A 56,672-nucleotide genomic window follows, 5' to 3' on the forward strand; every position below is an offset into this window, starting at 1 on the left:
CGGCACGTCCGAATAGAAGACCCTGGGGACGCCGCTTTCACCGAACTGCATCGCGGGCAGGGCGGCCTTCACGTCCTTCCAGGCGTCGTCGTCGGGCAGGCTGGATATCTCGGGTGGCAGCGCATCTGATTCCGTCCATTCGCTGTCAAGGCTCGACGCCGTCAGCCAGTTCTTCTCGCTCCTGAGATAAAATGCCTTGTCGGCATCGGTCTGGAAAATGTCCCAGTTGGTGTTGACGACGAAGGAGAGGCCCTGCACGCCCTTGACCGGAGAGAGAACCGCCTTGCCGTCGGTCTGCACGAGAATGGCGGAGGTTTCACTCGTGAAGATCGGCGGAGGATCAGCCTTGAGCCCCGAGATATCGTTCAGCCGCTTGTAATCGGCGAGGCTCGCCGCAAGGCGGTCCTGCGAGACCATTATGGGATCCGTCGGCATGATCCTGCCAACGCCGAGCGCCAGTTTCGAAAGCTGCTCCTTGTCAAGCGTCGAGAAGTACACCGCGGTCGTCTGGAAGTCTGTCAGAGCAATGTTGTCGGTCTCGTCATCGGCAACTGTCTTCGCTGTGACGCCGATCACGCCATAGACCGGCTGCGAGTCCTTCGAGAGCTTCAGTTCCGCTGCGATCAGCGCGTCGAGCTTGGTGAAGTTCGGCCAGTCGATCACCTGCGGCTGAAATAGAGTGAGCGTCGCCCCGCTATCCGCCGTGAACGTCTTCGGCCAGGTCGGGGTTTCGGCTGAAACCTGGCTGAGATAGCGCCCGCTGACGAAGCCGTTTTCGCCCCCGAAATCAACCGCGCACCATGCGCCGCTCGCGTCGCATTCCTTGAGGTCGACCTGCGCGCCTTCCGGAACGTTTCCGACCGCCGCGAACCCCGTGCCCGGTCCCGAACGCAGATTGACGGCCGCGGTCATGACCGCGGGATCGGCCAGTACGTTGCCTGCGAGAAAGGTGGAAGCGACTGAGAGGACAAGCAGCTTGCGCATCATGGCGGCCCTTCGACGTCATCGCCCGCGATCTGCGGACCGGTCGAAGGAATGCCATCGGAGCCTTTCGGACAAGAATGTTACTGTTACATTGCACCGTTGCTGGCGAGTTCCGGCATTTTCAGGCCGGCTTCCAGAATGCCTGCGCGCAGCGCGTCTCTGAGATTGCTGTCGTAGCGCGCTCCGGAGAACATTGCTGTGACCGTCCGCTCGAGATCGGGATGCTGCAAACGGGCTGCGGCTATCTCCTGCTGCGTCACCGGCCGGTCGCCGAGGCGAGCGATCGCGGCAAGCTTCAAAACCGTCGTCGGCGCGTCCGGTGCCGGAACCTGCCGTGCGAGGAACACGGCTTGCGCGTAACGTTCCTGGCGATAGTCGTTGAGGATCATGACGAAGCTTGCATCGCGTATGGGCTGCCCGGCGATCTCCGTCGCCTGTCTGGCAAGCTGCACGCCCTCGTCCCAGTGTCCTGTGAGGAACACGACCATGGAAAGCTTGGCGAGCAGGTCAGCGTTTTCAGGGTTTAGCGCGACGCCACGGCGGCCGGCCGCTATCGAGATCTCGTTCTGTCCGAGCTGATACTGCACGCCTAATTGCGCCAGCGCCGCTCTTGGCGAGGAAGGCGAGAGGGTGGCTGCCCGGTTGGCCAGTTCCAGGCCACGGCCGAAATAGCTGTCGTCGCCGGTCGCGCGGCCGATCCAGACATAGACGCGCGCAAGCGTGGCCATTGCGTCGGCATCCGTGGGATCCGAGGCGATCGTGGCCGCCAGGCACGAGCGGGCGGCCTCCAGGCCGGCGGCGTCGCGTTGCTCGACTGCGAACTCGCCTCGGAGGACACACACGTTGCCGATCGTTGATGAGGGCAGGTTGCGCCTAAGCTCGATCGTATTGATGATTCCGGCCGGTCTTGCCAGCCTTCGGGAGACTGCGAAGACCAGGTCGCGCATCGCCTCCTCGCGTGATCCTGCTGCGACCGGACGTCGCTCCTCGTCGGTCCAGACGGCCTCGCCATTGGCGGCGTCGGAAACCTGCCACCACAGTGAGACCGAACTTTCATTCTCGGCGTAACGCATGTTGATTTCGTAGAGACTCTGCTCCATCGCATCGCTAGGCACTCTCGAGCCGGAGGCACCGGACTTCAGACGGACGGTGCCAAAACGTGCGAGCGACACGGCGAGGTCTTCCATGACCGCTTCGCCGGCCGCCTTGTCGTTTTGCGAGGCGTTTATCGACAGCGCGACGAAGGGCTTCTGCGTGTTCAGATGCGCCGCGCTGGCGGCTAAATATGCAAGGCTCCCCGTCAAGCTGACGGCGGCGAGGGCTGCTCCTCCCATGATGGCGTGACGCCAGTTTCTGCCCTCGGGCCGCGAAGCAGCTTGAGTCGGCTCCTCCGTCGGCAGGCCGACGTCCTCAAGTTCGCCGTCCTCCTCGGGGCAGGGCGGGTTATCGCGTTCGACGAACACGGGGACGTAGCGCCCGCGCGGGATGTCGAGGCGGGCACCCGGCTCGTCGGCAAGCTGCGCGTAGTATTTTTGAAGGGATTCCCGCAGACGGGTGGCCTCGATGCGGACGATCGGATCCGAGGAGGGATCGAATGAAGCTGGCCGTTTGAAGACGTCGATCGCTATCGAATAGGCCTTGATGGTGTCGCTCCGGCCTTCGAACCGGGCGTCGACGATGTACCGCAAGAAAGCTCGGTGGCGGTCGGATACGTGAAGCCGTGGATCGGCCAGCAGCCGCTCCGCTTCCGAACGCGCCTCCTCCTCGGAAACTGCGCATGCCCCACTGCTCACGCCGTTCGCTGCCATTCCGCACCTCGCGCCCGTCCGTCCATAAGCAGTGGAGAATGTATGCTGGCGTATTTCCTGTTGCAACCATAAAGCGGCAAATGCGGAGAATTTAAAATCGTGATCGCGCTGTCCGTGTGCGGCATCGAGCTACCACGTCCGATTCCAAGGCCCGACACAAGTTGCGGTACTCGTCGATCAGTTCGTCCTCGCCGTCTCTCGGGGACGTCAGGAGACGGTCAAGCGTGGCCGTCGCGTCCTCGTAGGCCTCGCATAGAGCCTCGAACGAAGCGTCGTTTGGCCAGAGAAGTTGAAGCTCGCCACGCAGAGACGGAAGTCTCAGCATCAGCTTCAGCAATCCGCGATGGGCTGCATCTCTGGGAGTGTCCATGGCGAGCAGGCGATCCTTTCGAGCAGGAGGCGTGCGAGGAGCGCGGATACGCATCGGCCATTCTCGCCTGGGCCAATCGAAAAAAGCGAGATTGTTACAGTTACATTCGATGTCGCCGGGACGGGGCATCGCCTTGTTACTGTAACAATCTGTGCACCCGAAACCTTTCGTGCTGGATTGCCTTCACCGAAACGGGAGATCCTTCGTGCAATTGAATTTCACTCGAATCCTGGCAGTCCTGATGCTGGCGGTCGCCGCACCCGCGGTCGCGCAGGAGGCGCATGACACAGTCAACGAGGCGAACAACCCACTGACCCCGAAGATCACCATCAACTTCCATGACTACTACATCCCAAGCTTCATCGACACGCCCGGAGATCCGGAGGCGAACCAGTTCCTGCTCAGGGGCCTCATTCCGTCGGACATGTTCGGACTGCCGCAGCTTTTTCGCTTTACACTCCCGATCGCGACATCCCCCGATGTTCCAAGCGGATATGTCACGGGGCTCGGTGACCTCACCCTGATGGATCTCTTCATCCTGCCGAAGCAGGGCGACGTCACTCTCGGAATTGGGCCGTTGCTGGTCGTGCCGACGGCGACCGACGAATCCCTTGGAAGCGGCAAGTGGCAGATCGGCGCGGCCGGCGTCGTCGTCGCTCCGCAAAGCTGGGGTCTGCTCGGGGGTCTCGTTACCTATCAGACTTCGTTCGCGGGCGTCGAGGACCGCGAGGACGTCAACCTGCTGACCGTCCAGCCGATCCTCAATATAAACCTGTCGGACGGCTGGTACCTGCGGTCCTCCGCGACATGGAACTTCAACCTCGAGAGCGGCAACTCGTACATCCCGGTGGGCGCAGGCGTCGGCAAGGTCTTCCAACTCGACAAGGGCGTGACGATGAACGCCTTCGTCGAGCCCCAGTACACCGTCTGGCACGACGGAGCCGGTGCGCCGCGCTGGCAGATCTTCGCTGGAGTGAATTTCCAGTTTCCGGTCGGTCGCTGATGGTCGCCGCAGAAAGGTAAGATACGCGAGCGTACGCACATTCTCGCGAGCGATTGGTGTCGCGCACCGTCTAGCGCCGCCATCTTGGAGGACGATTTCCAGCCGCCGACTTCTTCCTGGCAACCGTCCAGTTGCTGATCAGCAGAAAATCCGGAGAGACAGATGAACCGATATGCCCGAATCCAAGCAGTAGTGATGTCATCGTTGCTTTCAGCGGCGACTGCCGCAGCCAATCAGTCGGCACCGCAGTTCAAAGCCGAAGTTCCGGCAAGCATCCAGACGCCGAGCACTGTCCAGACCCGAATCGGCACGCTCAATTTTGCCGACGGTCTCCCCGATCAGGCTGCAGTGCAGAAGGTATACGACAACATCGACTTTTCGAGGGGCGTCGAAGCGTTCCTATCAGGAATGCCGGCCGCGTCCGTCTATGCGATGTGCGAGGGGCTCGCTGACGCGGGCGCCGTGAAGAACAAGGGCATTGGCATCACGGAGAACCTCCTGGACGCGCGCTCGTTGTTTCTGACCGCCAACACCACCACCGTTTACGTTTTCTTCTGCGTAGATCTGTCGAACGGTCCCGTGGTTGCACAAGTCCCGCCGGGCGTTCTCGGACCGGTGGACGATGCCTTTTTCCGCTATGTCACGGACGTCGGCATCATCGGCCCCGACAAGGGCAAGGGAGGAAAGTATCTGTTCGTGCCGCCGGGGTACTCGGGCGGACTGCCCGCGGACGGCTACTTCGTCACGAAGTCTTCGACCAACACGAACCTCGTCCTCTACCGGGCCTTCGTAAAGGACGGCGACATCGCGGCAGCGGTCAAGGGCGTCAAGGATCATGCCAGAATCTACCCGTTGTCTGAGGCGACGCCCGCGCCGGAAACCACGTTCGTCAACCTCTCTGGCAAGCAGCTCAACACGATCCATGCCAACGACTTTCACTTCTACGAGGAGCTCTACAACGTCGTTCAGAGCGAGCCCGCCGATGCATTCGATCCAGAGATCGTCGGGCTGTTCGCTTCGATCGGCATCAAGAAAGGACAGCAGTTCGCACCCGACGCCCGCATGAAGACGATCCTGACGGACGCCGTTGCAGTCGGCAACGCGACCGCCCGCTCGATGGTGTTCGCACCCCGCGAACCCCGCGCGAAGTTCTACCCCGACCGCCAGTGGAACAACGGCTTCATCGGCAACAGCTACCAGTTCCTGAACGAGGGCGAACGCATGCTTGACGCCCGTACGATGTTCCATTACGCGGCGACCGGGATCACTCCGGCGATGGCGGACGCGAAACCGGGGACCGGCTCGGCCTACGCATTCGCCGTCAGGGACGGGGCCGGGGAGTATCTCGACGGAGGCAAGACCTACAAGATCACTTTGCCGTCGCCGATACCGGCCGGGCAGTTCTGGTCGTTCACGGTGTACGACAACCAGACGCGCTCGATGCTGGAGACAGACCAGAAGCTCGCGGGCATCGACAGCAATCAGCCGGACATCAAGAAGAACGAGGACGGGTCGGTGACGATCTGGTTCTCTCCCAACGCCCCCGAAGGCCATCAGACGAACTGGGTGCAGACCATGCCCGGCAAGGGATGGAACACGATCCTGCGGCTCTACGCGCCGTTGGAACCGTGGTTCGACAAAAGCTGGAAGCCCGGAGACTTTGAAAAGGTTCAGTAGGAACGAATTTCCGACCTCGGCAACCGCGGAAATCTACCGTTCGTGCGAGGGAACACAGCGAATTGGAGAGATACATGCACACGACACCTCTTGCCATCGCCGCCGCAACCGCAATCACGGCCCTCGTCGCCTCTTCCACGGCGCCATCGGCGGCCGAGCAGGTCACCATCGACAACTTTGTCCGTGCCGAAAGCGATCTGTATTTCGGCAATGTCGCAAAGGACGGAGGCTTCGGGAAGTTCTTTCATCGCCGCGAGCCGGCGACAATCGAAAACCAGACCATCATAAGACTGAACCGCGACACGCTCTATTCGGGCGCGGTTTTCGATCTCGATGCGGGGCCGGTTACGATCACGCTGCCAGAGGCCGGAAAGCGCTTCATGTCGCTGCTGGCCATCAACGAGGACCACTATGTCACGACCGTGTCGTATGGTGGCACCTCGACCTTCACCAAGGAGACAGCGGGCACGCGTTACTTGGTGATCGCCATCCGGACGTTCGTCGATCCTTCCAATCCGAAGGACGTGGAACAGGTCCACGTGCTGCAGGACGCCATCAAGGTCGACCAGCCCGGCGGACCCGGCAAGTTCGAGACCCCCGACTGGGACGCCGCCAGTCAAAAGAAAGTGCGCGACGCCCTCCTAATCCTCGCTACGACCATGTCAGACTTCAACAAGTCCTTCGGGTCGAAGGAAAGTGTCGACCCCATACGTCATCTCGTCTCCAGCGCTGCGGCGTGGGGTGGGAACCCAGACAAGGACGCCACTTATCTGAACGTCACCCCTGAGAAAAACGACGGCAAGACGATCTACAAGCTCGACGTCAGGGACGTTCCCGTCGATGGATTCTGGTCGATCAGTCTCTATAATTCAAAAGGCTACTTCGAGAAAAACCCATACGGGGCTTATTCGCTGAACGATGTCACCGCGCGGAAGAACGCCGATGGTTCGATCAACGTTCAATTTGGTGGTTGCGATGGGAAAATTCCAAACTGCCTCCCGATCATGGCCGGTTGGAATTACACGGTGCGACTGTATCGGCCGCGGGATTCCATCCTGAACGGCCAGTGGAGTTTTCCCGATCTCACGGCTTTGAACTGATCTCATGTTGACAGCGCTGGTGGAGCACGGTCAGGGAGTTTTCTCTCCTCGATGTCTACGCCGTCCGATCGAATTCAGGCTGCCGTAGAAAGTTGCGCCGCCGACCGGGGCGGACATCCTCCCATCTCGGTCTTCCGGAACAGGGCGTTTAAGCCTCCGACACGCTGTTCGGGGAGAACGACTGCGGCCGCACAGCAGGACTGCAGACGCGCTGAAAACCGATCCGTGCGGTCGCTGGCGATCCTGGTTTCAGGATGAGAAGCTGCCGACACCTCGAACTGGCTTCGCGCCGGAAGGACGAGTACCTCACCCTTAGGATGCCCGGCCCTGAAAGAGAGGTGTTCGCCAGGGTGCATCAATTCCAGCAGTAAGGGCGGCCGATCGCAACAGGCGGATTCCGCCTTTCTTGCTGGCGGTCGCCAACCGCGGCCGGATGGCTGATGTAGCCTGAGTTGTTACTGTTACATGCCTCCCTCCCTGCGTGCCGATTGGCAAGCTTTGCGCGAATCATGGGAGGGGAGCAGCGATGCGCATTTACCGATGGTTGTCGGCGTCGGTCGGGCGCCACGTCGGACTGGCGACACTATTTGCGGGGATGGCGTTGTTCCTCGACGCCTACGGCGCCGCCGCGCAGACGTGCGCGGCCGGACCGGTCTTCGTCGACGGAACCTCCTGCACCGTGACGGCGGGCTCCAGCATCACGGTATCGCAGGCGGCCGTGCCGGGGCTGGACGCCCGAAATGCTGGTGCGACCATTACCGCCCAAGGTATAACGGTGCAGCTCGGTCCCGGTGTCGTACCGAGGACCTTCGTCGGCGCGCAGGCGTTGTCCGGAGCTGCCGTCGAGCTGAGCGGCAGTACCATCATCACGTCTCAGGCAGGGACGGGCCAAAGAGGCGTGATTTCCGACGGTTTCGGAAGCAACATCAGCGCCACCGGCTTGACGATCACGCTCGGAACCGGGGCGACGACGGTCAACGACAATCTTGCCGTGCTCGCACAGAACGGTGGCATGGCGAACTTCACGAACTCCGCCATTTCGACGAGGGGCGCAGCCAACGGCATCGCGAACCATGCCGTCACCGCGACGGGATCAGGAAGCACCGTCACGCTCACGGGCGGCACGGTCTCGACCGCCTCCCGTGGCTCCTTTGGCGTCCAGGCGGCGGACGGTGGACGTGTCGTGATCGGCGGCGGCACGCAGGTAACGACAACGGGCGTGCAGGATCTAACTACGACGCCCGTCACCGGCAGCCATGCGCTCATCGCGACCGGATCGGGCAGCCGGATCGACGGTGCAAATGTCACGCTCGGCACGTCGGGCCTGTTTGCAAGTGCCGCCCGCGCCGAGAATGGGGGCGTCGTCGCACTTACGGGCGCGACCATCAACACCAGCAGCAATTCGCAGGCCGACAGCGATCCTTCGTCCGCCACCCGAGTCCTATCGGGCGGGAGCCTCCGTCTGACGAACAGCACGGTGGACACCACGGGGCAGAGGGGGAACGGTCTCTCCGTTCAGGACGCGGGTTCGACGGCCACTGTGACAGGCACGGCCATATCGGTCTCCGGAACCCGCGCGAACGCTGCCTTCGTGTTCGACGGCGGGGAAGCCTCGTTTTCCGACAGCAGCCTGTTTTCAGCGAACTCGACAGCGGTCAATGTCCAGGGAGCAGGGTCTTCCATCGACCTCACGGACAGCAATGTCAGGAGTGGTGGTGCGATTGGATATGGTCTTCGTGTCGGAGATGGCGGAACGGTGACGATGACGGGAGGATCCTCGACGACGACGGGGCGGGACGCTCCCGCGCTTGCGGCCGGAAACGCCACGGTCGTCGCCAACAACGTGACCTTCTCGACTGCCGGGCCGGACAACGCGATGGGTGTCCTTGCCGACCTAGGGGGCAACATAACCCTGAACGGCGGTTCGATCGTTACGACTGGAGACTCCGTGCGCCTGAGCGCCTACCCACATGGCATTGCAGCCCGCAATCCAGGAGGGATCGTGAGAGCCAACGGAACTTCCGTACGGACTGAAGGCCTGACCGCCATGGGAGTGGTCGCAGACGATGGCGGAGTCATCTTGTTGGACCGCAACTCGATCACCACCCTTGGGACGACGAGCATTGGCCTCTATTCCACGGTCGAGCAGTCGGGGCCACAGTTTCCAGCAGGCATCGTCGGCGAGCGCCTCGTCGTCGAGACCTTCGGAACGGGGGCGCACGGGGCGATGGCGGTCGAGCACTTTCTTCCTGCCGATTCGACCATCTTGCTCGACGACTCGCTGCTCACCACCCATGGAGACCTCGCCTCCGGTCTCCGATCGATCATGTCGGCCAGCATCGACGCTCGCAATTCGGTCATTCTGACCCAAGGCGACCGGTCGTCTGGACTGCACTCGAGAGACAACGGCAGCGAGATCAACCTTATCGACACCACTGTGACTACCGAGGGTACGGCGTCGCACGGGGCTCTCGCCGAGGGTGGCGGGCTTGTGAACGGGTTGCGGACCTCGGTGGAGGCGAAAGGGAGTGACTCCTACGCGCTATATGTCGCCGGAGCCGCGGGCTTTGTCTCCGAGGCCCGGTTCGACGCGAGCCGGCTGAGCAACGCCGACGGCCCGGCGATCGCGATAGGCGGGGAGGGCGTCGTCTCGCTGACCGGCTCCGTCGTTTCGTCGAGCGGGCAGTGGCTAAGCGTCGGGACGATCGCCGATTTCCAGCCCCTGACCGTGCCCGACGCTGGTCTCGGGGGCGTAACCGACCCGGAAGGACTGGAAACTTCCCCGGTGTTCACCCCCCCGGCGGCCCTGCCGGTGGTGCCCGGCCTCGCCAACGTGACGCTGTCTCGCTCCGTAGTGACGGGCGCAGCGTTCACAGCGCCGGGAAGCGTATCCAATCTTGTTCTTGAGGACGACAGCCTCTGGAACATGACGGGCAGCTCAAACCTCACGACGCTGCTGAACGACCCTAGTCTGATCCAATTCTCCGCCCCGACGGGCGATCCCACGCTGCTCGCCAGCTACATGACGCTGACTGTCGTCGATTACGTCGGCGAGGATGGCAACATCGGGTTGAACACCTATCTGGACACGGACGGTTCCCCGTCGGACCGCCTCGTCATCGACGGCGGATCGGCCACCGGTTCCAGTGGCCTCATCATCTCCAACACGACCGGCGGCGGAGCGTTGACGACGGGCAACGGCATTCTCGTCGTCGACGCGATCAACGGAGGCGTGACCGACCCGACGGCGTTTTATCTCGCCGCGCCCGCAGCCGCAGGGCCTTACGACTACCTGCTCTTCCGGAGCAGCGTCGACGGCTCAGGTTCGGAGAACTGGTATCTTCGTTCCGAGCTCGACGGCCCACCGGATCCAACGCCGATCTATCGCCCGGAAGTCTCGCTCTATGCGGCAATTCCATCCATGGCCGCGATTTACGGCAGACACATCATCGACACCCTTCATGAGCGCGTCGGCGAGGAGGAGCAGCTCAAGGGACGCACGGATATACGCGAGGACGAGAACTTCAACGGCGTCTGGCTGCGAGGCATCGGCCAGTGGGGTCATCGCGACGGCGACGCCAGAGGCGTCTACGACGGCGCGCCGGAGTTCGACTACAGGTTTGGTGCCATGCAGGGCGGAATGGATTTCTACCGCGAGGAGGAGGATGGGATCACCGACCACGCCGGCATGTATCTGGCGTACGGCCACGGTCGAATGGACGTCACGCAGAACCTGCTGACGACGGAGCGCGACGCGGGCGACAGCGACTTCAACGCCTTCTCGGTTGGGGGCTACTGGACGCGGTTCGGCGAGAACGGCTGGTATCTCGATGGCGTGCTCCAGGCAACCTGGTACGACGTGACGACGCATTCCAACCGGCCGACCCAGATCGGCTTCCCCGACCAGAGCATCGACGGTTTCGGTTTCGCCGCTTCTCTCGAAGGCGGATATCCCTTCGACCTGGGCGACGGCTGGCAGTTCGAGCCGCAGGCGCAGATCATATGGCAGACGATCCGGATGGACGACTTCAACGACGGCGCCGCCGACGTCCGCTACGACAATCTGAACTCGCTTGTCGGCCGGATCGGCGCTCGCGTTGCCCGGACATGGCAGGCGGAGGAGGCGACCGCGACGGACCCGGCCCGGCTGGCGACGGTCTGGGGCAGGGTCAATGTCTGGCATGAGTTTACGGCGAAAGCACAGACGGAAGTCTCTTCGTCCGATGGGTTCGTCCCGTTCTCGTCGAACCTCGACGAGACGTGGATCGAGCTCGGCCTCGGAGCGACCCGACAGGTGTCGAACAACACGTCCCTGTATGGGAACGTCAACTTCAGCACGTCCTTCGATGGAGACAACTACGCGTGGAACGGCAAGCTCGGGTTGAGGGTCAACTGGTAGAAGAGGGGCCTTTCATCGCTCCCGGAACTTCTCGAATCGACGTCCGTTTCCCGGTGATCGATATCATTAGGAGAAATGAAGATGGCAACCACTTCCCGAGGCCGTGCTCTGGATCGCGCGAAGGTCGCTGGCGGACAGGATCACGAGGTCCGCTACGAAGCGAAGAAGGAAGGCGTTTCAAAGGAAACGGTCAAGAAGGCCGTCAAGAGTGCTGGGAACTCTCGCAAGAAGGTCGAGGCGGAAATCAGCCGACACTGATCTCTGTTGACATCGATCATGGTGTTCTCTATATGTTCCCATATGGAACACGATCTTCGAATATCCACCACTGGTTGACACTGAACGCCGTTCCCGCGGCTGGTATCATCGTGTGTTGGATTTTCGAACATGGAAAAGCGTGCTGCTGACCACTCCATTCTCGACGCCGCGTTTCGCGAAGCGTCACAGAACACCTACTTCCCCCTAGCCACCGTCCGCTGCCCGGATCGCCCCGCTTTCAGAAGCCAGATCGCGCGAGACCTTGGTTGTCTGCTGGACGTCGACGAAACCGTCGTCGCCTGGTCCTGCCTCTGCTTCGGCGCTCACGTCGATGATCGAGTGCATGTGGTTGATTTCATGGTCGACCACTTCGACGGAACGCGCGAGTTCCTTGACGTCGCAGAGTTCCTTGGTGATCCCGCGGTGACGGAGACGATCGCTTGCATGAAGCGCCGGCACCGCTTCGTCACCCTGGGGGAAATCTATTCGGGACATCGCCTCCAGAATGCGAAGGACTTGCTCCGTTACGCGCGGTTTCGAACGCCACTGAACGACAGAGTGAGACTGATGGCCGCCCTTAGCGAGGCCGGTTCTATTACGGTCGGCGAAACGTTCAACCTTTTCCGGGAAGTGCCTCCTCTGACGGCGATCGCATGGATGACCCTTCATCGGTTCATCTCTATGGATCTGGACGAGGCGCCGATCGGACCTGACACCTTGATCCGTCGCTCCAGCAACGAGGTGGCGCGATGAACCTCGGGCGCACTACCTCCAAGGTCACCATCGCCTCGGCGACCTACGGCGTCGCCTTGAAGGCCGCGATGCGGCTCGCGGGCGCTTTCTTGAATGGGGCTACCACTCGCCAAACGGTCATCATCTTGAAACTGCCTCCGCAGGCAGACGAAAGAGCCTATGAAGCCGCGGCAGGCCGGCTAGTAAAAAGCAACCCCAATCTTCTTGGTTTTCTGGTTATCAGAGCCGACGTCACCCGGAGGGGCCTACTGGACGTCAAGACGCTGGACGACGCTCTTGTTCTGGGGCGTCCACTCGTCATTCTCTGGCCTCTGGGTATTAAGGTGCCGATCCATATCGTTGCGGCCGCAGACAGAATTGTCGACGTGCGATCGGTGCGGCCCTTCCATCTCGTTTCGGCCGCCAAGGAAGTCGAAGGGAGGCTGCTGGATATCGGCGAGGCGACCAGGCTCCTCGAATATCCCCTTGCCTCCGTGTTCGCTTCGATGCGCGCAGGACGTTCGACCGAGCTCGTTCTGAAGCGGCTCCAGGCTGCGCATCTCTCGTCCGACATCCCCACAGCAGGTCCCGGCCTCGACGAGCTGGAAGGCTATGGCGAAGCCCGCGAGTGGGGATTGGCGTTGGCGGAGGATATCCGTGCGTGGCAGAGCGCAGATATCCCATGGTCGGAGGTCGATCGCGGAATTCTCATCAGCGGGCCTCCGGGATCGGGTAAGACGCTGTTCGCCTCGGCGCTCGCACGTAGCTGCGGCGTCGAGGTGGTCGCGACCTCCGTAAGCCGGTGGCAATCAGCGGGGCATCTCGGCGACATGCTGGGCGCCATGCGCAAGAGTTTTCAGGAGGCCACTGCAAAGAAGCCATGCATCCTTTTTCTGGACGAACTCGACAGCGTTGGTGACAGGGCCACCTTCAAGGGCGACAACGCCCAGTACTCCAGCCAGGTGGTGAACGGACTGCTCGAACTGGTCGATGGGTATGATCGCCTCGAAGGCGTCGTGCTGGTCGGAGCAACCAACTTCCCGGAGAAAATCGACCCGGCCCTCCTTAGGGCCGGCCGGCTGGACCGACACATCGCGATTCCCTTGCCGGACGCGGAAACCAGAAGATCTCTCTGCCGTCGATACATCCGCAACGATATGCCCGAGGGCGAAATTGAAACGATCGTCCGCGCCACTTCCGGCCTCAGCGGCGCCGATTTTGAACGGATTGGACGCGATATCCGTCGGCGGGCGAGGAGGGAACGATCGGAGATCACGGCCTCGCTTGCGCTGCAGGTCTTGCCGCCCGCGCTGAAAATCGAGGGAGAGCGGCGGCGAACGGTGGCCGTGCACGAGGCCGGCCACGCGATCGTCGGCATTCGCGTTGCGGTCGGAAGGTTGGATTCCATCGTGATCGCCCGCGACGTCCCAAGGACCGGATCCGCCGCCGGTTTTGCGCACTTCGTTCTCGACGGCGACGTCGAGCGAAATCGACAGACTTTCCTGAGCCAGATCGCGATGCTGCTGGGAGGAAGACTTGCGGAAGAGGTCATTCTTGGATCGGCGTTCGAAGGATCGGGCGGCGAGGGCTCGGATATCCACAAGGCTACGGACCTCGCGACGGTTATGGAGGTTCAGCTCGGGATGGGTGAATCGCTGGGGTATTTCCGGGCAAGCTCGTCTGCCGACCTTGAGGAACTTCGCCGCCGAATTCCTGCCGTGCGCGAGCGGGTGGAAAAGGTTCTCCTGAAGCAGTGGAAGCGCGCGCGAACCATCGTCGAGGAACATGTCGGCGTCATTGAATTGGTGGCGTCGCAACTGGCCGCCAAGGGCCGTCTCGATGGGAAGGACGTCGAGCAGATGATGTCGGCGAAGCTGCGGGAGAGGTCGTCATGACAGGGGCGAAGGAATCTTCCTGGAAGCTCGTCGTCAAAGGCCTGAAGAGCAAGGTGCTGGCAGGCCGCAAGGAGTTGATCGCCCAAGTGCTGAAGGACGTCGGTGGCGACGCCGCGCCGATCCGACAGGCGAGGAGAGCACTGCTCACGATGTCCGTCGACGCCCTCTCCGGTACGCCACGGTTTATCGACGTATACGGAGAGGGTGAAATCTGCCTGATTTCGTTCGATGATCTTCTGGATATCCTGGCCGATCCTCCGCCAACTCTGGCGGAGGTAATGGGTCGTGTCACGCGCTGATCTCAGCGGACGCTGATACGCCTAACTCCGCGACGTCCGTCGATCGAAAATCCGGGGCGATAGGAGGAGCATCGATGAAGCGCTGTCCAAATGGCTCTTCGATGCAGCCTCGCTCCCGCAGCATGACCGAATAGTCAAATCGCTTCCCGGTCAAAGCCGAGCGCACCGCAAGCCCGATTGCCTGACCGATCACAGGAGGAACCGCATTTCCGACCTGGCGTGCGGTCGAATCCTTACCGCCCACGAAGTCCCAGTAATCCGGGAAGCCCTGAAGCCGGGCACGCATCCGAAGCGTAAGTTGAGGCAGGAACCCTGCGCCGCACTTGTCAGCTTCCTCCTGTGTCGGCGCGGCGTCGGCGACGGTGGCGATGTCGATGCCCTTCTTTGCCCACCGCGCGGCTTCCTTCTCTCGAGAGCCTCCCTTTCGCCCGACCACTGTCGAGGCCAGCGCGCCTCGTAGTTCGATGCCGTTGCGAACGACCAAATGGTTGCGGCGCGCTTCCGCCCAATCCTTGGCGCCCGTCCAGCCGTTGGCGGCCATGAGGTCTCCGAGGACATCGCCCAGGTTCGAGCGCCAGTGAGGGAACGTCGGTGGAGCGCGGAAGGCGCTCATGGCCCCCTGACGCAATCCCACGAAGAGCATCCGGGTCCGTTCTTGGGCCACGCCGTAGTCTTCCGCTTCCATGCGAACGATTTGAACGGCGTAGCCAGATTTCTTCAACTGTTTGAGGAAGTTGCCAAGATGGTCTGCGTGTCTAGCATTCAGGAGCCCGACCACGTTCTCGAAGACGAATGCCCGAGGTAGCATCTCGCGCACCGCCCGCGCACATTCGAGTAACAGATCCCTGGGGTCGTCCTTGCCGAGGCCTTTGCCATCTATGGAATAGCCCTGACAAGGCGGGCCTCCGACGAGGAGATCGACTCCCACAGACCTATAGGCCGTAAAGTCCACTTGGCGGATGTCGCCTTCGACCACGTTCCAGAGCGGCCGATTCAACCGCAGCGTCGCGACGGCATGCTTGTCGAACTCGAAGAGGGCGAGAGGATGATACCCTGCGTCTTCGAGGCCAAGAGACATTCCACCCGCACCTGCGCATAACTCGACGACGTTCAGCTTCTGGGTGGGAAGGCTAGTCAGCGGAGCCGGCTCTTCCGTCACGATGTCGAATATGTCGGGCGCGACGGTCGACGTGATCGGCTGGATGCACTCCTGGAAGTTGGTCGACCATTGCGCTTCAAGGCTGGATCTGTCGAGCGCAAGCCCGAACTCGCCACCGAAGCGTCCTTTGGCCAGAGCGTCGATCGCGGCATTGGCGAGAGCCAGGTAGCGTTCGCTCGCGTGCATTGGCATCCTGAGAATGTCCGCGATAGGAATGTCATACGTGCCATAGGCAGAGATGAAGTTCGGAAGAAGAGCTGCTGCTGACGCTCGGATGTTCGCATGGGCGTCCGAGCGTTGCTCGTCGGTTATACTCTTCGGGCGGTATGCGTGGAGGAGGGCAAGGAGTTCCGTGGCAGCCTTGTCGACTACGCGCACGTTATCGACCGCTCTTCGACGCGCCGCCTTCGACGAGCTCTGGAAGCCGGCCGTGGCATACTGCTCCGCGAACGTCTTTTTCCTATTCCGAAGATTGGCCCGGATGGCGGACACATCCCTCACACCCAATGTTGCGCCACCGGCAATCCGGGAAATGGCCTCGCTCCGCGCTTCGTCGTCCGATGCCGCCAAAGCTTTCAGGACTGGAAACTGGATGCGTGCTTCGCGAAGCAACTCCTCGGAGCTCTTCAAAGTCTTCGTCACCTTCACATATGTGCCTGCCTCGGCGACATCCATTTCGCAGCCGGCATGAAGAAAGTGTACCACATCCTTCGGCGACAGATGCTCAAGCAGTCCTTCGACTTCGTGGGCCATCTTGAACAGGCGGTCGGACATCTGCTGTTGAAGGCTCCGGATCGCCTTCTTCGCCTTGCTGAGGGCTTCGCTTCTCAAATCCTTCATCCGCAATGTCTCGCATGTGAAATTCCCACGTGTCATATCGGGACATTCGTTGCCGAACCGGCAAGCGTGTCATTAAAATTGTTTACAACCTCAAATTATTGGCGGTCGTCCAAATCTCACGATTAGCGCTTATTGCGTCGCGTTTTTGCGGCGTCTACAACCGCGAGATCGAATAAGGATGCGCGATTTGTACAACCTGCTGATGGCCGGCAACGACGACGACTGGGACGTGGATGTGGGGTCCGACCACGAAGCTACATTTCCGCTCTCCCGTTACCTTGAGTATACCGAGGATGAGGTCGAGCAGCGGTTGAAACCTATCGGGTCCGCCGTCGTATCGTTTCTCTCCGAGCTACCGACCGTGTTCATGAGCGAACTCCAGACCGGTCCGCAAAAGCGCCAGTTCGTCAGGATCCGTGTCGGTCGGGTCTGGGGCATCAGGATCGTCGGCAGGGACATCGCCTATCAGTTTCGCATCGATCAGAACTTCGGCGAGGTCGACGTCGCGAACCGCTCCCTCTTCGAGCAGCTATTTGACCTAGGGAACTGGGAGATCTCTCGAACGCACTGGGCGGTCAAGTCGGGGAACTTGGAGTTATCGTTGCGTGACGCTGGCCTTCTTGAGCCGGCCGCAGGTGACGCCGAGCCTCCGCCAGGCACTCCGCCGCCGGAGTCGCCCGATCTTCCGGAAGACGAGCCGGCGCTACCCATCATCACGAACCTTATCGAGTTCATGCAGCACGTGCTTGGCCTTCCATCCGAAGCTGACGAAGAGATCTTCTATCGGGGACATTCGGACCGGCGCTACAAGTTGATCCCGTCGCTCTTCCGAAAGAACGACGGCGGCGACTGGCGCTATCTTAGGAAGGAGGAGACCATCGTCCGGGAACTCCTTACAGCTCAGGCTACGGCCTTCTCGAGCGACGAGTACATGTTGGACAAGCTCGTGAGGATGCAGCACTACGGGCTTCCTACGCGACTGCTCGACGTTACCTCGAATCCTTTGGTTGCCCTCTACTTCTGCTGCGCGGACGCTAAGGTGGACGCAGACGGTCACGAGGTCGACGGCGAAGTCATCGTGCTTTCAACGAAGACTCGCGAAGTCCGCTTCTTCGATTCCGACACCGTGAGCTGCATCGCAAACCTTGCTCTGATGACCGAGGCAGAGAAGGAGGCGCTGGACACGACCGCGAAGGCGAGGGCATTCAACAAGACCGACGAATGCAAGAAGCTCCTGCATTTCATCCGACGGGACAAGCCGTATTTCGAGGCTCGGATCGAGCCGACGGACCTCGAGAGGATCATGTTCGTCCGAGGGCGCAGCACGAACGAAAGGATCACGTCTCAATCCGGCGCCTTCCTGCTGTTTGGGAAGGATTCAGTTCTGCCCGAGACCGGCTACAGCTCCCTTAACGTGCAGCGCATGACGATAAGGAATAAGGGCGCGATCCTGCAGGACCTCGCCAAGCTCAATATCAAGTCGAGCACGATATACCCCGGCATCGAGAAGACGACGGCGGAAATTGCCAGGAAGCATGAGTTGTCGTTTCGCTGAACGCTAGGTATCGTCATCAGCGCTCCTTTCAAAAGCCGTCGGAAGATGGGAGTTAATCACGTCGTCGAACTCGCCCAGGGTTCGAAGAAGTCGCCGCCCGCCCGGATCCTCACCCATGAACGCGCAGATGCTGACGGCGACGTCGTACGGGGTAGGGTTCACGGCCTGGTCGGGGTTGATGAGTGTGCCGGCCGCGCTCAAGGCCGAGAATATCCGTTCGACTCCTTTGTGTTGATCTGCGTGAGCGACCGCGTTGCGCAGGTCGTTGTACCTGGTGAGCGCGTCGGCGAGCAGATCTCCATCTTCGGGTCGCCCACGCCATGCCGCATTGATGACCGAGATTTTGTGCTTGAACCCGAGCCCGCCACCTTGGAGGCGGTCCGGACGTGGAAGCATCCTCGCGATGAGATGGTCCATCTCGAGTTCGAGCGCGGCGTGATAGGTCAGCACTTCGACCACGAATGGGTCGAGTTCTCTTTCTCCGGCGCTGGTGAGCCTAAGGACGCCTTCAAGACTGTCGTAACCTACTTGCGCCATCCGCCTCTCCCATTCCGGCTCCGCTGGTGGATGCTGATTTTCTCAGGGAAAATTTTGCCTATTAGTCCCATCGGTTGGTATTAACTGTGAGCGCCTGATTACGGCCCTGTCACTATGGTACCGAGACGGAAATTCCCGTCAGAGCGAGCCCTTCATAGAATTCCATGAGACGGATGGCGACGACCGCCTCCTTGCTCGGGTAGCCCAAGATTTCACAGAACGGTTTTGGTGCGCCAGAACGATCAAGCGACTCCGATCTGACGCGACGGGTCACGGCACGCGTGACACTCTTGAACTCGTCGTCCGACAGTCTCGTATCAAAATCGAAAGTGTCGTTTGTGATAGGGTTCCGGACCATCATCGCATGCACCGGACTTAGCCTCGCAGCCAAGGCGGCGATGAAAGACTTCCTCATGACCGCACTACTCCTTCGCTTGATCACCGCCGCCATCCGGGGAATATCCTGTGTTCGAATGTTCCGTGCGATAGCCGCCGCCGCGATCGTCTCGAACGCCTCCCCTCCGTCAAGAAGTTGCATCAGAAACCGCAAACAATCGGAAGGCGCCGCTTCGTAAAGTTCATCTACGATATGAAGAGCCGAACTCAACACCTCGATCGGGCTGTGGCTCCCCTTCTTTAGCTCATCGCGCACGAACTGGAGAAATTGTCCGGCGGTCATCATTTTCGACATTGCCCTCATCGCCGTGCGCCGGATGAAGCTGTCCTTGCCCAGCGCGTAGAGAGCGGATGCAGTGGCAAGCTTGCTGGACGCCGGCAAATCTTGTCGCTTAAGTTCTCGCTCGAGGACTATGATCTGATCCGTCCAATAAGAACCCCTGAGGGCTTCATAGATTTCTATGTCCAAGCCTTTCTGGGCAAGGGGGGGAGTGAGGAAAGAGGCGCCGTCCAGCAAGGCGCTGTCCAAAATCGTGGTGCTATCGATGGTGCATTCGCCGGAAACCTCCCGTAGGTCGGCGCCCGTGAAGTCGAAGCCTCGAAGATCGGCATCGCCGAGGTCCATGCCGCGGAAGTTCCCATATCTGAAGTCTACCTTGGGGTCGAAGCCCCCGATTTTCACGAGGTTTGCAAAGCTGGAATCGGCTGTTGTGGCCATCGTCTCGATCGCCGCGAGGTCTGCCGCCGACAGGTCGTCCGTCAGGAACACGCTACTCTTCATCATAGCTCTCCGACGAGGACAGGAGAATGCTCTCTGCCCTCGACGACGGGGACGCGCGTGACAGGCTCTTCGCTATAAGCAGAGCGATCATCTTCTCACGATTCGTCTTCGGGAACTTCACAACCCGCGTATCCGTCACAAGGTTCACCTCGACGTCGCGTTTCCTGACATTGACCGAGACTGCAACGCCCCGACGGTTAGGCCTGCCTTGCGCAACCGTTGTCTCGCATAGGGTCTGCCCATGGAGAAACTTTCCGTGAAGCAATTCCTTCTCGGGATGAAGCTTCCAGCGATCTTCTCCGATAGCTTCGACGAATTGAAAGGATCGGGTCTCGACGCGGGAATCCGAGAGGGTGTAGCCAGCGGTTTGCTTACCGGACAACTGCCCCTTCGCGGATACCTCTACCCCGGCCTTGAGGGGCGAAAGACTTCCCTGGATCGTCGCCTCGACGGCGGCCGAATCTTCGATGGCCCGGCTCAATGTCTCCATGACCGTGTGATCGACGCCGATCTTCGCAGGGAAAGCCATCTCGCCGTATTTCGAACCTTGATCGATCTCCAGTCCTTCTGCCTCAACCGAAACGAACGCTGTTTTAAGGCCGACCTCCACAACCGCCCCCTCAAGCTCAATCTCGTCGCAATAGATGCCCAGGTGGACGTTTATCGCGTGCCTGCCGTCTCCCTCCAGCCGTTCGACCATAGTGTGCAGATCGACGATCTTGCGAAACGCGTTCTTATTCTCAGTTCGGAATGACAAGTTGAGCGGCTCCGAATCCATGAAGTGCGACAGTTGTATTCGCACTTTTAATGCTTTTGGAAAAGCAGCCGAATTTTAGGGGATGTGGGTTGTTAGAAGCATGGCGCGTCTTGGAACGAGACGCCGGCCTTCGCTCCGAACCGTGCCGCGCTCTACAAAGCAGGCGCGCGCTTGGTTCACATGTACGGCAGGATTCGTGTACAGCCTGCTTCCCTTCGACGTTGCCAACGCGAAGCTCGGGGCGGCGGGTCTCGGAGGCGAGCTGGAAATCGAGCCAAGCGTCGACCATACGCCAAGAGGACCTGCGATCATGAGGATGCCCACCAGCGCTTCGCTGAGCGGGTGAAGATACGTTTAGCGCATCCAGCGGCAGGCCAGTACGTCCCTAGGGACATGTCGGGCAAGTTTTCTAGATTCCGGAGCTTCAGGATCGCGAGCACGCACATGGACGAACCACTCCCTCTGCCGTTTCGTCGCTGGGGTGTCCGCCGTCCAGTTCGCTGCGATGGACATCAAGGCCGTCATCGCGAAGACGGCGACCATGCGGGCGGTGTCCCTGTCCCTCTGTTAGATTGGCGTTTCGTGGCACGTGAATCCTGCAAAAGCGTCAAGGTTCGTCCGGCCGTTGGGAAAGTTCGACCTTCACGACCTCGCGGGCCGAACCCGACTGAAAGAAGGTCCTCGCTCCGTCGTCGTCGACCATCATCATCGATAGGCATCCACCTGCACCCGCACCGGTATCGAGTGCGATCCTGCTTCGGCGAATCTCCGGCAGACCAGAGCTCGTCACCGTGTGACCGTGGACAACCATCGCGCCGAAGTCGAAATCGTTGTCCAGGAAACCCGAGCGGATGGTGCGCAAATCCTTCGTAGTCTGCTGCTCGAAAGGGACGCCCGGCCGAAGGCCGGCATGGACGAAGACGTTGGCGCCGTCGTTGATCAGAGAAGCGGCCCGTCGCATCGCGTCTATGTGGTTCTGCCTCCGATGGAGAAGTTCCAGTAAGGACTCGTGAGCCTCCTCAATGCGGCCGTATCGCCCGCCGACGTTCAGTCCGTAGGACGCCGCGGCAGCCAGGCCGCCGTTCCTCATCCAGTGGTCGAAGACGATCTCGCGCTTGTCTGGCCGGTCCAGGAAGAGGAGCATGAATTCCTCGTGGTTACCGAGGATCAGGCGGCTCTCCGGATTCTGGTTGAGTTCTCTCACCACCATCTCCATCGCCTTCATGCTATCCGGACCGCGGTCGATGATGTCACCTAGGAAGATGACCCGGTAGCCGCAGCCATTCGGATCGTTTTCTTCGATATGGGAAAGCAGCGCTTTCAATAGGTCGGCGCGGCCATGGACATCGCCTATGACATAGGTCTTCAAAGGGCATCCTCTCGGTCTTGAGGGCAAGCAATAGCGCCGAAAAGTTTCCGGCGCGCGAATGTCGTGCCTCAAATTGAAACTGACTTGCTGGCATATTCGGTGACTTTTAATGAAACCACGGCGCTTTTCGCAACGAGTGTCAATTAAAGGTTGGCGGCACCGACCAAGCGAATTTGAGGGATACCGAAGCGATGACAGACATGACCTCCAACCATGTGGAACCGATATCGCTGTCACTCTTGGACGTCGCCGAAGAGTCGTTCGGTGTTCTCGTTGCAAAAGCAATGGAGGAGTTCGATGTTTCTTTCGGTCCCGGCAATCTCTGGCGATACGTAGCCACCTACGCCGAAGCTGGCGCAAGGCGGGACGTCGTGCTGAGCGGTCCCGGAAGTGACGACGGTTGGACATTGACGATCAACAGATACCGTGGAGAAGGTACGCAGTTCATCTGTGACGATGCGGAATGGAATTTCGGCATGAGGATCGGTGAGGGGCAACGTCTTTCGTACGAGCGCGCCGTCAGACGTGCCGTCCAATGGTTGTCTACGGGCCTATTCGACGAACGCGATCTTGAAAAGGCTGCCTAGGAAGATAGGGCGATGGTGTCCGCGCCGGCGCTTCATGAATCTTTACCGCCTATTCATTGAGGCAGTTCACGACCAGTTCTGAGAATGTGTCCCAGAGTGCGCAAAGATGCTCGCCGGTGGGCGCAAGGTTCGACGAATGAACATACTTGTTGAGAGTGTCGACGGACACAATAGCGTCCATCGTACGCGCTTTTCTCACGACTTCGACGTAGCGCTTGTCCACCTTGCCACGGGTGTTGAGATCTTCCGCGCATGCCACTAGCTTCTTCACGAGGGCGTCGTTTTCGGCCGCCGTCGTCAGCTTCGTCTGCTTGATGTAATTGTCAACGGACAGCTCGAGCAGCACTCGGCACAGAACCGCGATGGCATTCGGGTGTTCGTTCAGGTCCAGCTTGAACTGAAGCTCCTCCCAGATGGACCTCTGCCGCTGGAGGCGTCCGGTCCACGCGATGCCGTAGTCGTGATGCAGTATCAGCTTGGTTCGTCTTGGAGGTTTGGATGAACGTGAGGCTCCCAAGGAGACCACGTTGCCCGGTGCGGAACTTGCCAAAGGAACAGTTGCAGGGCCTACCGTCTTCACCGCCTTCGCCGATTTTAGCGGTCCCGATGTCAAAAGGTCAGCCGCAGTCGGCAGGACGCCTTCCGTGTCGAGTTCGTTGAGGTACTCGGACTTCTTGTCGACATCCCACACATCGTCGAGCGTCTTTCGGCGGTGAGCAAGATCGTCGGCAATACGGGCGAGTGCCTTCAAGGAGGCTTCTTCCGTCCGGATAAACTCGAAACGTCCCTTCGCCGTGGAAATCCCGACGCGGTTTCTAAATGCTTCGCCCGATAGCAGCCGGTTCAAGTTGCTGCGAGGGATGCGCCCTTTTTTGGGGAGAAGGCCCGCGGCTTTCAGCCTGGTCTCGATCTCGTCGGCGACGTTGAGCTTCCCCCCTTTGCCGGTCCTGTTGACGAACGTGGCCTTCTGCCGGTCGTCCCAAGTGCTCTGGCCGACCCCACCCTGGCTTCCGGTGTGACGTCGGTAGAGGATTTCGTCGATCTCATCGCGGTCGGTTTCGACGCGGCACATGATCCGATCAGGGAAGGCGCCTGTCCACTCGACTCGAAGGTTGACGAAGAACTCGCGTAGTTCCGCATTTGGCGCTCGCTTTGAATCGGCGAGCAGCTTCAGGCAGGTGGTTCGACGATTGCCGTCGTATACGACGAAATGCGATCCCTCCTGGTAGACAAGGGGCGGCTCGTACAGTCCTTTAGAACGAACTATGTCTTCGGCCAACTTTCGCATCTGGCCGAGGTGGTGCGAAAACAGCCATCCGATGGCGGCGGTCTCGTTTTCCAATTCACCATGCCGATCGTTGGCTCGGTTAACCAGCATATCGTCAAGTTGTATAACTCGGTAACTCATAGCCCCTCATCCATAAGTCACGAAAGTTCAATATGATCGCGTCATGGATGCAATAGTCTCGTCACATATTAAAGCTCCAATCCTTAGTTGTGCACCGGAATCTACGAATACGTTGTCAAGGCCCTAAATCTCGTCGTCATCACGAAAGCATTACGGCGGAACCCTTTGAAAGCCAGATGCTGCTCCGGGGCGATCACAGGCAGAGTGTAGGGAGCCGGCGACAGGGAGCCTGTGCGGTCGGGTGAATTGAGTGGCGCCGTCATTGACGTCAAGAGAACGCATGCATACATGGGTAATTCATATCGACCTGTTTTTCGGTTGTCGGCTCGAACCTTAAGGCGCATCTACACGTTCGGTCCGTGTGGTGGCTGCGATCCTCGAAATGCATTGAAATGATCGCGCTAATCGGTTATGAATTGTCGTGAATTATGAGGTGGTTGAAATGGTAGCAGCTCTTCTTAAGATGCCTGTCGATGTTCAGGAAGAGAAAGAGACCCACACCGACCGTCTGCTTCGTATCGCAGCGAGTGCGAAAGACGCGAAGTTGGGTGGGGGAATTAACATTACGAAAATGACCCGTGAAGAACGTAGAAAAGTTCTTTTCGGACGTTAAAGTGTTCACATGAATGACGCACTGAAGCTTCCCCGCATCCAGAGGAAGCCACTAGAAGTTATTATCTCCCCCCTTTACGATTCTAAATCCTACTATCGTGGAAAGCCTCACCTGGAGGACCACGTGCTCGACATCGTTGATGCGATCGCTGAGGGCAGGCCGCTGCCAAAGTGGGCGTATCGAAGCGGCATCGACGACAACTACCCACCTGACACGGTTCTTTCTCGTTACGGCATCATGCATTTGCATCTTGGAAAGAAGAGTTCGAGTGAACTCCTGTTCCTGATGCAGTTCGATGACCACGTCGTCGTTCTCGCGATTGGCAATCATAACCGCTTCGCTGAAGACCCACCCGGAAGCCTCCTTTATAATTTTCATCGAGCAAAAGTAGAAGAGATAAACAGGGTTCGCGATGAGGAGAGGCTTGAAGCCCTTGCTGCGGCTGCGCTCGCCGAAGCAGCCAGGCTTGAAGCCAAGATGGAAAACATCCAAAAGGGCCTCCTCCCGCGTAGGCAGCGGCTCCCTTGAGCCACGTCCGACGTCGTGGCGTCCGCCGACGCCGGGCGAGCCGAAACCGTGACTATGCTGAAGAGCGTGAGCGAGATCCGCGTCCAGCCAGCAATAGTCTCTGAAGGTCGATTCCAAATGATCATCGTCGTAGATCTCTCCGGCCGGAAAAACGACGCCATTTGTTAACGATTGGGCGTCATATCAAGGGTGCTGGCGACCGGTTAACGAAGATGCGGTGGTAACGATAGCGCACAAGTTCCAGGGTGCTCGGGAACAATCCCCAGCTCGCCCGGCTGATCGACATAGCCGAAGTCGCCGAACCGGCTTCCTTGGTCACGCGACGCTCGAGGACGGCATCGAGACGTCGAGGTTCCAGAGACGCGCCGCCCGACGAGAAACTCGACCGACTTAACATCCCGGCATCGGGATCGGGATGTTTCCCGCCGCCTCTCCAGACTCCCGTGTCGAGCCAGTCCTCGTAGAAGACAAGCCAACGGATAACGGCAGGGATGACATGGTCTGCTAGGTAGACAGTCGGATTGAATGGTTCGTCGACCGGGTCCCACGCACACAGAGCGGGACTGTGCGGCGGCTGCCGATGCCTGTAGACATGCGGGGTCAGTTCGCCCGTACCTCGAACGTCGGGCGCGATTAGTGGATCAAGAACCTTTACCGTCGCATAGCGGTGGGACAACGTCACTTCGTCCCACTGAAGCTCCGGGAAGTACCTGATCCAGATCCGATAGGACTGAGCGATCGGGGTGAGGGTTCCTTCCCAGGTCGCAAACCACCCACCGTCGAACGTCAACCGAAATCCCGGATAGACGGAACGGAGACGGGTGTCCTGCTCTGCGATCGAATACCACGCCAGTTGTCAGTCTCCCCAGGGAGAGGTTCTTGGGGTGGGACGGGCATAGGTCGGGGTCGCTATGGACGTCACCGCGGCCACGGTACCCGTCGACGGGATATGTGCGGCAACGCCGCTGCGATCTGCAGACACCTGATTGTCCATAAACTTGCGGACTGAATCTGCTGCCGGCCGTTCGCCGAACAGCTTTTCCAGCGTCTTGCGCATTTCCGGCATGGACAGGCCGCTACGCAGCCGCTGGATGTCGACCGCGAAGGCGCGCAGCTCGTCGATGAGGATGCGTTGAGAATTCAGATCCTCTGGCCATCGGTCTGTCAGGACGTCGTAGGGGTCACATGCAGGATTGACTGCCTTGTAGGTCATTCCCCTGCGTTCGGCCGCTTCGAGTGCCGAGACCAGGGAGACGACCTGATGGAGCAACTCCTCAGACAGGCTCGACGTCCTGTTCGCGTTCACGGCGACGGAGTGGGCGAGAACGACGGACGGCGGCAGGCGCAGCGTGGCATGGCGTGCGTCGTACGCGAGGTTTCTCCAACGTTTCATGAGCTGGAGCGCGATCACAGCCCGAGACTTGCGGTAAGCCGGATCCTGGTCGGGGACCGGATCGGCGTCCGATTCCGCCTTCGTGAAGCGGAGCCGTTCGTACTCCAAGGACTGCCGTTCGAAGAACTGGCCGAACGCGGCTTCCGGCGGCGTCTGCCTCAGAAACCATTCGGCGAAGCCCCACGGGTTGGCGACGAGCCGTGCCTTGTCGAAGCCGGTCGCCGTCTTCTTGGAGTGGAAGATAAAGCTGGTCCTTTCTTCGAGCGACGGGATGAGAACCGCAGGCGTTAAGTCCAGATGTAGGCCGTCGTACTTCACCGTGACGCAACGGCTCTTCCGTTCCGTCTTGTCGTAGTAGCGCGAACCAGGCTCGCCACGGATAGCGGTATGAAGCGTCGAAAGAACATCCTCAGGGTCAGTATCGTGATGCATGGTCACTTGAACCATTGCGTCGATATCGAAGTCGGCGTCTTCCGCATGTCGGGCCGTCGTCGCGCCGATCGAGAACCCACCTTGAGCGTAAAAAGACGCGATGAGGCCCGCGAGCGGACTGCCGTCTCGTTCCAACCATTGATGGATCGCATGGTAGTGGCCGACGGCAAGACGATGGTCTGTCGGTGTAAGTTGAATGCGGACAGCGATGTCTGCGAGCAGGACGTCCAGCGGACTGAAGGCGGCGATCTCGCGAAGGACGGGATCCGTATAGTTCATCGGATGGCTCCTATGCTTGATGAACGATGTCGAGCGTCTGGCGGAAGCCGCCGAGCGCCCAGTTGTGGTCGTAAATGCGCATCGGCAGATGGGCCTTCGGCATCCAGACCCGGCCAAGTTCGACCGCCGCGGAGACGGGCACCGCCGGAAAGATGTGGACGATGTCTGTGCGACCATGGTTGTCCTTGATGGCTTCAAAGATGGCCCGGAGTTCCTTTCGCCACAGTGTGAGATCGCTGGGGGTGCGAAGGATGTCGTTGTGGGCGCCGTTCGCCGAGAGCGACCATATAGACACGTCGTCCCCGAGAACGGACGTGATGCGGTCGTCATCGATCGGTCCGCTGACGCCCAGTTTCAATGCGACTACCGGTCCCTTGGAAGCGGGCTCCTCTCGAACGAGCTCCATTTCTCCAGGTTCACTCTGCCACTCCCAAGTTGTCGGCTCGCGAACACGCTGCCGGACGTGAGCTTCCGAGATGTCCGATAAAAGGCGGCCAAGCTCGATCAGGAGCGGCATTGGGGCGAGGGCGAAGACTGCGAGGCGGTTGATCTCATTCCGCTCGAGCCTGCCCTTGACCCGCTCTTGGTATTTCTCGCGTAGGAGACGCTGATGCAGCGGCCAGTAGCCCGCATCGCTATCCGGGATTCCGAGGTCGGGGACATCAAGATCTATCATTCCGTTTCGGACGGGATAGAACTCCGGAAGCAACGCCTCCTTGACGGCATCCACGTTCACGGGAGACTCGTTCTTGCCAATGCCTGCTGCGAACCGGATGACGTGGCATCCGCGATCCCGAACGATAGACGTGACTGCCTCGATGCGATCCTCATGTTCGGCCTTCATCTCCAGCAGTAGTTGATCGGGATAATCCCTCCACGTTGCCTTGCCGTCGATTAGCCGGTGATGCGGATCGCAGAGCAGCATCAGGTTCGATGGATCTGTCGAGAGCTTTGGCGAAAGAATGTCATCGCCGCGCGGACCGCCGGGAGCATCTGAAACGATGTGCGCGATGTAGGCGGTGTTGAGATCGTCTCTCCCAGTAAGCAGGTCGCCCACCAACACCTTATTGCATCCGCGGAACTCGCAGCGTCCGGCGGCTCGTGCCCAGACAATTGCTTTTACGTTTTGAGGCAGGGAGGGGCGGCGCCTGGCGTTCGCCTGTGGCGCAGGTCGGTCTTCAACGGCATCAGCTTCATCCGACATGGCTTACATGTCCTCGCTTCCAGCGGCCGAAGGTTGCAGGGATAATATCCTAAACCAAACAGTATCGGCGTGAGAATTTCATCCATCTGCCGTTTGTCTGTGGACCAAGAAAGTCTATCCTGCGTTCAGCTCAGTCGAAATCAATCGTTACTTTCCCGGAGACGGTAGGGTTGCTTGATATGCTGGCATCGTGAAGTTCGACCTAGTTACTAAGATCTTTCCAGCGGTGCCTGTGCGGTAGTCCTTTTCATTCTATGGAGGCCGCAACGTTGTTGCGGCCTCATCATTACTGCGTCGTTTAAGTGGCCAGCCGTCATAATCGCTGGCTGCCTACAAAGAGTAGGAAGAGCCTACTCAGCTGCACCCACTCGTAGCGCCACACGTGTCGCACTTCTCGCAGGTGCCATTCCGCACCATCGTAAAATTCTGGCACTCCGAGCACATGTTGCCGGTATAGCCCTGCATGATCGAGCGCTGGCGGCGCTCGGCTTCCCGCTTCTTGGCTTCGGATTTCGCCGTTGCCGCGTCGGCCGCCGCCTTGTCGGAGAAGAGGGCTGTCGCGTCGCTGGTGATTTCCTCGGTCAGCTCTTCGGCGATCTCTTCCGCCAACTCCTTGGCGCGCTCCTCGTAGTCGCGCTTGAAAGCAACGATTTCGGAGGTGGAGACGGCAATCGTCGTCTCCAGCTTGCGGGCCGCGCTGCCTGCAAAGGCAGTCACGGTGCCGGTGGAGGCGGCGCGGGCAGGGGCTGATGTGGCAGCACCCTTGGGTTCGCCTGCCTGGCGTTCGCCGCCGGTGCCGGACACCAGTGTCGGCTTGTAGCCGCGGGTCCAGCCGGTGGAGAGCAGGTTGGTTTTGCCTTCCTGGATGCCCTTGCCGAGTGCCGTGTTCGAGAAATCAGACGTATCGACATGGGCCAGGTCGTGGCGGCCGAGATAGGAAACGGCAAGCTCGCGGAAGACATAGTCGAGGATCGACGTGGCGTTCTTGATCGCGTCATTGCCGATGACCATGCCGGCCGGCTCGAACTTGGTGAAGGTGAAGGCCTCGACATATTCCTCGAGCGGCACGCCATATTGCAGGCCGAGCGAGATGGCGATGGCGAAATTGTTCATCATTGCACGGAAGGCAGCACCTTCCTTGTGCATGTCGATGAAGATCTCGCCGATGCGGCCGTCGCCGAATTCGCCAGTGCGGAGATAGACCTTATGTCCGCCGACGGCGGCCTTCTGGGTATAGCCCTGGCGGCGGTTCGGCAGCTTCTCGCGTTCGCGGGAAACACGCTCGACCACCCGCTCGATGATCTTCTCGGTAACAGTGACGGCCTGGGCGGCGAGGGGCGCCTGCAGCAGTTCCTCCAGCGCATCCTCGTCGTCTTCGTCTTCGATCAGCGAGGCATTGAGCGGCTGCGACAGCTTCGAGCCGTCGCGATAGAGCGCGTTGGCCTTGAGGCCAAGCTTCCAGGAGAGCATGTAGGCGTTCTTGCAATCCTCGACGGTCGCCTCGTTCGGCATGTTGATCGTCTTGGAAATTGCGCCCGAGATGAACGGCTGGGCTGCCGCCATCATGCGGATATGGCTTTCCACAGAGAGGTAGCGCTTGCCGATCTTGCCGCAGGGATTGGCGCAATCGAAGACCGGCAGGTGTTCCGCCTTCAGGAAAGGCGCGCCTTCCAGCGTCATCGCACCGCAAACGTGGATGTTGGCCGCTTCGATGTCCTTCTTCGAGAAGCCGATATGGTCGAGCAGGCTGAAGCTCATGTCGGCCAGCTGTTCGTCCGAAACCTTCAGCGTCTCCTTCAGGAAGTCGGCGCCGAGCGTCCACTGGTTGAAGACGAACTTGATGTCGAAGGCGCTCTTCAGCGCGGCGTTGACGGCTTCCACCTTCTCGTCGGTGAAGCCCTTGGTCTTCAGCGTCGATGGATTGACAGCCGGCGCCTGGTTCAGATTGCCATGGCCGACGGCATAGGCCTCGATCTCGGCGATCTGGCTTTCGGAATAGCCGAGCGTGCGCAGCGCGTCGGGCACGGCGCGGTTGATGATCTTGAAGTAGCCGCCACCGGCGAGCTTCTTGAACTTGACGAGGGCAAAGTCGGGCTCGATGCCGGTGGTATCGCAATCCATGACGAGACCGATCGTGCCTGTGGGCGCGATGACCGAGACCTGGGCATTGCGGTAGCCATGCTGTTCACCGAGCTCGAGCGCTTTGTCCCAGGCCGACTTGGCGTGGGCGACGAGATCCTGGTCCGGGTTTTCCGAATGGATCAGCGCGACCGGGTTGATCGACAGGGCCTCATAGCCGGAGGTTTCGCCATGAGCGGCGCGGCGATGGTTGCGAATGACCCTGAGCATGCTCTCGCGGTTCGGCGCGAAGTTCGGGAACGGGCCGAGTTCGGCAGCCATTTCGGCCGAGGTCGCATAGCAGACACCGGTCATGATCGCGGTCAGCGAGCCTGCAATGGCGCGGGCCTCAGTGGAGTCATAGGGAATGCCAGACGACATCAGCAGGCCGCCGATATTGGCGTAGCCAAGGCCGAGCGTGCGGTATTCGTAAGAGAGTTCGGCAATGCGCTTCGACGGGAACTGCGCCATCATCACCGAGACTTCGAGCACGACGGTCCACAGGCGAACAGCGTGTTCGTAGTCAGCGATGTTGATGCGCTTGGTGGCCTTGTCCTTGAACTGCAGCAGGTTCAGCGAGGCAAGGTTGCAGGCCGTGTCGTCGAGGAACATGTATTCCGAGCACGGGTTCGAGCCGCGGATCGGGCCGCCGGCCGGCGAAGTGTGCCAGTCGTTCATCGTCGTGTTGAAGTGGATGCCCGGATCGGCCGAAGCCCAGGCAGCGTAGGAAATCGTTTCCCAGAGATCGCGGGCCTTCAGCGTCTTCATCACGCGGCCGTCCTTGCGGGCGGTCAGGTTCCATTCGCCATCATTCTCGACGGCGCGCAGGAAGTCGTCCTTGATCGAGACGGAGTTGTTGGAGTTCTGGCCGGATACCGTGAGGTAGGCTTCCGAGTCCCAATCCGTGTCGTAGGTCTTGAATTGGAGATCCTTGTAGCCCTGACGGGCGAACTGGATGACGCGCTGGACGTAGTTCTCAGGAACCTGGTCCTTCTTGGCGGCGCGGATTTCGCGCTTCAGGGCAGGGTTCTTGTTGGGATCGTAGCAATCGCCGTTGTCACCGCCTTCGCAGTTGAAGCATGCCTTCATGATCGCCTTCAGATGCTTGGCGACGACCTTCGAGCCGGTCACGAGAGCCGCGACCTTCTGCTCTTCCTTGACCTTCCAGTTGATGTATTCCTCGATATCGGGATGGTCGATATCGACGACCACCATCTTGGCGGCGCGGCGCGTCGTGCCGCCCGATTTGATGGCGCCGGCGGCGCGGTCGCCAATCTTCAGGAAGCTCATCAGGCCGGAGGAACGGCCGCCGCCGGAAAGCTTTTCGCCTTCGCCGCGCAGCATCGAGAAGTTGGAACCGGTACCAGAGCCGTATTTGAAGAGGCGCGCCTCACGCACCCAGAGGTCCATGATGCCGCCTTCGTTGACGAGGTCGTCCTCGACAGACTGGATGAAGCAGGCATGCGGCTGCGGGTGTTCGTAGGCCGACTTGGACTTGGTCAGCTTGCCGGTGAAGGGGTCGACGTAGAAATGGCCCTGGCCGGGACCATCGATGCCGTAGGCCCAGTGCAGGCCGGTGTTGAACCACTGCGGCGAGTTCGGGGCGACGCGCTGGGTGGCGAGCATGTAGGCAAGCTCGTCCTTGAAGGCCGAGGCATCTTCCTCGGAGGAGAAATAGCCGCCCTTCCAGCCCCAATAGGTCCAGGTGCCGGCAAGACGGTCGAAGACCTGGCGCGCATCGATTTCGGAGCCGGTCTGCTCATCCTTAGACAGGGTCTTCAGCGCAGCATCGTCGGGAACGGAGCGCCACAGGAAGGAAGGAACATCGTTTTCCTCGACCTTCTTCAGCCGGGTGGGAACGCCGGCCTTGCGAAAATACTTCTGCGCCAGAACGTCGGTCGCGACCTGGGAGAACTGCGCGGGAACGTCGATATTCTCGAGGCGGAACACGACCGAACCGTCAGGGTTCTTGATCTCGCTCGTCGCCTTGCGGAATTCGATATCCGCATAGGCGCCTTGGCCGGCCTTCGTGAAACGACGTTCGATGCGCATGGTCTTGACCTCGTGTTGGCGCCCGGTCCCCGCGACCGGGGCGCAAAATTCCTATCCGGCGGCACTTTGTCGTCGCGCAGCCAGTCTCGTTTCCGTATCGTGACAGGGGTGTCATCCGGAGATGAACTTCCTGTATCTTGTGGTGATGGTGGCTGCAAACACTAAATATAGTATTAACAGCTTATTATCGCCAGCCCCGATGTCACTTTTTTTGGAGGCTGAAAACCGCGCAAAAATCCTGTCAGGCCTGAACCGTTCCCGGTCCATCGCCCTGATTCCGCGTCCTAATTTTCAAAAGGGAACCGGGCTCGTTACCTCCGGTCCTGTCGCCGCCGCAACATCAGAAACAGTAAAGTTTGAAACAGCTGATTCCGTCAAGGGCTGGCTTTTAATTGATTGCTAACCACAACATGTTGTGGATGCGCCTGTGGAGATTGGGGAAAGCCGGGGAGCGCTGATATTACAATGGCTTGCAGGTGTTGCCGGCTAAGGAAAACGTCGGAACGGCAAAAAAGCGTCCCGCGGCAAATCTTGTGATGGCATTTCCGGTGCAAATGGGCATGCCGATTCGCACGGGTGCAAGTGCCTGTCAGAGCGCATCGATGGCGATGGTGACGATGGCGACGCCAATCGGCCTGTTCTCTTCGTCCATGACGACGAAACTCGCCTGCGTTTCGAGATTCTGGGTGGATTCGTTGCGTTCGGCCCGGTCGATGAAGATCTCCCGGGAGCTGTTGGCGAAGGTTCTGAGATATTTCTCCTCGTCGCCCTGCCAATAGTCGGCGGTGACGGTGCTCTGACCGACGTTCAGCCCATGCGAGTCGGTGACGAAAAATTCGAGGATCGCCCCTTGTGAGGTGTCCTGCCTGGCTTTCAGGTAATGCGACACGGATTTGTCGAGCAGCAGCGTGACCATGTGCAGTTGGTGCTGATCGACCTCCGACCGGTAGGTCTCGTCGAGCACCCGCATATCCATTTCGCTGACATTGCCGAATTTCGCATTCTGTTCGGCAATGGCTTTCAGCACCAAGGGCGTTTCCACCATCGGCCGGACCTGCTTCTCGACGTAGTCGCGCACGAGGGGAATGTAGGCTGGCTCAGCGCGGACAGGCGCCAGCGGAAATAGAAAGGTCGCCAACCCGACGGTCACAACCGCCCCGATATGCCCCCACCGCGCCATCTTGCTTCCTTATATCGCATCGTTTGCTGCACGCTTTAAGCGCAATTTGACGCGATTCGCAGCTGCCGAGTTTATGCGAATAAGATAAAATAGATGTGCAGATCCCGATAGCGGATTCAGAAAACCTCGCCGACAAAATCTGGAACAATTTCAAGTGGTAAATGCGAAGGATGCGCGTTGGGATCGGTGGCGATCAGCGCGCGCCCTTGGCGATCGGCTCCTGATAGGTGAAGCCCATGTCCCAAGGGAAGTAGATCCAGGTATCCTGGCTCACCTCGGTGATGAAGGTGTCGACGGTCGGCACGCCCTTCGGCTTGGCATAGACGCAGGCGAAATGTGCCTTCGGCAGCATCGTGCGCACCTGTGCGGCGGTCTTGCCGGTATCCGTCAGATCGTCGACGACGAGCACGCTTTCGCCGCCATTTTCCTGAAGTTCGGGCGCTATGCCCTTGAGCAGCACCATGTCCCCCTGGTTCACATAGTCATGATAGGACGCGACGCAGACGGTCTCGATCAGCCGGATGTTCAGTTCGCGCGAGATGATCGCTGCCGGAACGAGGCCGCCGCGGGTGATGCAGACGATCGCCTTGAACGTCTGATCAAGGCCGGCAAGCCGCCAGGCAAGCGCGCGCGCATCGCGGTGGAACTGATCCCAGGAAACGGGAAAGGCTTTATCGGGAAGGGACATCGGGCTGCTCCGCGGCATGAAAAAACGACACGCCGTTTGCCGGCGACCGGACGGGCTTGAAGCGGCGATTGGCAAAACGCAAATCGCGCAGCCGGAACTGCGCGAGATGGGGCCGAGGCTCGAAGCTGTCATCGGTCGCCGCAATTAGCGGGATTTGCCGGCAAAAGGCAAGAGCAGCCAATCAACGCGATAACAGGGTCAGTGCCGTCATCGATTGCAGCAGGGTCTTGGTCGTGCCGCCGAAGATCATCTGCCAGAGCCAGGAATGCGTATAAGCGCCCATGACGAGAAGATCGATGCTGCTGTCCGATAGCCTGTTTTCGATGACGTGGGACGCACTTTTGTCCACACTTTGCGCCGTCGAAAGCGTCGTCTTCACGCCATGACGCGCAAGCGTCGCGGCGATGTCGGCGCCTGCTGTCAGCGGCGATTGCAGCGCCGTGTCGGCCGGATCGACCGAAAAGATCTCCACCTCGTCGGCGGCTTTGAGGATCGGCAGCGCGTCGAAGGTCGCGCGCGCCGCCTCCTTCGAGCCGTTCCAGGCGATCAGCACGCGCTTGATCGGCTTCGGCTGGCGGATGATAAAGGGGATCATCAGCACCGGCCGGCCGCTTTCGAAGAGGAAGCTGTCGACGTCGACGTGGCTGTCGGAAGGTCTGGCCGGGTCGGCCTGTGAGGCGATCAAGAGGTCGGCGCTACGCGCACTTTCGATCAGCGGTGCGGAGCCGTATCCGGTTGATGTGGCAAAGCTGCGCCACTCGGAGGAGGCGCCTGATGCCTCCGCTTTCGACCTGAAGATGCGCTCAACCGCAATCGTTTCGCTGTGCGCCATGTCCTGCAGCGCCTGCACGGCGACGGGATCGGGGATTTCCATCGGCGCCACCAGCGGCACGGCGGAGATGATTTCGGCATGCAGGCCGATCACGTGGGCGCCGCTTTCAGCGGCGAAGGCAAAGGCGAAATCGGCAACCGCAGCACTATTGTCTGATGTATCGAGAATGGCGAGAATGGTTTTGTAAGACATATCAATTCTCCTTGCGCTGAAATGGCTTGCGCGAGGAAAGGAATGCACCGGACCGTACTCCTGTTCCTTGATGGGGATCAAGGATGGCCCTGAGTTCCGGCGTTTCCCTCAAGCCTCGGCGGAATGGTTTTCGGCGATGTCCTTCCTGCGGCGGATGGCGTCGATCATCGCCTGCACTTCGGCGCCGGCCGCATCGATAACCGCCTGCGAGCGGCCGCGCACGACGATCTCGGTCGAGAATTTCTGGCCGACATAGCGCGGGTAGGAGCCGATACTGGTTTCCGGATGTGCTTTCTGAATCGCGGTCAAGGGCGTGCCGATCTCGCCTTCGCCGTAAGGGCAGGCGATGGCGAGCGAAAGCACCGGCGTGCCGGTTCGAAGCGTCGGCAACACATTGTCGACCATCGCCTGGAAGACCTGCGGCACGCCGGCCATGACATGGACATTGCCGATGATGAAGCCTGGCGCGGTCGAGACCGGATTGGCGATATGCACGGCCCCGCGCGGCATGCGCGCCATGCGCTGGCGCGCTTCGGTGAATTCCATCTCGCGGCGCCGATACATCTCGGCAAGCAGTGTCATTGCCGCTTCGTCATATTCGCAAGGCACGCCGAAAGCCTTGGAGATGGCATCGGCGGTGATGTCGTCATGCGTCGGCCCGATACCGCCCGAGGTGAAGACGTAATCATATTTGCCGCGAAGGGCGTTCAGCGCCTCGACGATCGCCTCCTCGTCGTCGGCGACGATGCGCACCTCCTTGAGATCAATGCCGGAAAGCGTGAGCAGATCGGCGAGATGGCCGATATTTTTGTCCTTGGTGCGGCCGGAAAGAAGTTCGTCGCCGATGGCGAGCATGGCGGCGGTGACGACGATGTTTTGGCTCATGGGATGTTCCGTGATCTGAGGCTGGTGAATAGGTAGTGCCGTTCGGTCGCTTTGCAAACAGCCACGGCATGATGCCCAAAAGTGCAAGTGCTGTTCTGCGATACGTTCATTTTTGCTGAAATGAAAACGCAAGTGAATTTTCGTCTACGGATGTTGAACACTGAGTTCTTCAAGGCATGGCTGTGTTCGGAAATACCCGCTGATAGAACTCCCTCGGTCACGAAATTCAACCAGTGCTCCAAGGGAGATTGAAGATGGCGAAGGTTCTCGTCCTTTATTATTCGGCTTACGGCCATATTGAAACCATGGCCTATGCCGTTGCCGAAGGCGCGAAGTCGGCCGGTGCCGAGGTCACCGTCAAGCGCGTTCCGGAACTGGTTCCGGAAGATGTCGCCAAGGCTTCCTATTACAAGGTCGATCAGGCGGCTCCGATCGCCACCGTCGACGAACTGGCCGACTACGACGCGATCATCGTCGGTGCCGGCACCCGCTTCGGCACGGTCGCCTCGCAGATGCGCAATTTCTGGGATCAGACGGGCGGCCTCTGGTTCGCCGGCAAGCTCGTCGGCAAGCTCGGTTCGGTCTTCACCTCCTCGGCAACCCAGCACGGCGGCCAGGAATCGACCATCCTCGGCTTCCTCCCCACCTTCCTGCACCAGGGCATGGTCGTTGCCGGCCTGCCTTATGCCTTCCAGGGCCAGATGGGCACTGAGGAAGTCAAGGGTGGATCGCCCTACGGCGCTTCCACCATCACCAATGGTGACGGCTCGCGCCAGCCTTCCGAGATCGAGCTGGAAGGCGCGAAATACCAGGGCGCCCACGTCGCCAAGCTGGCAGCTAAGCTCGCCTGATCTTTGACACTGAAATAAATCAAGGTGCGGCAGGCATGGGGCTCGCCGCGCCTTTTCTGTTTTTCCCCGCGACAGACTGGGCAGCCTTCGTCGGCGCGGGCTTTCGCGAGGGAAATGTCTAGCCGATCACTCGTCGGTGCTGCCGGCAAACGGGCACTATTTTTTACGCCTTGCGGCTCTTCCCATCGCCCATGACGCAAGATATTGAAAATGCCGCAAGCGGGCGTGGCGAAACTGGTAGACGCAAGGGACTTAAAATCCCTCGGCCTTGGCTGTACGGGTTCGAGCCCCGTCGCCCGCACCATTTTCATAATGCCGTTGGAATATGCCAGTATTGTATCTGCCTGCATATTGTGCACAAAAGCGAGTTGCCGCTTGACAATGGTATTTTCGATGCAAGTATTGCGCCGCGGCGGCTGAGTAAGTGTTGTCTTGTGGGAGTAAGACGATGGTTTACGATTGGAGTGGGGCGAAGGTTCGGCGCATCCGGATCTTCAAGACCAGTGTCGCACTTGTTCTGGGAACTGCGATGGCTGCGATACCACTGCTCTTCTGGGCAGTGCAATTGCGCGGTTTCTAACCTGGGATAATCAGCGTTCTGCGAAGGGTAGAGCGTTTGGCGCTTTGGTCTCGCGCCATCTATTGATCACCCATCCGGCTAGCAGCCCGAGGGCAGCGCCCATGGCCTTGATGCCTGCATCATGCAGGCGCGGATGCCGCGTCGGCGAGAAGTATTGCAGATATTCGATGGCGAATGCGCCGACGATCAGCAGCATGGCGACCATCTTCCACTGTTTCGGATAGGCCAGCGCAAAGGCGAAGCCAAGGAGAAGATAGGCGACCGCGCGGTCGACATCGACCATCGTGACCGTATTCGGCCTCTCTCCGATCGGCGAAACGGTGACGAAGATGATGAAGGCCAGCAGCAGCCAGGCGAGCGGTCTTGCGAATTTGAATGTCATCATAGCTTCATATTAGTGGCCGTCCTTTTTATTGACAGTTAAAATCAGTTCATGTGCCGCCAATTTCGCTATTGGCTTAAGAAAGGCCTTCCCCGGGAGCAGAACCTGTCCCCAGCGCCGAACCCGGCCCCGCGGAGTGAAACGATGCGGGAGCGAACTGGAAATGGCCCAAACGAGCTTCTTTTGCCGGCCGGCCTGTGCCATAGCGGCGGTGGCTAACGTGAGAATGGACCATACCCGTGACGAGACTTGATGTCGAAAGCGCCGAAGAGGCAATGCGCAGCCTGTTTCCGGCAACGCCGCTGCAGCTCAACGATCATTTGTCGGCCCGCTACGGTGCCGATATCTGGCTGAAGCGCGAGGATCTGTCGCCGGTGCGCTCCTACAAGATCCGCGGCGCCTTCAATTTCTTCCGCAAGGCGATCGGGCAGGGTGCCTCTGGCAAGACCTTCGTCTGCGCCTCGGCCGGCAATCATGCCCAGGGCTTTGCCTTCGTCTGCCGCCATTTCGGCGTGCCGGGCGTCGTCTTCATGCCGGTGACGACACCGCAGCAGAAGATCGACAAGACCAGGATGTTCGGCGCCGAATTCATCACTATTCGGCTGTTCGGCGACTTCTTCGACCAGTGCTACCAGGCCGCACGCGAACATGTGGAGGCGGTCGGCGGCGTCATGGTGCCGCCCTTCGACCATCCGGACATCATTGAGGGGCAGGCGACAGTCGCCGCCGAAATCATGCAGCAGCTGCCTGAGGGAACGGTGCCCGACATGGTCGTCCTGCCGGTTGGCGGCGGCGGACTTGCCGCCGGCATCACCGGCTATCTCGACGGCACCGTGCCGAAATCGGCTTTCGTCTTCACTGAGCCCGCCGGCGCGCCAAGCCTTAAGCGCAGTATCGAGGCGGGCAAGGTGACGACGCTGGCCAAGGTCGACAATTTCGTCGATGGCGCTGCCGTCGCCCGCATCGGCGACCTGAATTTCGCCGCTCTTCGCGATTTCCCGGCAAGCCAAGTGCAACTGATGCCGGAGAACGCCATCTGCGTCACCATTCAGGAGATGCTGAATGTCGAGGGCGTCGTGCTGGAGCCGGCCGGCGCCCTGTCACTGACGGCGATCGCCGCGATGGATCGCCAGACGATCCGCGGCAAGACCATCGTCGCCGTCGTCTCCGGCGGCAATTTCGATTTCGAGCGTCTGCCTGACGTAAAGGAAAGAGCCATGCGTTACGCAGGGCTGAAAAAATACTTCATCCTGCGGCTCGCCCAACGCCCTGGCGCGCTGCGCGATTTCCTCAATCTGCTCGGCCCCGACGACGATATCGCCCGCTTCGAATATCTGAAGAAATCGGCACGCAACTTTGGCTCGATCCTGATCGGCATCGAAACCAAGGCGCCTGAGAATTTCGCCCGGCTGGTCGGAAATTTCGAAGCCGCCGGCATGGGTTACGAGGATATTACCGAAAACGAGATCCTCGCCAACCTGATCATTTGACTTGGCGATAGCGATGCCGTCGTGCTAAAGGCGGAGCATGGCTTCGTTCATTTCAAATCTCTTTTCGATGTTCTCCGGCGGCGGCAAACCGGCCACGGAAGCGGCAGGCCCTTCCGGCGAGCCGCAGCTCTACGGCGATTGCACGATCTATGCCGAACCGCGTAGGGAAGGCAGCCAGTATCGCCTGGCCGGCCGCATCGAAAAGAAGGTCGGCGACGAGGTGCTGGTGCGCAATTTCATCCGCGCCGATCTGTTTACCTCTTCCGACGATGCGATCGAATGCACGGTGCGCAAGGCGCAGCAGATTATCGATCAGCATGGTTCGTCGCTCTTTGGTGACGGCGAGAAGCTTCGTCAGGTCTGAAATCGGGATCCGGGCATAGGTCCCTGATGCCGGCTGTAACTATTCCTGTGTGTGACCCGGGTCCTCTCCAGCGAGCGCGTTCTCACTCACGCAATCTTAAAGGATTGCGGTGAAAGGTATCGCCTGCAGGATTTGCAGGACACCCCCCGTGTTTGACTGTTTCGGACGATTGACCAAAGGATTCGCTGTCGCGATCGCCGCGCCGGCAGGAGGCCGAACGTCCGGCGCCAAGGTCTCATGATGGAGACACTGAACCTCCTTCTCTTCGTCGTCGAAGCCATCGCCTATTTCGTGCTGATGGTAACGCTTCTGCATTTCCGTCATCGGCTTGGTCTCGGGGTTTTCCTGACGGCGCTCGGCGTCATGCATTTCATGGAGACATATCTGGCGGCGGTCTTCTATGTCTCGCTGCCGTTCGGGGATGTGTCGCCGGGTTCATCCGTGTTCTTCTCCGGTAAGCTGATGATGATCCTGATGCTTTACCTGCAGGAGGATGCGGCGACGGTGCGCCAGCCGATCTACGGCCTGTTCCTCGGCAACCTGCTAACCGTCGGTATTGCCTGGGTGCTGCAGATGCACCAGCCGCTGCAGATGTCGACCGGCCACACACCCGACGTCGATTTTCTCAAGGAGATGGGCTGGCTGATGGTCTGGGGCACGGCGCTGCTCTATGTCGATTCGCTCGGCATCATCCTGCTCTACGAAAAACTCGGCGATTTCTTTCGCCGCCGCGTCGTCCTGCGCTTCCTGATTTCGGGATTCGTGCTGCTGACCTTCGACCAGATCGGCTTCTTCGCCGCGCTGCATTACTTCCTGGATGTACCGATCGCCGCATTCTGGGGCGGATGGAAGGCGAAAATGCTTGCCGTCTGCCTCTACGCGGCGATGTTCGCATTCTATGAATATCGCATTCGCCGTATCGGCGCAGCCGGGTCCGCACGTTCGATCAGCGACGTATTCGGTGACTTGACGTTCCGCGAGCGCTACAACGATCTTCTGGAGCGCACTGGCCGCGACATGCTCACTGGCGTCTATGATCGGACGCGCATGGAAATGGAAGCGCCGCTGATGCTGCTCGAGGCACTGAAGCAGGGGCTATTCGCCACCGTCCTCATTATCGACGCCGATCACTTCAAGGATGTCAATGACGGCTACGGCCATCTCCAGGGCGACGAGGTGCTGAAGGCGATCGCCGCCCGATTGGGCACGACGCTGCGCTCCAGCGACCGCGTCTTCCGCTTCGGCGGCGAGGAATTCGTTGCCGTCTGTCCAGGCACCGACCACGAAGAAGGGCTGCTGCTTGCCGAGCGCCTGCGTTGGACGATCGCGACCAGCGTCAAGACGCCGGATGACAGGCCGGTCACGGTCAGTATCGGGGTTGCGACCGCCGATGAGGACGGCGTCGATTTCACCGCCGTGCTGACGGCGGCCGACGGCAGGCTCTACGCGGCAAAGAAGAGCGGCCGCAATTGCGTCGTCGGCCGCTCCGGTGTGGTGAAACTCAGTTAGCTCAGCCAGACCCAGTTAGCCCGAGCAACCCAGTTGGCTCGGCTGGCCCCGATTGAGGCTCTTCTCCATTTGGCTGAACGTGGTCAACCCAATAGGTATTCCTGAGAATTCGCATCGCTGATGGCGCGCGAGGTCGCGGACGTCGGGAGGCGGCTTCCTAATCATCGATCGATGCAGTGCGTCGACCGGGGATGTTGAGGATGTTGCTTAAACCGAAACATTTGCCCGTCTGTCTATGTCTTTTCAATAGGTTATGAGCAATATAAAAACGGCTTGTTCGTAAAATGCAAACGTGATCTCCGTTGCGGAAATATCCCAGATCAGTTTTCCTGCGAGGGGCGTGGAGACATGAGTGATTCAATTGCACGGAAGAAAGTCGATGGCGGCGAGTTCGCCGCTTTGTGTATGGGAGGGTTTCTTCTTTCGATCGCCTATGGCGTGACCTTTCTGATCCCGGTGCTGGTGGGCCAGCGTGGCGGCGACGAGGCGCTGGCCGGCCTGATCATTTCGGCTGCGACTGTCAGCACCGTCATTCTCGTGATCCTGTCCGGGCACATCGCGGATGCCATCGGCTCGGCGCGGGCGGTGGCTGTTTCGGGATTGTTTCTTGCCGCGTCAGCGCTGGGATTTGCCGTGGTTCCCTCAGCTGGGCTGAGCCTGATGACGGTCGGTTTCATCCTCGGCATAGGCTGGGGCACCTTCTATGCGCTCGGACCCATTCTGGTCGCCGCGATCGTCGAACCCGAACATCGGATCAGGTTTTTTGCCCTGCTTTCAGGATCGATGATGTCGGGCATCGGCGCCGGGCCGATCATTGGCCGCATTGCCACAGGCTGGTCGATGCCGGTCGAGGCGGCTTTCGCATTTGCGTTCCTTGCCAGTCTCGCTGGCGGTGCGCTTTACTTGTTGCTCCATATCCGGCTGACCAATGCCGGCAAGATTTTGCCTCATGTCAACAAGATCTCATTTGGCTCAGCGCGTGAGGTGATCGGCTCGCGGGCCGTCTATTCCATCATTATGGTCGGCATCGGCGGCGCGATTTTCGGTGGGCTGTCCAGCTTTCAGACCAGCTACGCCAAGGCGCATGGGTTCGATTACTCCCTGTTCTTCATCGGCTTCATGTCCGCCGCGATTCTGAGCCGGCTGTTCGTGGCGGGATATGTGGTCAAGAAGGACCCACTCTATTCGCTTTTGGTCCTGACAAGCCTGACGCTGGCATCGATCGTGCTGTTCCTGATGCTGACGTCAAATCAGCTTGCCTATCTGGGAGGCGCAGCGATGCTGGGGGTGGGCTATGGATTGACCTATTCGGTCATCAACGGCCTGGCTGCAAATGAGGCTCCAACTGGCCTTATGCCGCAGTCGCTTTTGCTATTCTCGCTGGCCTATATGATCGGCGTCTTCGGCTTTCCGTTGGTGGCCGGCAATCTGATCGTTTCCTCCGGCATCCAGACCATGCTCTGTGTATTGCTTCTGCTTGCCGTCCTGAATTTGGCAATCGTCCTGTTTCGTCTTGCCCACCGCGCGACGCGTCAGAGCTAAGCAGAGCGTCCCAGGAGAGAATAGAAACGAAATTGGCGCGGGGCCGGGCAAGTTTGAGTTGCTCGGACCGGCTCGCTCAGGCGGCGCGGAAGATCTTGGCGCCGGAGGGCGCGCTCGTCATGCCGTCGTCGACGGTGATCTCGATGCCGGTGACATTGGTCGCATCATCCGATGCCAGATAGAACGCTGCCTTGGCGATTTCGTCGGCTTCGCTCTGCGGCCGAGCGGGCTCATGCCGCCGTCGGCCTTGCCAGGATTTCGTCCGATGAGGAACTCTCGGCCGAAATCCTGGTGACGGTCCGGGATTTTGTCGCCGGTATCGACAAATGAAAAACGGCCGGCAAAAGCCGGCCGTTCCATGAAGCGTTGAAAAGCCGATCAGGCGGCCAGTGCGATTTCCTGGACGCGCGACTTGGCGGCGTCGATGGCTTTCTCGGCAGCTTCCGGACCGAAGGCCAGGCCTTCGACATAGATGGTCTCGATGTCGGTGATGCCGAGGAAGCCGAGAACCGACTTCAGGTATGGCACGGCATGGTTCAGGGGGGCGGCCGGTCCTTGCGAGTAGACGCCACCCGAAGCGAGCACGACATAAACCTTCTTGCCGGTTGCGAGGCCGACCGGACCGCTTTCCGTGTACTTGAAGGTCAGGCCGGCGCGGGCGACGTTGTCGATCCAGGTCTTCAGCGACGAATAGATGTTGAAGTTGATGAGGCCAGTGCTGATGACGATCGTGTCGGCGGCAAGCAGTTCGTTGACCAGTTTGTCGGAGGTCTCGACGGCCACGCTTTCCTCAGCGGTGCGGGCCTCGGGCGGCTTGCGGATCGCGCCGGTGAAGAGGTCATCGATATGCGGCAGCGGGTTGGCGGCAAGGTCGCGGCGAACGATGACGCTGCCCGGGTTCTGGCTCTTCAGCTTTTCGGCGAGATCGACGGCGATCGGCGTCGAGAGCGATTCGGCACGCGGGCTGGACGTCAGAAGCAGGATGGACGACATGGTGCATTTCCTTTCGAATGGAATTTAACGGCCCGTTGCTGGGAGGTGAGCCGCAGTCTCGAAGCGAAAATAGGTCTGGCCTGCTATCGAAAAAACGGTGATAATGTCGATCGAAACTATCGATGGAATGGATAGAAGATGCTGCCCAACCCGACTCTGGACCAATTGCAGGTGTTTCTGACCGTTGCCGAGACCGGCAGCTTCTCGGCCGCTTCGCGGGCGCTGAACCGTGCCCAGTCGGTCGTGAGCTATACGATCGCCAACCTGGAGGCGCAGCTTGAAGTGCCGCTTTTCGAGCGCTCCGGTGCGCGCCAGCCGAAGCTTACGGAGGCAGGCAAGGCGATGCTGGAGGATGCGCGACGCATTCTCGGCGACTTGCAGGTCATGCGGGCGCGCGTCAAGAGCCTGAGGGAAGGGCTCGAAGCGGAGGTTTCCGTCGCCATCAGTGTCATGGTGCCTTCGCGGGCCCTGGTGGAGGTCCTGCGCGAATTTCGCGAGATGTTTCCGTCCGTTTCATTGAACCTCAACGTCGGCGAACTTGGGATGGTCATGGATCTCGTCCTCAGCGGCAAGGCGACGATCGGGATCGGCGGCGCAGTTCTAAAGCAGGACGATTCGGTCGTCACAGAGCGGATCGGTCATTCCTTCATGCTGCCGGTTGCTGCGCGCAACCACCCGCTTGTTGCGATCGACCGGCCGCTCATGCTCGGCGACGTGCGCGAGGAAGTGCAGCTTGTCGTCACCGATGCGTCGGGTCTGACAAAGGGGCGTGATTTCAATGTTCTGTCCTACAAGACATGGCGCGTCAGCGATATTGCGACGAAGCATCAGCTCATCAAGGCCGGTCTTGGCTGGGGTGGCCTTCCGGCTTCGCTCATCCGTGATGATCTCGTGAGCGGCGCGCTTGTCCCTCTCGATCTGGATGCCTACGAACAGGGGGAATATGCCATCTATTCCGTGCGCCAGCTCGCTAACCCGCCCGGACCCGCTGCCACGTGGATGATCGATGCGTTCCGCACGAGGCTTTCCGCCTGCCCAAACCACGCCGATTTCAACGCTCAGATCGCCGAACTGCGCGAGCCCGGTATGCCGCTTGCGGCCGAATGACGAAAGCGCAGGCGCAGGCGCCGCGCCTTCGTCGACATATTTTTTCGCCTAAAGGACGAGCCTGAACTTCGAGAAGCCGTCGGCGCCTTCGCCGGCATCCTCGATCTTCACGCTCTTGACCTCGGCGAGGAACTGCTTCGCCTTCGGGCCGCTTTCGAAGGTCGCGGTCGTGCCCGGGAGCGGCTTGAAGGTCCAGTTTGCGTCGGCCGACGGATTGATCGTGCCCTGATCATGGATATAGCGGACGATGACATCGCGGTTGGTATCCGGCGCCTGGAAGATCACCTTATCAGCGGTGATCTCGGGGAAATTGCCGCCGCCGCCAGCGCGGTAGTTGTTCGAGACGACGACGAACTTTTGAGCCGGATCGATCGGCTTGCCATTGAAGGCGAGGTTCTGGATGCGGTTGGCGTCCGGATTGATCGGTTTGCCTGATGAATCATATTTCGGCGGCTGCGACAGGTCGATCTGGTAGGTGACGCCGTCGATGACGTCGAAATTGTAGGACGGGAAATCGTTGTTGAGCAGCGCCGCATCCTTCGAGCCGGCCTCGATGTGATTGAACATGCCGGCTGACATTTCGAGCCAGTTCTTCACCTGGGCGCCGGTGATGGCAACCGCCTGCACCGTGTTCGGGTAGAGATAGAGGTCGGCGACGTTCTTGATGGCGATATCGCCGGCCGGAACGTCGGTATAGTAGTCGGCGCCGCCGCGACCGCCGGCCTTGAAGGGGGCCGCCGCCGAAAGCACCGGCAGGTCCTTGAACTTGGTGTCGGCGAGCATCTGCTTGATGTACCAGGTCTGGGCTTGGCTGACGACCTGCACGGAGGGATCGTCGGCGACCAGTGCGAAGTAGGAATAGAGTGGCGCGGATGTCTTGCCGACGGGGGTGCGGACATAGGTCAGTGTCGCCTCGTGCTCGGCCTTGGCGGCTTCGACCACTTCCTTCTTGTCGGCGTAGTCGGCAACCACCTTCTTCTTGTCGTCGCGATGATAGATCGGTCGTGCTTCCGAGGTGAAATCGACGATCTTCCAGCTGTTGCCGTCTTTTTCGAGCAGCAGGTCGATAAGGCCGAGATGCGAGCCCCAGAAACCGGCCATCACGGTGGGCTTGCCGTGCAGCGTGCCCTTGACGGGATCGGCATTGGCGACGCCGTCCCAGCTCTTCGGGCCTGGGAAGACGAGATGCTGGTGGCCGGTGAAGATCGCGTCGATCCCATCGACGGCGGCGAGATGCAGCGAGGCGTTTTCCATTTTTTCGGACGGTGCGCTGCCATCGATGCCGGAGTGCGAGAGCGCAATCACGATATCGGCGCCGGCTTCCTTCATGGCGGGAACCCAGGCCTTGGCCGCCTCGACGATATCGCGCGTCTGAGCCTTGCCCTCAAGGTTCTTGATGTCCCAGAGCATGATCTGCGGCGGTACGAAGCCGATGAAGCCGATCTTGACGGGGCTTTCGTTGCCGGCGCCGTCCTTGATCTGTTTTTCCAAGATGATGTAGGGCTTGAAGAAGAGATCGTCCTGCTTCGGGTCCGAGGCGAGCTGGCCCTTGGTCAGGTTGGCGCAGACAAAGGGGAAGTTCGCGCCTGATAGGACCTTGAACATGAAGTCGAGGCCGTAGTTGAACTCGTGATTGCCGAGCGTGCCCACAGTATAGCCGAGCGTGTTCATCGCCTTGATCACCGGATGGACGTCGCCGTCCTTCATGCCGTGCTGATAGGCCATGTAGTCGCCCATCGGATTGCCCTGCAGCACGTCGCCATTGTCGATCAGCAGCGAGTTGATGGCCTCTGCGCGGATACCGTCGATGATCGTCCCGGTGCGCGACAGGCCCATCGTGTCGTTCGGCTTGTCGGCATAATAGTCATAGGGAAAGACGTTGACGTGAATATCGGTCGTTTCCATCAGCCTGAGATGCGCCTGGTTGGCGCTGGCGCGCGCGCTGAAAGGGTGCAGCAGCACCAGGGCGGAAGTGGCGGCCAGGCCGCCGAGCAGGGAACGGCGGCTCATTACACCAACATCGAAAATGGAAGACATGGAAACTCTCCTTCAGGATCATGCATCGTCCGGCCCGTCAGAATTAGGACGATTTGGCGAGGAGTACACTGCGAAAATGACAGGACGTCGAAACAATCCGCCGGAAAAGCGTCGTGGCTCTGAAATGCAATTTATGGTGCAGTCACTCGGCGCCCGGCTGCCGCAGACGTAGGGCCACGGTCACCCTCGGCGGTCGGTGTCGATCGCAGCTACTGGAACGATCTCAGCCGCTCCTTCGGCCAAAGGGTGCAGCCTTACGATTTCAGCGTCGATGTCGCCAAGTGAGGCGTCCGCTCGACGTTGGTGGCGGTTCTAACCAGCGGGCGTACCGCCAGCACAGGCCGCATCTCCTTGTGGAAAAAGCGGAAATAGGAGGAGATCTGTGCCCGCGCATTCGAATTCACGTCGAACTGGATGCCGACTCGGCCATTGTGCTTCCAGCGGATGACGCCTTCGAGCAGGCCGAGGTTTTCGGCCTCGATGCGCACCTTGCTGCCGGAGGCGGCATGGAGCGGTCCCTTCATCTCCAGGGCGGCACCGGTCGGCGATAGGTTGAGGATGCGGGCATCCACCTGGCTGTTCAGATATTTGACATGGCCGAACACGCGGCAGTTTTTTCGGTCGGCCTTTCGGGCCGTGATTTTCAAGTTGCGGGTCATACTGTCTCCCTTGGTACAGCCGGGGAGCATAGCGCCGGAAAATTGAAATGGTTTTAGGGGCTTGGCTAAAATTGCAGTGAAACCGTCAGTTGGCGGCGGCCGCTCTGCGTCCCACCACATGTTCGCGCCAGACGGTGAAGATGCCGGCGGCAACCACGATCGCCGAGCCGACGATCATGTTGAAGCTGAGCGTTTCGCCATAGATCACCATGCCGATGATAGAGGCATAGACGAGCGACAGATAGGTCAGCGGCTGGACAGCGGCGGCATCGAGAACATCGTAGGCGCGGATCAGGAAATAATGGCTGGAGATGCTGGTCATGCAGACGAGCGCCATCCAGCCCCAGTCGCCCGGCGCCATCCAGCTCCAGTAGAACGGCCCGACCAGCGTCATCGTGACGCCGCCGACGACGCCGGTATAGAAGAAGCTGGTCATCGACGAATCGTCGCGGCTGACCAGGCGGGTGGCGATAACGTAGAAGGCGAAGTTGAAGCAGGAAATGACGGCGAGAAGCAGCTTCACGTCGAAAAACTCGCCTTCCGGCTTCAGGATCAGCAGTACCCCGAAAAGTCCGGCGCCGATCGCTGCCCACCGCCGCCACCCGACCCGCTCGCCGAGGATCGGCATCGCCAGCAGTGCGATCAGGATCGGCGTCGCGGAAAAGATCGCCTGTGAACGGGCAAGGCCGATCACGGCAAAACAGGTGATGGCCAGAACCACCTGAACCGCAAGCAGAACGCCGCGCGTCACCTGCAGGAAGGGGCGTTTGGTGCGGGCCGTCGTCTTAATCCCGCCGCGCATCTTTGACGCGAGGATGATCGTGAAAAGCGCAAAGGCCCAGTAGCGGATCATCGTCACGAAGATTGGCGGATAGGCCGTCGCCAGATGTTTCGAGATGGCGTCCTGCAGTGAAAAAATGGTGAGCGCCAACAGCGCGAAAATATAGCCTTGGGTGTTCGATGTCATGACTTGCCAATGAGCGGGAAACGCCCGCGCGCATCGAAGTCTGGACAGGCTTTCGGCAAAGATGCAAGGCCTCAAAGGCCGACATTCGGCTTGTCGATGATTTCTCTGAGCGCGAAGCTCGAATTGATCTTGACGACGTGGGGAAGGGCCGACAGCCAGTCGCGGTGGATGCGCTCATAGTCCTCGAGGTCGCGGGCGGCGACCCTGAGGATATAGTCGTATTCGCCCGACATCAGGTAACAGACGAGTACGTTCGGACAGAGCTTCACCGCTGCCTCGAATTCCGCCAGAGTCTTGGCGAACTGGCCGGAGAGCGAGATATGCACGATGGCGATCATCTTGTAGTCGAGCGCCTTGTGTGAAAGCCGCGCATGGTAGCCGCCGATGACGCCGCTTCTTTCCAAGATATCGAGCCGGCGCGAACAGGCCGAAGGCGACAGTCCGATCCTTTCGGCAAGCTCCGCATTGGTCATGCGGGCATTGGCCTGCAGCGCCTTAAGAATCGCAAGATCGATGGTGTCGAGATCGGCCATTCGAAGAACTTTCGAAAAAAGATAGAATGAACGCAATAATCGCCGAAAAATCACCTCTTCGCAAATCGTCTTTGCAAGGACATTTCACTGCCTTGATGGTTGGATTCCTCATCTGAAAAATCCGCGGCCGCGGAGATAAAATTGAGAGGAACGCGCATGCGTGTCGGTTGCCCGAAGGAAATCAAGAATCATGAATATCGCGTCGGTCTGACGCCGGCTTCGGTGCGCGAATATGTTGCCCACGGCCACGAGGTCTGGGTGGAGACCAAAGCTGGCGTCGGTATCGGCGCTGATGATGCCGCCTATGCCGCGGCCGGCGCGAGGATCGCCGCCTCCGCCAAGGATATCTTCGAAAAGTGCGACATGATCGTCAAGGTGAAGGAGCCGCAGCCCGCCGAATGGGCGCAGCTCCGTGACGGCCAGCTTCTCTACACCTATCTGCATCTGGCGCCGGATCCCGAACAGACCAAGGGTCTCATCGCCTCGGGCGTTACCGCGATCGCCTATGAGACGGTGACCGACGAGCGCGGCGGCTTGCCGTTGCTGGCGCCGATGTCGGAGGTCGCCGGACGCCTGTCGATCCAGGCGGGAGCGACCGCGCTGCAGAAGGCCAATGGCGGCCTTGGCGTCCTGCTCGGCGGCGTACCCGGCGTGTTGCCGGCCAAGGTCGCGGTCATCGGTGGCGGCGTTGTCGGCCTGCATGCCGCCAGGATGGCCGCCGGCCTTGGCGCCGATGTCAGCATTCTCGACAAGTCGCTACCGCGCCTGCGCCAGCTTGACGATATCTTCTCGGGCCGCATCCACACGCGTTATTCCAGCATCCAGGCGCTGGAGGAGGAAGTCTTCTCGGCCGATCTCATTATCGGCGCCGTGCTGATCCCCGGCGCTGCTGCTCCGAAGCTCGTCACCCGCGAGATGCTCTCCGGCATGAAGAAGGGCTCCGTCATCGTCGATGTCGCCATCGACCAAGGCGGCTGCTTCGAGACCTCGCATGCAACCACCCATTCGGATCCGACCTACGAAGTCGACGGCGTCGTGCATTATTGCGTTGCCAACATGCCGGGCGCCGTGCCGGTCACCTCGGCGCACGCGCTGAACAATGCCACATTGGTTCATGGCCTGGCGCTTGCCGATCGCGGTCTGCGCGCCATCGCCGAAGACAAGCATCTGAGGAACGGCCTCAACGTCCACAAGGGCCGCATCACCAGCAAGCCGGTCGCCGACGCACTTGGCTACGAAGCCTTTGCGCCGGAGAGCGTGCTGAACGTAGCGTAAGCTAGCTGACTCCAGGTGACGACTTACTGCGCTATTTTCGGCCGGCAGGGCGGTATCCGAAGGGATGCCGCCTTCTTTGTATGACGGCGCACCTGTAATCGAACCGCGACCGTCGGCGGCGTTGGAGCTATGCTTTTCCTCGTCACGCAGCGCGACGAGTTGTGTCCCGCCCGATCAGTTGGCATCGTATCATGCTGATGGGCAGTCGCCATCCAAACGGAGCAGCAATGACGGTTGATAGTCGGGAGCAAACATCGCCGGTTCCGCTTCGAACATCACCTATCGGCCTCGAAACATATATTGCCGGCAGCACACTCGTCAGCGGGGATGGACCAGCCTGGACTGATATATTCGTGCAGGTGTTTTCCCGCCTGAAGGTGCAACATCCCTTTCTTGTCCCAGCGGTCGCCGAGCCTCTCGTTGTTTGGGTGATCTCAGGTCAGGCATGTGTCGAGGAACGCGATCTGGGCGGGGAGTGGGAGGCCAATACAGTCAGAGTCGGGGACTTTTTTCTGACGCGGTCGCCCACGCCATACGAAATGCGCTGGCACGCCGAGGGAGACGAACCTTTCCAGGTAATGCATCTCTATCTCTCCGTTCCGTTGTTTGACCGGGTGGCGGAAGGGGTTCTCGGCAAGGCTGCCAGCGCCATGCGCCTGCGCGACATATCGGGCGGCCGCGACCAACATCTCTCCAGCATGCTGGAACTGATCCATGCTGAACTGACGGCAGAAGGGCAGGGAAGTCGGCTCTTCGTGCAGGGATTGGCGCAGACGCTCGCTGTTCACCTTATCCGACAATATGCAACATTCGACGCAGAGGCACGGCCGTCAAATGCACTCCCGGGCGCCAAGCTACGGCGGGCGATCGCATTCATGGAAGCCAACCTTCAAGAGCCGTTTGATCTCGCACGTCTGGCGCAAACGGCCGGCATGAGCGCTTTTCACTTCAGCCGCCTCTTCAAGAAGGCCACCGGCCTCTCTCCATCCCATTATTTCATTCGCCAACGCATAGCCAAAGCCCAGCAACTTCTGCAGGAAACCAGCACCAGCATCATCGAGATCGGCATGTCCGTGGGGTATTCGAGCCCTAGCCATTTTGCTCAAATTTTCCGCCGGGAGGCTGGCGTCTCCCCCAGCGACTACCGTCGCAGCTAAAGCGCGTCGCGATCTTTTTCAGATTCGCTCATTGCGCTTTAGGTCTTGGTTTCTACGCATGTCGTTGTCGCAAAACCGCTGCACACTTTTGTGCGACATGCTTTAGCATTTCAGCTTGGTCCTTGCGGATTTGAGCAAGATCCCGACAGGTCTCGCAAGGTCCCGAGAGAGGGATCGATCACTCCTCCTTATGTTCCTCCTTGTCGAACACGACCGTCCTTTCGGTTGGAAGGGCGCCCAGTCAAGGAGATAAACCATGACGAATATCAATGGAAAAATCGCGCTGGTCACCGGCGCCTCGAGCGGCATCGGTGCCGCTACCGCGTTGAAGCTCGCCGAGGCCGGCGCAAAGGTCGGTATCGCCGCCCGTCGCACCGACAAACTTGAAGGCCTCCAAAAGGAGATCGCCTCTGGGGGCGGTGAAGCCCTCGTGATCGAAATGGACGTGGTCGATCCAGCCTCCGTCGAAGCCAGCGTCAAAAAGCTGGTGGGTGCCTATGGTTCGATCGACATTCTCGTCAACAATGCTGGCCTGATGCCGCTTTCGGATGTGGATCAGTTTAAAGTCGACGAATGGCACCGGATGGTCGACGTCAATGTGAAAGGCCTGCTGAACACCACTGCTGCAGTTCTGCCGCAGATGATCAATCAACATTCGGGCCACATCTTCAACATGTCGTCGATTGCTGGCCGCAAGGTCTTCAAAGGCCTGTCGGTTTATTGCGCCACCAAACATGCGGTGGCCGCGTTCTCCGACGGCCTGCGCATGGAAGTGGGCCAGAAGCACAACATTCGGGTGACGTGCATCCAGCCAGGCGCCGTGGCGACCGAGCTGTATGATCACATCACGGAGCCTGGCTATTTCAAGCAGATGGACGACCTTGCCAAGCAGATGACGTTCCTGCAGGGCGCAGACATCGGCGACACCATCGTCTTCGCGGCGCAGGCGCCTGCCCATGTGAATGTCGCAGAACTCTTCGTTCTGCCGGTCGAACAGGGCTGGTAACCACACCAGAAGGTCTTTCAGCTTCCCCGCATACATGCGGGGAAGAGACTCACGAAGGAGCCGGACGATGAATGAGATTTCCGCTTCCCAGACCTATCGCCTGCTCGAACCCGGCCCGATCGTTCTTGTGACGACGAGCCTTGAGGGAACGCCCAATGTGATGACGATGGGTTTTCACATGATGATCCAGCATGCGCCGCCGCTGATCGGTTGCGTCATCGGCCCTTGGGACTTCAGCCACCAGACCTTGAAAAAGACCGGCGAATGCGTGATCGCGATTCCAGCGGTCGATCTTGCCGAAACCGTGGTGGACATCGGTAATTGCTCCGGTGACACGGTGGACAAGTTCGAGCGGTTCAGCCTGAGGACTCGTCCAGCAAAGGATGTCGCGGCGCCGTTGCTGGTGGACTGCCTTGCCAATATCGAATGCCGTGTTGCCGATCCGAGCTTCGTCGATCGATACAATCTCTTCATCCTCGAAGCAAAGAGGATCTGGATTGACGAGAGCCGCAAGGAACGACGGACCATGCATCATCGCGGTGACGGCAGCTTCACCGTGGATGGCGGCACACTCGATCTCCGGAAGCGCATGGTCAAGTGGCGGCACTTGCCATAAAGCGCGCCGCTGCACGCAAAAAAACATCCCTAAACTTCACATTGATTGAAAGGATATGAACATGTCCGCCTATCTCGTTGTCGATCTCGATATCCACGACCCCGAAGCCATTGCCGATTACCGCTCCAAGGCCCTGCCTCTGGTGGCAAAGGCCGGCGGCCGCCTCATTGCTCTCGATGACGCGCCGCTCGAACTCGAAGGCTGGCAGGCGACGAATATGCTGATCATCGAGTTTCACGATATGGATGCCATCCGTGGTCTCTTTGCATCGCCCGGATATGCGCCGCTCGCACACCAACGGCAGGCGGCCGCAGGTTCGCGGATCATTGCCTTGCGTGGCGTTTAATAAGATTCGAGGGCGCGCGATCCCGACAGCATTCGTCAGGGGAAACCGAAACTGCCTCGCCGATCACTGCAGAAGGAGCGTGCGGGCGAGTTGACGACTTCCTGTTGCGCTTCGCCCTCCGCCTATCAGGCGCCGGTCTCCGCCAGGGCCGGCGCCTTTACCTTGTCGATCCGGCATTGGAAGCAGTTGTTGCGCGCGGAACGCACATGCACATAGGCGATATCAGATCGTCCCAGCAGCTCTTTGCCATAGGCCGGAATATCGCCGATCTCAGTCACCGCGCCGGTACCGTAGACGATGCGGTCGTTCTCGCTGTAGCCGCGGACGATGAAGTCACGGCTCGTCGTCAGCATCGGCGGCATGATCTCTTCGGCGGCATAGCGTGCGCAAGGCTGCTTGTGCAGGAAGACAGGGCCGGTTTCGGCATAGGGCTGCAACTCGGGGAAGGGCCGGTAGGCAAAGACCAGCAACGCCTGGCCCGCATCGATATTCTGAAGGCAATGGCGGCAGGGATGGCCGGGACCATCGGAGACGATCGTCTCGGGCAGCCTGTCATAGGCGTCGCGGCCGCCGTTCCAGAGGTGTTCGGCGTCGGTCGTCGGCATGGCGACAAAACGAATGGCGGTCATGGCAGATCTCCTTTGTGATTGCCATGAAATGCACCTGGACGAGCGGGCAAGCCACCCGATTCTTGCCTGCGTCTGCATATGAGATCGCCGGAGAGTGAAAAGCGGAGTATCTTCTGCGCGTACGTTGTAAGCCGAAAGGAGAACGCCTTGGCCGACATCGATCTGGCGCTGCTGGCGCAACAGAATGCAGAAATACTGGAAGAGCTCAGGGCTCTGCGCCGGGAAGTGGCGGAACTGAAGGAACAGTCGGGCCGCACGCTCGATTTCGAACGCCGAAACGACCCGCGCCGCCCGAATAGCCTGACGCGGCGTTAGCCACCTCCGCTGACGTCGGGAAAGAAGCCGTCAGCTTTTCCGCGCAATCTCCAGAAGCTCCTTGTCGCTGAGCGGCCGGACGATGCCGGTGCCGGTCGAAACGGGAGAGAAGCCGTACATCTGGTAGAGCTGCAGCGCACGCGGATGGTCGAGATTGTTGGTGGTGGTGGTGACCCGCTTCGGATTGAGCGACCAGATGGCATAGAGCGCCTGCAGCAGGAACCATTTGCCGATGCCGAGACCGAGCGCATGTTCGATCAGGCCAAAATGGCTGAGCTCGATCATATCCTCGTCTTCGCAGAAATATTCGTAGAATCCGGCGGGCGCGCCGTTCACGTAGAGAACGCTGATATTGTTGCGCTTGTCGTTTAGCGTCTCGGCAAGCTGCTCGTCACTCATGCGCAACCGATCCACCCATTGCCAGCGCGCACCCACCTGCCGGTAGAGATAGCGGTAGAAGGGCAATGGGATCTCGGGAGCGCGCATGATCGCCGTCTGGATATTGACGGGCACCGGCATGCTTGCCTTCGGCGGCGCCGTCATTTCGAGCCGGGTGATGTGAGCTTTCAGCGAAGCGGGTGTCTTCCCCATGGCGATTAGGCTTTGACCGGCGTCGGCGGACCGGCGACGATGGGCGTATCGTCACGGCTGCCCCATTCGCTCCACGAGCCGTCATAAAGCTTGTTGTCGTGATGACCGAGCGATTCCAGCGCCAGCGTGATAATGGCGGCGGTGATTCCCGAGCCGCAAGACGTGACGACAGGCTTTGAAAGATCGATGCCTGCATCTTCGATCGTCTGCCTGAGTTCGGGCAGCGACTTGAACCGGCCCTGGTTGGCGAAGACGCCGGATGGCAGGCTGCGGGCGCCGGGCATATGGCCGGAGCGCATGCCGGCACGCGGTTCGGGTTCGGCGGCTGCAAAGCGGCCGGCGCTGCGGGCATCGGCGATCTGCATCGCGGCGCTGGAGACGATGTCGCGCATCGTATCGAGCGTCACCACGCGGCTTTCATCGAAATTCGGCGTAAAGGTCGCCGGCACATGCTTGGGTGCTGCGGTTTCCAGCGGACGGCCCTCGGCCTTCCAGCCGTCGAGACCGCCGTCGAGAACGAAGGCGTTTTTCGCGCCCATCACCCGGAACAGCCACCAGACGCGCGGCGAGGCGAACAGGCCGATGCCGTCATAAACGACGATCCGATCATTCTCGCTGATGCCGAGCCGGCCGACTTCGGCGGCAAAATAATCGGGCGAGGGGATCGTGTGCGGCAGCGACGTTGAATGATCGGCAATCTTGTCCTGATCGAAGCGGATGGCGCCGGGAATATGGCCGGCCGCATATTCGGCATCAGCATCGCGCTTCTGCGCCGGCAGATAGAAGGAGGCGTCCAGCACGCGCAGGTCAGCTTTGCCGAGCTCGGACTGCAGCCAGTCGGCCGAAACGACGAAACGGCTCTTGGTCTCACTCATGATGGTCTCCCTTGATGGTCAGGCTTCGTCGCCGGGCGTGCCGAAGCGGATGCGGAAGCGCCGGTTCTCTTTGCCCTTCTTCTCGATTTTGGCGATATGGATCCGGCCGACTTCCTGAGTCTCGGAGACATGTGTGCCGCCGCAGGGTTGGCTGTCAATCGAGGAGTTCTCGCCGATGCAGACGAGGCTGACGCGCCCGAGCCCCAGCGGCGGGCGCACGTTCTTCGATTTGACGATGTCGGGATTGGCCGTAAGCTCCTCGTCGGTGATCCATTGCAGATAGACCGGATGGTTCTGCTCGACCAGTTCCATCAGTTTGGTCGTCACCTCGTCCTTGTCGATCGTTTCGGCCATATCGAAGTCGACGCGGCTCTCCTCCTCGCCGACGGCAGCGCCGGTGATCGGATAGGAGCAGACGACGGAAAGCAGGTGGCAGGCCGTGTGCATGCGCATCAGCCTGTAACGGCGCGGCCAGTCGACATGCAGCACCAGCGTCTCGCCGACCGCAGGCCGCGGCTCGTTTTCGAGCGGCACATGG

At 60.0% G+C, this 56,672-nt stretch carries 52 protein-coding genes, 1 tRNA gene and 2 pseudogenes (2 of these 55 running past the window's edge); 28 read left to right on the forward strand and 27 right to left on the reverse strand.

All coding sequences use genetic code 11. The features are described 5' to 3' along the window. Together BS629_RS20880 and BS629_RS20885 are read right to left on the reverse strand one after the other, a co-directional pair. Positions 1-987, reverse strand: partial view of an SH3 domain-containing protein gene (locus BS629_RS20880; protein ID WP_011651542.1) — the 5' portion only. It extends 1,611 nt beyond the left edge of the window; the window shows 987 of its 2,598 coding nt (coding positions 1-987); it begins with the start codon at positions 985-987; its stop codon lies off the left edge, out of view. 83 nt (positions 988-1,070) lie between these two features. Next, positions 1,071-2,792 (reverse strand): tetratricopeptide repeat protein, encoded by a 1,722-nt coding sequence (locus BS629_RS20885; RefSeq protein ID WP_011651543.1) that lies wholly within the window; start codon positions 2,790-2,792, stop codon positions 1,071-1,073. A gap of 611 nt (positions 2,793-3,403) precedes the next feature. On the opposite strand from BS629_RS20885, the gene BS629_RS20895 reads away from it, so the two are divergent. The 8 genes from BS629_RS20895 (at position 3,404) to BS629_RS20930 (ending at position 14,525) form a co-directional block, all read left to right on the forward strand. Then, positions 3,404-4,165: a hypothetical protein gene (locus tag BS629_RS20895; protein WP_049778369.1), complete on the forward strand. Its 762-nt coding sequence runs from the start codon at positions 3,404-3,406 to the stop codon at positions 4,163-4,165. 162 nt (positions 4,166-4,327) lie between these two features. Continuing rightward, the gene (locus BS629_RS20900) at positions 4,328-5,842 is read left to right on the forward strand and encodes a DUF1254 domain-containing protein (RefSeq protein WP_011651546.1); all 1,515 of its coding nucleotides are present in this window, start codon (positions 4,328-4,330) and stop codon (positions 5,840-5,842) included. A 74-nt stretch (positions 5,843-5,916) separates the two neighbouring features. Further along, positions 5,917-6,942, forward strand: a complete 1,026-nt coding sequence (locus BS629_RS20905) for a DUF1254 domain-containing protein (protein WP_183622070.1) — start codon at positions 5,917-5,919, stop codon at positions 6,940-6,942. 526 nt (positions 6,943-7,468) lie between these two features. After that, positions 7,469-11,341: an autotransporter outer membrane beta-barrel domain-containing protein gene (locus tag BS629_RS20910; RefSeq protein WP_077988437.1), complete on the forward strand. Its 3,873-nt coding sequence runs from the start codon at positions 7,469-7,471 to the stop codon at positions 11,339-11,341. An 81-nt stretch (positions 11,342-11,422) separates the two neighbouring features. Continuing rightward, positions 11,423-11,599, forward strand: coding sequence for a DUF3606 domain-containing protein (locus BS629_RS20915; protein ID WP_065420956.1), 177 nt, complete (start codon positions 11,423-11,425; stop codon positions 11,597-11,599). A gap of 129 nt (positions 11,600-11,728) precedes the next feature. Beyond that, a complete protein-coding gene (locus BS629_RS20920) occupies positions 11,729-12,352 on the forward strand; it encodes a hypothetical protein (RefSeq protein WP_011651550.1) in 624 nt (207 codons plus the stop codon). Continuing rightward, positions 12,349-14,226 (forward strand): AAA family ATPase, encoded by a 1,878-nt coding sequence (locus BS629_RS20925; protein WP_011651551.1) that lies wholly within the window; start codon positions 12,349-12,351, stop codon positions 14,224-14,226. Before BS629_RS20920 ends, BS629_RS20925 begins: the two co-directional genes overlap by 4 nt. After that, positions 14,223-14,525 (forward strand): hypothetical protein, encoded by a 303-nt coding sequence (locus tag BS629_RS20930; RefSeq protein ID WP_011651552.1) that lies wholly within the window; start codon positions 14,223-14,225, stop codon positions 14,523-14,525. Before BS629_RS20925 ends, BS629_RS20930 begins: the two co-directional genes overlap by 4 nt. Here BS629_RS20930 and BS629_RS20935 read toward each other — a convergent pair. Then, positions 14,515-16,524, reverse strand: a complete 2,010-nt coding sequence (locus BS629_RS20935) for a DNA cytosine methyltransferase (protein WP_077988438.1) — start codon at positions 16,522-16,524, stop codon at positions 14,515-14,517. The genes BS629_RS20930 and BS629_RS20935 overlap by 11 nt on opposite strands. Positions 16,525-16,702: 178 nt before the next feature. Between BS629_RS20935 and BS629_RS20940 the strand changes: the two genes are divergently transcribed. After that, on the forward strand, positions 16,703-18,079 hold the full coding sequence (locus tag BS629_RS20940) for an FRG domain-containing protein (protein ID WP_376775206.1): 1,377 nt from the start codon (positions 16,703-16,705) through the stop codon (positions 18,077-18,079). A 3-nt stretch (positions 18,080-18,082) separates the two neighbouring features. Here BS629_RS20940 and BS629_RS20945 read toward each other — a convergent pair whose 3' ends face one another. From BS629_RS20945 to BS629_RS20960, 4 genes are all read right to left on the reverse strand, one after another. Next, positions 18,083-18,616 (reverse strand): hypothetical protein, encoded by a 534-nt coding sequence (locus BS629_RS20945; protein WP_011651555.1) that lies wholly within the window; start codon positions 18,614-18,616, stop codon positions 18,083-18,085. 112 nt (positions 18,617-18,728) lie between these two features. Continuing rightward, positions 18,729-19,793: a pentapeptide repeat-containing protein gene (locus tag BS629_RS20950; protein WP_041936274.1), complete on the reverse strand. Its 1,065-nt coding sequence runs from the start codon at positions 19,791-19,793 to the stop codon at positions 18,729-18,731. Then, positions 19,783-20,493 (reverse strand): hypothetical protein, encoded by a 711-nt coding sequence (locus BS629_RS20955; protein WP_129557784.1) that lies wholly within the window; start codon positions 20,491-20,493, stop codon positions 19,783-19,785. Before BS629_RS20955 ends, BS629_RS20950 begins: the two co-directional genes overlap by 11 nt. Before the next feature lie 664 nt (positions 20,494-21,157). Then, positions 21,158-21,919 carry a metallophosphoesterase gene (locus tag BS629_RS20960; RefSeq protein ID WP_245315099.1) on the reverse strand — a complete coding sequence of 254 codons (762 nt, stop codon included), beginning with the start codon at positions 21,917-21,919 and terminating at the stop codon, positions 21,158-21,160. Positions 21,920-22,110: 191 nt separating this feature from the next. On the opposite strand from BS629_RS20960, the gene BS629_RS20965 reads away from it, so the two are divergent. After that, positions 22,111-22,506, forward strand: a complete 396-nt coding sequence (locus tag BS629_RS20965) for a hypothetical protein (protein WP_011651560.1) — start codon at positions 22,111-22,113, stop codon at positions 22,504-22,506. Positions 22,507-22,555: 49 nt separating this feature from the next. On the opposite strand, the gene BS629_RS20970 is transcribed toward BS629_RS20965, so the two are convergent. Then, on the reverse strand, positions 22,556-23,914 hold the full coding sequence (locus tag BS629_RS20970) for a hypothetical protein (RefSeq protein WP_041936276.1): 1,359 nt from the start codon (positions 23,912-23,914) through the stop codon (positions 22,556-22,558). Between the two features lie 442 nt (positions 23,915-24,356). Between BS629_RS20970 and BS629_RS38445 the strand changes: the two genes are divergently transcribed. Beyond that, positions 24,357-24,527 (forward strand): hypothetical protein, encoded by a 171-nt coding sequence (locus BS629_RS38445; RefSeq protein ID WP_158081460.1) that lies wholly within the window; start codon positions 24,357-24,359, stop codon positions 24,525-24,527. A gap of 9 nt (positions 24,528-24,536) precedes the next feature. Then, positions 24,537-25,055 (forward strand): hypothetical protein, encoded by a 519-nt coding sequence (locus BS629_RS38450; protein ID WP_011651562.1) that lies wholly within the window; start codon positions 24,537-24,539, stop codon positions 25,053-25,055. 178 nt (positions 25,056-25,233) lie between these two features. On the opposite strand, the gene BS629_RS20980 is transcribed toward BS629_RS38450, so the two are convergent. The 4 genes from BS629_RS20980 to BS629_RS20995 form a co-directional block, all read right to left on the reverse strand. After that, on the reverse strand, positions 25,234-25,908 hold the full coding sequence (locus tag BS629_RS20980; protein ID WP_483430742.1) for a type II CBASS E2 protein: 675 nt from the start codon (positions 25,906-25,908) through the stop codon (positions 25,234-25,236). Positions 25,909-25,911: 3 nt separating this feature from the next. Beyond that, the gene (locus BS629_RS20985; protein WP_077988440.1) at positions 25,912-27,159 is read right to left on the reverse strand and encodes a nucleotidyltransferase domain-containing protein; all 1,248 of its coding nucleotides are present in this window, start codon (positions 27,157-27,159) and stop codon (positions 25,912-25,914) included. Positions 27,160-27,169: 10 nt separating this feature from the next. After that, positions 27,170-28,363: an HNH endonuclease gene (locus tag BS629_RS20990; RefSeq protein ID WP_077988441.1), complete on the reverse strand. Its 1,194-nt coding sequence runs from the start codon at positions 28,361-28,363 to the stop codon at positions 27,170-27,172. A 354-nt stretch (positions 28,364-28,717) separates the two neighbouring features. Next, positions 28,718-32,533, reverse strand: a complete 3,816-nt coding sequence (locus tag BS629_RS20995) for a vitamin B12-dependent ribonucleotide reductase (protein ID WP_018241711.1) — start codon at positions 32,531-32,533, stop codon at positions 28,718-28,720. Positions 32,534-32,654: 121 nt separating this feature from the next. Here BS629_RS20995 and BS629_RS38950 point away from each other — a divergent pair, with 121 nt between their 5' ends. After that, positions 32,655-32,936, forward strand: a complete 282-nt coding sequence (locus BS629_RS38950; protein ID WP_155256901.1) for a hypothetical protein — start codon at positions 32,655-32,657, stop codon at positions 32,934-32,936. A 186-nt stretch (positions 32,937-33,122) separates the two neighbouring features. Here the strand turns inward: BS629_RS38950 and BS629_RS21000 are convergent, their stop codons facing one another. From BS629_RS21000 to BS629_RS21015, 4 genes are all read right to left on the reverse strand, one after another. Next, complete coding sequence (locus BS629_RS21000) at positions 33,123-33,713, reverse strand: hypothetical protein (protein WP_018241713.1); 591 nt, start codon at positions 33,711-33,713, stop codon at positions 33,123-33,125. Positions 33,714-33,906: 193 nt separating this feature from the next. After that, positions 33,907-34,401, reverse strand: coding sequence for a xanthine phosphoribosyltransferase (gene gpt / locus BS629_RS21005; RefSeq protein WP_018241714.1), 495 nt, complete (start codon positions 34,399-34,401; stop codon positions 33,907-33,909). Between the two features lie 181 nt (positions 34,402-34,582). After that, a complete protein-coding gene (locus BS629_RS21010; RefSeq protein ID WP_018241715.1) occupies positions 34,583-35,425 on the reverse strand; it encodes a universal stress protein in 843 nt (280 codons plus the stop codon). 108 nt (positions 35,426-35,533) lie between these two features. After that, positions 35,534-36,310, reverse strand: a complete 777-nt coding sequence (locus BS629_RS21015) for a competence/damage-inducible protein A (protein ID WP_018241716.1) — start codon at positions 36,308-36,310, stop codon at positions 35,534-35,536. Between the two features lie 254 nt (positions 36,311-36,564). Between BS629_RS21015 and wrbA the strand changes: the two genes are divergently transcribed. The 3 genes from wrbA (at position 36,565) to BS629_RS40235 (ending at position 37,741) form a co-directional block, all read left to right on the forward strand. After that, on the forward strand, positions 36,565-37,161 hold the full coding sequence (wrbA, locus tag BS629_RS21020; RefSeq protein WP_018241717.1) for an NAD(P)H:quinone oxidoreductase type IV: 597 nt from the start codon (positions 36,565-36,567) through the stop codon (positions 37,159-37,161). A gap of 219 nt (positions 37,162-37,380) precedes the next feature. Then, positions 37,381-37,465: transfer RNA gene (locus BS629_RS21025), tRNA-Leu, on the forward strand. Positions 37,466-37,609: 144 nt separating this feature from the next. Continuing rightward, the gene (locus BS629_RS40235) at positions 37,610-37,741 is read left to right on the forward strand and encodes a hypothetical protein (protein ID WP_018241718.1); all 132 of its coding nucleotides are present in this window, start codon (positions 37,610-37,612) and stop codon (positions 37,739-37,741) included. A 10-nt stretch (positions 37,742-37,751) separates the two neighbouring features. Here the strand turns inward: BS629_RS40235 and BS629_RS21030 are convergent, their stop codons facing one another. Next, positions 37,752-38,126 carry a VanZ family protein gene (locus BS629_RS21030; protein ID WP_018445713.1) on the reverse strand — a complete coding sequence of 125 codons (375 nt, stop codon included), beginning with the start codon at positions 38,124-38,126 and terminating at the stop codon, positions 37,752-37,754. A 236-nt stretch (positions 38,127-38,362) separates the two neighbouring features. On the opposite strand from BS629_RS21030, the gene ilvA reads away from it, so the two are divergent. The 4 genes from ilvA to BS629_RS21050 all read left to right on the forward strand — a co-directional run bounded on the left by ilvA (position 38,363) and on the right by BS629_RS21050 (position 43,028). Then, the gene (gene ilvA, locus BS629_RS21035) at positions 38,363-39,613 is read left to right on the forward strand and encodes a threonine ammonia-lyase (RefSeq protein ID WP_018241719.1); all 1,251 of its coding nucleotides are present in this window, start codon (positions 38,363-38,365) and stop codon (positions 39,611-39,613) included. Positions 39,614-39,650: 37 nt separating this feature from the next. Next, entirely contained in the window at positions 39,651-39,977 is a 327-nt protein-coding gene (locus tag BS629_RS21040) for an HlyU family transcriptional regulator (RefSeq protein ID WP_018241720.1), read from the forward strand. A 237-nt stretch (positions 39,978-40,214) separates the two neighbouring features. Beyond that, complete coding sequence (locus BS629_RS21045) at positions 40,215-41,486, forward strand: GGDEF domain-containing protein (protein WP_018241721.1); 1,272 nt, start codon at positions 40,215-40,217, stop codon at positions 41,484-41,486. A 348-nt stretch (positions 41,487-41,834) separates the two neighbouring features. Continuing rightward, a complete protein-coding gene (locus tag BS629_RS21050) occupies positions 41,835-43,028 on the forward strand; it encodes an MFS transporter (protein WP_018241722.1) in 1,194 nt (397 codons plus the stop codon). Positions 43,029-43,104: 76 nt separating this feature from the next. On the opposite strand, the pseudogene BS629_RS38455 reads toward BS629_RS21050, so the two are convergent. Then, positions 43,105-43,268, reverse strand: a pseudogene (locus BS629_RS38455) (SDR family oxidoreductase); the annotation flags it as partial. Between BS629_RS38455 and BS629_RS38460 the strand changes: the two are divergent. Continuing rightward, positions 43,266-43,358, forward strand: a pseudogene (locus tag BS629_RS38460) (TetR/AcrR family transcriptional regulator); the annotation flags it as partial. The pseudogenes BS629_RS38455 and BS629_RS38460 overlap by 3 nt on opposite strands. Positions 43,359-43,406: 48 nt before the next feature. Here BS629_RS38460 and BS629_RS21055 read toward each other — a convergent pair. Beyond that, complete coding sequence (locus BS629_RS21055; protein WP_018241724.1) at positions 43,407-44,021, reverse strand: FMN-dependent NADH-azoreductase; 615 nt, start codon at positions 44,019-44,021, stop codon at positions 43,407-43,409. A gap of 138 nt (positions 44,022-44,159) precedes the next feature. Between BS629_RS21055 and BS629_RS21060 the strand changes: the two genes are divergently transcribed. Further along, positions 44,160-45,128, forward strand: coding sequence for a LysR family transcriptional regulator (locus BS629_RS21060; RefSeq protein WP_018241725.1), 969 nt, complete (start codon positions 44,160-44,162; stop codon positions 45,126-45,128). Between the two features lie 48 nt (positions 45,129-45,176). Here BS629_RS21060 and BS629_RS21065 read toward each other — a convergent pair whose 3' ends face one another. The 4 genes from BS629_RS21065 to BS629_RS21085 form a co-directional block, all read right to left on the reverse strand. Then, on the reverse strand, positions 45,177-47,165 hold the full coding sequence (locus tag BS629_RS21065) for a bifunctional 2',3'-cyclic-nucleotide 2'-phosphodiesterase/3'-nucleotidase (RefSeq protein ID WP_018241726.1): 1,989 nt from the start codon (positions 47,163-47,165) through the stop codon (positions 45,177-45,179). Positions 47,166-47,419: 254 nt separating this feature from the next. Then, entirely contained in the window at positions 47,420-47,824 is a 405-nt protein-coding gene (locus tag BS629_RS21075; protein WP_018241727.1) for a PilZ domain-containing protein, read from the reverse strand. An 85-nt stretch (positions 47,825-47,909) separates the two neighbouring features. Beyond that, positions 47,910-48,791, reverse strand: coding sequence for a DMT family transporter (locus tag BS629_RS21080; RefSeq protein WP_077988442.1), 882 nt, complete (start codon positions 48,789-48,791; stop codon positions 47,910-47,912). A 71-nt stretch (positions 48,792-48,862) separates the two neighbouring features. Then, entirely contained in the window at positions 48,863-49,324 is a 462-nt protein-coding gene (locus BS629_RS21085; protein WP_018241729.1) for an Lrp/AsnC family transcriptional regulator, read from the reverse strand. A gap of 156 nt (positions 49,325-49,480) precedes the next feature. On the opposite strand from BS629_RS21085, the gene ald reads away from it, so the two are divergent. The 5 genes from ald (at position 49,481) to BS629_RS21110 (ending at position 53,724) form a co-directional block, all read left to right on the forward strand. After that, positions 49,481-50,599: an alanine dehydrogenase gene (gene ald / locus BS629_RS21090; protein WP_018241730.1), complete on the forward strand. Its 1,119-nt coding sequence runs from the start codon at positions 49,481-49,483 to the stop codon at positions 50,597-50,599. A gap of 227 nt (positions 50,600-50,826) precedes the next feature. After that, complete coding sequence (locus BS629_RS21095; protein WP_032980114.1) at positions 50,827-51,756, forward strand: helix-turn-helix domain-containing protein; 930 nt, start codon at positions 50,827-50,829, stop codon at positions 51,754-51,756. Between the two features lie 256 nt (positions 51,757-52,012). Then, entirely contained in the window at positions 52,013-52,762 is a 750-nt protein-coding gene (locus BS629_RS21100; RefSeq protein WP_077988443.1) for an SDR family oxidoreductase, read from the forward strand. 67 nt (positions 52,763-52,829) lie between these two features. Then, positions 52,830-53,378 (forward strand): flavin reductase family protein, encoded by a 549-nt coding sequence (locus BS629_RS21105; RefSeq protein WP_018241732.1) that lies wholly within the window; start codon positions 52,830-52,832, stop codon positions 53,376-53,378. 61 nt (positions 53,379-53,439) lie between these two features. Beyond that, entirely contained in the window at positions 53,440-53,724 is a 285-nt protein-coding gene (locus tag BS629_RS21110; RefSeq protein ID WP_026188366.1) for a DUF1330 domain-containing protein, read from the forward strand. Positions 53,725-53,849: 125 nt separating this feature from the next. Here BS629_RS21110 and BS629_RS21115 read toward each other — a convergent pair whose 3' ends face one another. Beyond that, on the reverse strand, positions 53,850-54,353 hold the full coding sequence (locus tag BS629_RS21115) for a DUF1203 domain-containing protein (RefSeq protein ID WP_018241734.1): 504 nt from the start codon (positions 54,351-54,353) through the stop codon (positions 53,850-53,852). Positions 54,354-54,431: 78 nt separating this feature from the next. Between BS629_RS21115 and BS629_RS21120 the strand changes: the two genes are divergently transcribed. After that, positions 54,432-54,668 (forward strand): hypothetical protein, encoded by a 237-nt coding sequence (locus tag BS629_RS21120; protein ID WP_018241735.1) that lies wholly within the window; start codon positions 54,432-54,434, stop codon positions 54,666-54,668. A gap of 30 nt (positions 54,669-54,698) precedes the next feature. On the opposite strand, the gene BS629_RS21125 is transcribed toward BS629_RS21120, so the two are convergent. The 3 genes in view from BS629_RS21125 to BS629_RS21135 are tightly spaced (at most 18 nt apart) and all read right to left on the reverse strand, a layout consistent with a single transcriptional unit that may run on beyond the window. Further along, positions 54,699-55,259, reverse strand: coding sequence for a GNAT family N-acetyltransferase (locus BS629_RS21125; protein ID WP_017963991.1), 561 nt, complete (start codon positions 55,257-55,259; stop codon positions 54,699-54,701). 5 nt (positions 55,260-55,264) lie between these two features. Continuing rightward, positions 55,265-56,134: a 3-mercaptopyruvate sulfurtransferase gene (gene sseA / locus BS629_RS21130; RefSeq protein WP_018241736.1), complete on the reverse strand. Its 870-nt coding sequence runs from the start codon at positions 56,132-56,134 to the stop codon at positions 55,265-55,267. An 18-nt stretch (positions 56,135-56,152) separates the two neighbouring features. Next, positions 56,153-56,672, reverse strand: the 3' portion of a protein-coding gene (locus BS629_RS21135) for an alanyl-tRNA editing protein (protein WP_018241737.1). 218 nt of this gene lie beyond the right edge of the window; 520 of the gene's 738 nt are visible here — the last part of the coding sequence; the start codon falls outside the window, past its right edge; it ends in the stop codon at positions 56,153-56,155.

It is taken from the genome of Rhizobium leguminosarum bv. viciae USDA 2370 (assembly GCF_002008365.1).
GTDB lineage: Bacteria > Pseudomonadota > Alphaproteobacteria > Rhizobiales > Rhizobiaceae > Rhizobium > Rhizobium leguminosarum.

What these genes read in the sequence shown, in the direction of transcription:
- BS629_RS20925 (WP_011651551.1), top strand. Translation starts at nt 12,349, where the DNA reads ATGAACCTCGGGCGCACTACCTCCAAGGTCACCATCGCCTCGGCGACC.
- BS629_RS20935 (WP_077988438.1), bottom strand. Translation starts at nt 16,524, where the DNA reads ATGAAGGATTTGAGAAGCGAAGCCCTCAGCAAGGCGAAGAAGGCGATC.
- BS629_RS38950 (WP_155256901.1), top strand. Translation starts at nt 32,655, where the DNA reads ATGAACTTCCTGTATCTTGTGGTGATGGTGGCTGCAAACACTAAATAT.
- BS629_RS20885 (WP_011651543.1), bottom strand. Translation starts at nt 2,792, where the DNA reads ATGGCAGCGAACGGCGTGAGCAGTGGGGCATGCGCAGTTTCCGAGGAG.
- BS629_RS20940 (WP_376775206.1), top strand. Translation starts at nt 16,703, where the DNA reads ATGCGCGATTTGTACAACCTGCTGATGGCCGGCAACGACGACGACTGG.
- gpt (WP_018241714.1), bottom strand. Translation starts at nt 34,401, where the DNA reads ATGTCCCTTCCCGATAAAGCCTTTCCCGTTTCCTGGGATCAGTTCCAC.
- BS629_RS20920 (WP_011651550.1), top strand. Translation starts at nt 11,729, where the DNA reads ATGGAAAAGCGTGCTGCTGACCACTCCATTCTCGACGCCGCGTTTCGC.
- BS629_RS21095 (WP_032980114.1), top strand. Translation starts at nt 50,827, where the DNA reads ATGACGGTTGATAGTCGGGAGCAAACATCGCCGGTTCCGCTTCGAACA.
- BS629_RS38450 (WP_011651562.1), top strand. Translation starts at nt 24,537, where the DNA reads ATGAATGACGCACTGAAGCTTCCCCGCATCCAGAGGAAGCCACTAGAA.
- BS629_RS21060 (WP_018241725.1), top strand. Translation starts at nt 44,160, where the DNA reads ATGCTGCCCAACCCGACTCTGGACCAATTGCAGGTGTTTCTGACCGTT.
- wrbA (WP_018241717.1), top strand. Translation starts at nt 36,565, where the DNA reads ATGGCGAAGGTTCTCGTCCTTTATTATTCGGCTTACGGCCATATTGAA.
- BS629_RS21110 (WP_026188366.1), top strand. Translation starts at nt 53,440, where the DNA reads ATGTCCGCCTATCTCGTTGTCGATCTCGATATCCACGACCCCGAAGCC.
- BS629_RS20990 (WP_077988441.1), bottom strand. Translation starts at nt 28,363, where the DNA reads ATGTCGGATGAAGCTGATGCCGTTGAAGACCGACCTGCGCCACAGGCG.
- BS629_RS20955 (WP_129557784.1), bottom strand. Translation starts at nt 20,493, where the DNA reads ATGGTCGAACGGCTGGAGGGAGACGGCAGGCACGCGATAAACGTCCAC.
- BS629_RS20945 (WP_011651555.1), bottom strand. Translation starts at nt 18,616, where the DNA reads ATGGCGCAAGTAGGTTACGACAGTCTTGAAGGCGTCCTTAGGCTCACC.
- BS629_RS21000 (WP_018241713.1), bottom strand. Translation starts at nt 33,713, where the DNA reads ATGGCGCGGTGGGGGCATATCGGGGCGGTTGTGACCGTCGGGTTGGCG.
- BS629_RS20910 (WP_077988437.1), top strand. Translation starts at nt 7,469, where the DNA reads ATGCGCATTTACCGATGGTTGTCGGCGTCGGTCGGGCGCCACGTCGGA.
- BS629_RS20895 (WP_049778369.1), top strand. Translation starts at nt 3,404, where the DNA reads ATGCTGGCGGTCGCCGCACCCGCGGTCGCGCAGGAGGCGCATGACACA.
- BS629_RS21125 (WP_017963991.1), bottom strand. Translation starts at nt 55,259, where the DNA reads ATGGGGAAGACACCCGCTTCGCTGAAAGCTCACATCACCCGGCTCGAA.
- BS629_RS20965 (WP_011651560.1), top strand. Translation starts at nt 22,111, where the DNA reads ATGACAGACATGACCTCCAACCATGTGGAACCGATATCGCTGTCACTC.
- ald (WP_018241730.1), top strand. Translation starts at nt 49,481, where the DNA reads ATGCGTGTCGGTTGCCCGAAGGAAATCAAGAATCATGAATATCGCGTC.
- BS629_RS21045 (WP_018241721.1), top strand. Translation starts at nt 40,215, where the DNA reads ATGATGGAGACACTGAACCTCCTTCTCTTCGTCGTCGAAGCCATCGCC.
- BS629_RS21015 (WP_018241716.1), bottom strand. Translation starts at nt 36,310, where the DNA reads ATGAGCCAAAACATCGTCGTCACCGCCGCCATGCTCGCCATCGGCGAC.
- BS629_RS21080 (WP_077988442.1), bottom strand. Translation starts at nt 48,791, where the DNA reads ATGACATCGAACACCCAAGGCTATATTTTCGCGCTGTTGGCGCTCACC.
- BS629_RS21030 (WP_018445713.1), bottom strand. Translation starts at nt 38,126, where the DNA reads ATGATGACATTCAAATTCGCAAGACCGCTCGCCTGGCTGCTGCTGGCC.
- BS629_RS21100 (WP_077988443.1), top strand. Translation starts at nt 52,013, where the DNA reads ATGACGAATATCAATGGAAAAATCGCGCTGGTCACCGGCGCCTCGAGC.
- BS629_RS20995 (WP_018241711.1), bottom strand. Translation starts at nt 32,533, where the DNA reads ATGCGCATCGAACGTCGTTTCACGAAGGCCGGCCAAGGCGCCTATGCG.
- BS629_RS21055 (WP_018241724.1), bottom strand. Translation starts at nt 44,021, where the DNA reads ATGTCGTCCATCCTGCTTCTGACGTCCAGCCCGCGTGCCGAATCGCTC.
- BS629_RS21040 (WP_018241720.1), top strand. Translation starts at nt 39,651, where the DNA reads ATGGCTTCGTTCATTTCAAATCTCTTTTCGATGTTCTCCGGCGGCGGC.
- BS629_RS21115 (WP_018241734.1), bottom strand. Translation starts at nt 54,353, where the DNA reads ATGACCGCCATTCGTTTTGTCGCCATGCCGACGACCGACGCCGAACAC.
- BS629_RS21010 (WP_018241715.1), bottom strand. Translation starts at nt 35,425, where the DNA reads ATGTCTTACAAAACCATTCTCGCCATTCTCGATACATCAGACAATAGT.
- BS629_RS21085 (WP_018241729.1), bottom strand. Translation starts at nt 49,324, where the DNA reads ATGGCCGATCTCGACACCATCGATCTTGCGATTCTTAAGGCGCTGCAG.
- BS629_RS21075 (WP_018241727.1), bottom strand. Translation starts at nt 47,824, where the DNA reads ATGACCCGCAACTTGAAAATCACGGCCCGAAAGGCCGACCGAAAAAAC.
- BS629_RS21050 (WP_018241722.1), top strand. Translation starts at nt 41,835, where the DNA reads ATGAGTGATTCAATTGCACGGAAGAAAGTCGATGGCGGCGAGTTCGCC.
- BS629_RS38445 (WP_158081460.1), top strand. Translation starts at nt 24,357, where the DNA reads ATGGTAGCAGCTCTTCTTAAGATGCCTGTCGATGTTCAGGAAGAGAAA.
- sseA (WP_018241736.1), bottom strand. Translation starts at nt 56,134, where the DNA reads ATGAGTGAGACCAAGAGCCGTTTCGTCGTTTCGGCCGACTGGCTGCAG.
- BS629_RS20950 (WP_041936274.1), bottom strand. Translation starts at nt 19,793, where the DNA reads ATGAAGAGTAGCGTGTTCCTGACGGACGACCTGTCGGCGGCAGACCTC.
- BS629_RS20930 (WP_011651552.1), top strand. Translation starts at nt 14,223, where the DNA reads ATGACAGGGGCGAAGGAATCTTCCTGGAAGCTCGTCGTCAAAGGCCTG.
- BS629_RS40235 (WP_018241718.1), top strand. Translation starts at nt 37,610, where the DNA reads ATGGTTTACGATTGGAGTGGGGCGAAGGTTCGGCGCATCCGGATCTTC.
- BS629_RS20905 (WP_183622070.1), top strand. Translation starts at nt 5,917, where the DNA reads ATGCACACGACACCTCTTGCCATCGCCGCCGCAACCGCAATCACGGCC.
- BS629_RS20900 (WP_011651546.1), top strand. Translation starts at nt 4,328, where the DNA reads ATGAACCGATATGCCCGAATCCAAGCAGTAGTGATGTCATCGTTGCTT.
- BS629_RS20970 (WP_041936276.1), bottom strand. Translation starts at nt 23,914, where the DNA reads ATGAGTTACCGAGTTATACAACTTGACGATATGCTGGTTAACCGAGCC.
- BS629_RS21105 (WP_018241732.1), top strand. Translation starts at nt 52,830, where the DNA reads ATGAATGAGATTTCCGCTTCCCAGACCTATCGCCTGCTCGAACCCGGC.
- BS629_RS21120 (WP_018241735.1), top strand. Translation starts at nt 54,432, where the DNA reads ATGAGATCGCCGGAGAGTGAAAAGCGGAGTATCTTCTGCGCGTACGTT.
- BS629_RS21065 (WP_018241726.1), bottom strand. Translation starts at nt 47,165, where the DNA reads ATGTCTTCCATTTTCGATGTTGGTGTAATGAGCCGCCGTTCCCTGCTC.
- BS629_RS20985 (WP_077988440.1), bottom strand. Translation starts at nt 27,159, where the DNA reads ATGAACTATACGGATCCCGTCCTTCGCGAGATCGCCGCCTTCAGTCCG.
- BS629_RS20915 (WP_065420956.1), top strand. Translation starts at nt 11,423, where the DNA reads ATGGCAACCACTTCCCGAGGCCGTGCTCTGGATCGCGCGAAGGTCGCT.